The organism is Pseudomonadota bacterium, assembly GCA_039193195.1.
Taxonomy (GTDB): Bacteria; Pseudomonadota; Gammaproteobacteria; order Steroidobacterales; family JBCBZW01; genus JBCBZW01.
In genome coordinates, this window is the sequence record JBCCWS010000043.1 from 1 (window position 1) to 51,586 (window position 51,586).

The 51,586-nt window shown below is 62.6% G+C and carries 31 protein-coding genes; 18 read left to right on the forward strand and 13 right to left on the reverse strand.

The features are described from left to right. The 6 genes from AAGA68_22395 to AAGA68_22420 all read left to right on the forward strand — a co-directional run. Positions 1-792 (forward strand): aldo/keto reductase (locus AAGA68_22395; protein MEM9387820.1); only part of this gene is annotated, 792 nt, incomplete at its 5' end. A gap of 173 nt (positions 793-965) precedes the next feature. Then, positions 966-1,874: a sugar phosphate isomerase/epimerase gene (locus AAGA68_22400; protein MEM9387821.1), complete on the forward strand. Its 909-nt coding sequence runs from the start codon at positions 966-968 to the stop codon at positions 1,872-1,874. A gap of 40 nt (positions 1,875-1,914) precedes the next feature. Continuing rightward, positions 1,915-2,946 carry a hypothetical protein gene (locus AAGA68_22405; GenBank protein ID MEM9387822.1) on the forward strand — a complete coding sequence of 344 codons (1,032 nt, stop codon included), beginning with the start codon at positions 1,915-1,917 and terminating at the stop codon, positions 2,944-2,946. Positions 2,947-2,971: 25 nt separating this feature from the next. Continuing rightward, positions 2,972-3,721, forward strand: a complete 750-nt coding sequence (locus AAGA68_22410) for an SDR family oxidoreductase (protein MEM9387823.1) — start codon at positions 2,972-2,974, stop codon at positions 3,719-3,721. A gap of 53 nt (positions 3,722-3,774) precedes the next feature. Further along, on the forward strand, positions 3,775-4,629 hold the full coding sequence (locus tag AAGA68_22415) for an amidohydrolase family protein (GenBank protein MEM9387824.1): 855 nt from the start codon (positions 3,775-3,777) through the stop codon (positions 4,627-4,629). 411 nt (positions 4,630-5,040) lie between these two features. Then, on the forward strand, positions 5,041-7,101 hold the full coding sequence (locus tag AAGA68_22420) for a S8 family peptidase (protein MEM9387825.1): 2,061 nt from the start codon (positions 5,041-5,043) through the stop codon (positions 7,099-7,101). An 85-nt stretch (positions 7,102-7,186) separates the two neighbouring features. Here the strand turns inward: AAGA68_22420 and ung are convergent, their stop codons facing one another. Next, positions 7,187-7,885 (reverse strand): uracil-DNA glycosylase, encoded by a 699-nt coding sequence (ung, locus tag AAGA68_22425; GenBank protein MEM9387826.1) that lies wholly within the window; start codon positions 7,883-7,885, stop codon positions 7,187-7,189. 331 nt (positions 7,886-8,216) lie between these two features. After that, a complete protein-coding gene (locus AAGA68_22430; GenBank protein ID MEM9387827.1) occupies positions 8,217-10,019 on the reverse strand; it encodes a PhoPQ-activated protein PqaA family protein in 1,803 nt (600 codons plus the stop codon). Between the two features lie 223 nt (positions 10,020-10,242). Between AAGA68_22430 and AAGA68_22435 the strand changes: the two genes are divergently transcribed. The 3 genes from AAGA68_22435 to AAGA68_22445 are packed head-to-tail and all read left to right on the forward strand — an operon-like array spanning position 10,243 to position 12,583. Then, the gene (locus AAGA68_22435; GenBank protein ID MEM9387828.1) at positions 10,243-11,127 is read left to right on the forward strand and encodes an ABC transporter ATP-binding protein; all 885 of its coding nucleotides are present in this window, start codon (positions 10,243-10,245) and stop codon (positions 11,125-11,127) included. Continuing rightward, the gene (locus AAGA68_22440) at positions 11,127-11,837 is read left to right on the forward strand and encodes an ABC transporter permease (protein ID MEM9387829.1); all 711 of its coding nucleotides are present in this window, start codon (positions 11,127-11,129) and stop codon (positions 11,835-11,837) included. Before AAGA68_22435 ends, AAGA68_22440 begins: the two co-directional genes overlap by 1 nt. After that, positions 11,834-12,583: a hypothetical protein gene (locus AAGA68_22445; protein MEM9387830.1), complete on the forward strand. Its 750-nt coding sequence runs from the start codon at positions 11,834-11,836 to the stop codon at positions 12,581-12,583. The genes AAGA68_22440 and AAGA68_22445 overlap by 4 nt, the downstream gene beginning before the upstream one ends. A gap of 75 nt (positions 12,584-12,658) precedes the next feature. On the opposite strand, the gene AAGA68_22450 is transcribed toward AAGA68_22445, so the two are convergent. The 3 genes from AAGA68_22450 to AAGA68_22460 all read right to left on the reverse strand — a co-directional run bounded on the left by AAGA68_22450 (position 12,659) and on the right by AAGA68_22460 (position 18,766). Beyond that, on the reverse strand, positions 12,659-13,501 hold the full coding sequence (locus AAGA68_22450) for a hypothetical protein (protein MEM9387831.1): 843 nt from the start codon (positions 13,499-13,501) through the stop codon (positions 12,659-12,661). Between the two features lie 10 nt (positions 13,502-13,511). Then, complete coding sequence (locus tag AAGA68_22455; protein ID MEM9387832.1) at positions 13,512-17,513, reverse strand: FG-GAP-like repeat-containing protein; 4,002 nt, start codon at positions 17,511-17,513, stop codon at positions 13,512-13,514. Between the two features lie 665 nt (positions 17,514-18,178). Then, positions 18,179-18,766, reverse strand: a complete 588-nt coding sequence (locus AAGA68_22460; protein ID MEM9387833.1) for a TonB-dependent receptor plug domain-containing protein — start codon at positions 18,764-18,766, stop codon at positions 18,179-18,181. 1,218 nt (positions 18,767-19,984) lie between these two features. Between AAGA68_22460 and AAGA68_22465 the strand changes: the two genes are divergently transcribed. After that, positions 19,985-23,068, forward strand: coding sequence for a DUF4062 domain-containing protein (locus AAGA68_22465; GenBank protein ID MEM9387834.1), 3,084 nt, complete (start codon positions 19,985-19,987; stop codon positions 23,066-23,068). 1,476 nt (positions 23,069-24,544) lie between these two features. Here the strand turns inward: AAGA68_22465 and AAGA68_22470 are convergent. Both AAGA68_22470 and AAGA68_22475 read right to left on the reverse strand, forming a co-directional pair. Next, positions 24,545-25,171: a TIR domain-containing protein gene (locus tag AAGA68_22470; GenBank protein MEM9387835.1), complete on the reverse strand. Its 627-nt coding sequence runs from the start codon at positions 25,169-25,171 to the stop codon at positions 24,545-24,547. Between the two features lie 302 nt (positions 25,172-25,473). After that, positions 25,474-27,597: a hypothetical protein gene (locus tag AAGA68_22475; GenBank protein MEM9387836.1), complete on the reverse strand. Its 2,124-nt coding sequence runs from the start codon at positions 27,595-27,597 to the stop codon at positions 25,474-25,476. A 306-nt stretch (positions 27,598-27,903) separates the two neighbouring features. Between AAGA68_22475 and AAGA68_22480 the strand changes: the two genes are divergently transcribed. After that, positions 27,904-28,542, forward strand: coding sequence for a hypothetical protein (locus tag AAGA68_22480; GenBank protein MEM9387837.1), 639 nt, complete (start codon positions 27,904-27,906; stop codon positions 28,540-28,542). Positions 28,543-28,718: 176 nt separating this feature from the next. Then, the gene (locus tag AAGA68_22485; protein ID MEM9387838.1) at positions 28,719-32,675 is read left to right on the forward strand and encodes a hypothetical protein; all 3,957 of its coding nucleotides are present in this window, start codon (positions 28,719-28,721) and stop codon (positions 32,673-32,675) included. Between the two features lie 294 nt (positions 32,676-32,969). On the opposite strand, the gene AAGA68_22490 is transcribed toward AAGA68_22485, so the two are convergent. Further along, on the reverse strand, positions 32,970-33,917 hold the full coding sequence (locus AAGA68_22490) for a prolipoprotein diacylglyceryl transferase family protein (GenBank protein ID MEM9387839.1): 948 nt from the start codon (positions 33,915-33,917) through the stop codon (positions 32,970-32,972). Positions 33,918-33,919: 2 nt separating this feature from the next. Here AAGA68_22490 and AAGA68_22495 point away from each other — a divergent pair, with 2 nt between their 5' ends. Both AAGA68_22495 and AAGA68_22500 read left to right on the forward strand, forming a co-directional pair. Continuing rightward, positions 33,920-35,290: a hypothetical protein gene (locus AAGA68_22495; protein MEM9387840.1), complete on the forward strand. Its 1,371-nt coding sequence runs from the start codon at positions 33,920-33,922 to the stop codon at positions 35,288-35,290. Positions 35,291-35,550: 260 nt separating this feature from the next. Next, positions 35,551-36,318, forward strand: a complete 768-nt coding sequence (locus tag AAGA68_22500) for a methyltransferase (GenBank protein MEM9387841.1) — start codon at positions 35,551-35,553, stop codon at positions 36,316-36,318. A 110-nt stretch (positions 36,319-36,428) separates the two neighbouring features. Here AAGA68_22500 and AAGA68_22505 read toward each other — a convergent pair whose 3' ends face one another. Then, on the reverse strand, positions 36,429-37,433 hold the full coding sequence (locus tag AAGA68_22505; GenBank protein MEM9387842.1) for a hypothetical protein: 1,005 nt from the start codon (positions 37,431-37,433) through the stop codon (positions 36,429-36,431). A 3,031-nt stretch (positions 37,434-40,464) separates the two neighbouring features. On the opposite strand from AAGA68_22505, the gene AAGA68_22510 reads away from it, so the two are divergent. Beyond that, positions 40,465-41,022 (forward strand): hypothetical protein, encoded by a 558-nt coding sequence (locus AAGA68_22510; GenBank protein ID MEM9387843.1) that lies wholly within the window; start codon positions 40,465-40,467, stop codon positions 41,020-41,022. Here the strand turns inward: AAGA68_22510 and AAGA68_22515 are convergent. Next, a complete protein-coding gene (locus tag AAGA68_22515) occupies positions 41,012-42,976 on the reverse strand; it encodes a hypothetical protein (protein ID MEM9387844.1) in 1,965 nt (654 codons plus the stop codon). The genes AAGA68_22510 and AAGA68_22515 overlap by 11 nt on opposite strands. Positions 42,977-43,475: 499 nt before the next feature. After that, positions 43,476-44,441, reverse strand: coding sequence for an FRG domain-containing protein (locus AAGA68_22520; protein ID MEM9387845.1), 966 nt, complete (start codon positions 44,439-44,441; stop codon positions 43,476-43,478). Positions 44,442-45,231: 790 nt separating this feature from the next. Between AAGA68_22520 and AAGA68_22525 the strand changes: the two genes are divergently transcribed. Further along, positions 45,232-46,197, forward strand: a complete 966-nt coding sequence (locus AAGA68_22525; GenBank protein MEM9387846.1) for a hypothetical protein — start codon at positions 45,232-45,234, stop codon at positions 46,195-46,197. A gap of 515 nt (positions 46,198-46,712) precedes the next feature. Then, entirely contained in the window at positions 46,713-48,083 is a 1,371-nt protein-coding gene (locus tag AAGA68_22530) for a hypothetical protein (GenBank protein MEM9387847.1), read from the forward strand. 178 nt (positions 48,084-48,261) lie between these two features. Here AAGA68_22530 and AAGA68_22535 read toward each other — a convergent pair whose 3' ends face one another. Beyond that, on the reverse strand, positions 48,262-48,444 hold the full coding sequence (locus AAGA68_22535; GenBank protein ID MEM9387848.1) for a hypothetical protein: 183 nt from the start codon (positions 48,442-48,444) through the stop codon (positions 48,262-48,264). Positions 48,445-48,672: 228 nt separating this feature from the next. On the opposite strand from AAGA68_22535, the gene AAGA68_22540 reads away from it, so the two are divergent. Then, positions 48,673-49,017, forward strand: a complete 345-nt coding sequence (locus AAGA68_22540; protein ID MEM9387849.1) for a nuclear transport factor 2 family protein — start codon at positions 48,673-48,675, stop codon at positions 49,015-49,017. A 165-nt stretch (positions 49,018-49,182) separates the two neighbouring features. Here the strand turns inward: AAGA68_22540 and AAGA68_22545 are convergent, their stop codons facing one another. Beyond that, complete coding sequence (locus tag AAGA68_22545) at positions 49,183-51,294, reverse strand: beta-propeller fold lactonase family protein (GenBank protein ID MEM9387850.1); 2,112 nt, start codon at positions 51,292-51,294, stop codon at positions 49,183-49,185. Between the last annotated feature and the right edge of the window lie 292 nt (positions 51,295-51,586).

The window sequence follows — 51,586 nt, forward strand, 5'->3', positions numbered from 1 at the left end:
CAGGGAGAGGCGGCCTACAACGCCACCTTGGCGGCGATCGAGGCAGGCTACCGTTCCATCGACACCGGATCCTTCTATCAGAACGAAGAGGACCTTGGCCGCGCCATCGCCGATTGCGGCGTGCCACGAGACGATATCTTCGTCACGACGAAGATCTGGAACTCTGAGCAGGGGTTTGACGAGGCGCTGCACTCTTTCGACGTGAGCGCCAGGAAGCTCGGCCTCGACGTCGTCGATCTGTTGCTCGTGCACTGGCCGGTAAAGGGCAAGTCGGCCAGCACCTGGCGGGCGCTCGAGAAGCTCTACAGAGACGGTCGAGTGCGCGCGATCGGCGTCAGCAACTTCGAAATTAGCCATCTAAGGGAGCTTGCTGAGACGGCGCGCGTGACGCCGATGGTCAATCAGGTCGAGCTGCACCCGCTCAAGAGCACCAAGGATCTGATCGCGTACTGCGACGGCAAAGGCATCCGGGTCGAGGCCTGGTCACCGATGGCCCAAAACAAGGTCTTTGACAATGCCGAGCTCGTGGCTATTGCAAAGACTCTCGGCCGTTCCGTCTCTCAGGTGGTACTTCGTTGGCATCTGCAGAACGGTGTCGTGGTAATTCCTAAGTCTTCCAATCCCGCGAGAATCAAAGAGAACATCGACGTGTTCGACTTCTCCTTGGATGTTGCCACGATGCAGCGTATCGACGCACTCAACGAAGACCTACGCTTGCTTGGATTCGAACCTGATGGCCTGCTGCCTGAGTTGCATGAGCCGCCTGCGAAGCCGTGGCCGTACAGCCTGTGACGCATCTCGCTCAGTCTCTCGGTGGGCGCCGCCACGGCGCGACGGATTGGCGCGCCAATCGAAGGCCTGCATCTGTTCGGATCGAAACGTGAGGCCCGCTACCGCAGGCGCGCGAGCGACCAGCTCGGCGCTTGCCCTACAACTTGCAACACAACTCATTGGGGGGAATGGAAATGAAACGCAAGATCTCTTTCGGCACATGGTGCTTCCAGTTCACACCGTACGACAAGAACCCAGTCGGTCTCGATGATGTCCTGAAGAAGGCCGCAGAGATCGGCTACGACGGCATCAGTCTGGATGGCAATCACGCCGATCCCGAGAGTCATCCTACCCTCGAGTCGCGCAAGGCGCTGGCGAAGAAGATCGCTGACTACGGCTTGGAAGTTTCCGAATACAACCCGAAGATCGGGGTGGTAGGCGGCATCATCATACAGTTCCAACCAGACACATGGGTGCAAACGATCGAGGAGAACCTCAGGTTCTTGAACGACTGCGGCTTTACCAAAACCCTGAGGGTGGACACTCGCGCTACCCCGACCTTCATGGTCGATAGCGACTACCAGCGAGCCTGGGACATCACCGTCGACGCCTTTAAACGTGTGTCTCAGTCGGCTGCAGAGTACGACATGCAAATAGTCTGGGAATTCGAACCGGGCTTCCTGTTCAACACCCCCAGCGAGGTGGTCAAGCTCTGGGAGGACGTCGGTGAGCCGAATTTCCGACTGGAGCTCGACAGCTCCCGCGTCTACCAGATGAGTGAGCTGGGTGCCCTCCAACACACAAAGAAAGAAACGCTCCCTGGCGGTCAACTCGAGTTCATCGAGATGTGCAAGGACAAGATCGGGTTGGTCCACCTAATCGACAACGACGGGTCGCTCTATGCCGGCATCACGTCGATGCACAACGCTTTCGGCACCGGCGACATTGACTTCGACAAGATCGTCCCCGCGCTGCGTGACAACGCGAACTACGTCGGGGAGTGGTGGGTCATCGATCTGGTCTTCAACGAAGATGCTTGGAACATCCTGCAGGATGCTAAGGACTTCGTCGACGTGCTGAACGACAAGTACGGCAACTACTGAACTGCTCGGGCGTGCATCGGGCGCTTGAACGGGGGGCACTATGGATAGCTGGAATCTGGAATGGGACTTCGGCGCGCTCAAGCTTCTGGCGCAGGGCGGGATGCTGGCCGATGTCACCTTGAAAGTTGGGGCAGGACGCCGTGTTGCGCCCTTCTACCAGGCACCTTGGCTTGGCAATGGCGAGTCGCTAGAGCCGGAGCTGCTGGAGAATCTGCGCTCCGAGTTTCCCTGTGTCCCCTTCGGTGGCACCTATCCTCTGCACAGCGTGACCCAGGACTGGCGCGCAGCACTGGCCTACGAGCCTGAGTGTGGCGAAGGTCTGTTCGATGCAACTGACGAGTTACTGCACGGCGCCTGCTGCCTCGGCAGGTGGGAGCTGATGGAACGCTCGGACACGATGATCCGCATCGGCGTCGACTACCCGGAAAGCTCAATCATCGCGCGACTCGAACGCAGCGTACGCTGCGACCCCAGTGCGCCAAGGCTCAGCTTCGATCTCGACATCCACGCACGCAGCGCGGGACGTCGACCGATTGGCATCCACCCCAATCTCGCCTTTCCCAAGATCCCGGGTAATCTGCTGGTGGAGCCGGCGGCGTTCGCCTTCGGTGCGATTCACCCCGCGGGACCGGAAGCAGGCGTGTCGCGCGCGCAGCCGGGCGGATTCTTCGACAGCTTGGGTGAGGTCCCGCTCGCAGCGGGCGGAACGGCCCCCTTCGACCGATTGCCCTTCGCTCACGACACCGAAGAGATCCTACAGCTGTGCGGTATGGAAGAGGGTTGGGTTCGGCTCACGAATCAAGAAGACCGCGCGGCCTACACGTTGACTTGGGATGCGTCCATCGTGCCCTCGCTGCAGCTTTGGATCAGCAATCGCGGGCGCGCTGCACCGCCCTGGAGCAGCCGGAACATGTGTCTGGGCGTGGAACCGCTCGCCGGCGTGTTCGATCTGGGGACTCGGGCAGGCGTGGCAGACAATCCGGTCAACGCTCGCGGCGTTGCCACCGCGGTGGCACTGGATCCGCGCAATCCGATTTCATTCAGCTACGCGTTCGAAGCCGACGCGCTGTAGCGCGCACCGTTAGGGAGGGCAGGGTATGGAAGTTGCGGTGGTAACCGGAGGTGCTTCGGGCATCGGCGGGGCAGCCGTCGATTTGTTTCTGCGAGAAGGGATCAAAACGCTCGGGGTCGACTTGAACCCGCGTGATGAGCATGACGACCTCGCGTGGGTCACGGGCAGTGTTGACGATCCCACCACCTGGGACGCCGTCACCGACAGGCTGGCCTCGCGTGGCTGGCAAGCGACAGCGCTGGTAACGGCGGCTGCCTACCTGCGGGTGGGCACCATCCTAGATCTCGAGGACGAGCACTGGGACAAGACCTACTCGGTGAACGTGCGCGGCCTGGTCTTGGCCGCACGGTCGCTGCTGCCGGGCATGATCGCTCGCGGCGGCGGCGCCATCGTGACCGTGGGCAGTATCGACTCCTACATGGCCGAGCAGGGGCTGATCTCCTACGCCACCTCGAAGGGCGCCATCCTGCAGGTGACGCGCTCGCTCGCCATCGACCATGCGCGCGATGGGATCCGCGCCAATTGCGTGTGTCCGGGCGTCACTGACACGCCGTTCTTCCGCAAGCACCTCGCCACGGCGTCGGACCCAGAGAAGTTCCTGGCGACCCGCGAGCAGCGCAATCCGCTGGGCCGACTGCTGACGTCGGAGGAAGTGGCAGAGACGATCGTATTTCTCGCATCGGCCAAGGCGTCCGGCGTGACCGGCAGCGTGGTCGTGGCGGATGCGGGCTTGACCTCATGTTTCGATTTCAGGACTGGTGAAGAGGGAGCCTGAGCGCTTCATTTCCTCCAAGCAGTGGGCATGCTCACTGACCAAGGAACGCAGAGATGCCCGACTTTTCAATTGTTGATTCTCACCTACACATCTGGGACCCAAGCCGCCTTCCCTATCGTTGGTTGAACGGGCACGAGACCCTGGGTCGGGCCTACCTTCTGCCTGACTATGACGAAGCCGTAGATGGCGTCGACGTGTCGAAGATGGTCTTCGTTGAATGCGACATCGATCCGGGTCATGCGCTCGACGAGATTGCCTGGGTCGATGAGGTGGCCCTCCAGGATCCGCGCATCGCCGCCTACGTCGCCCACGCACCGGTCGAGACAGGCGATGCCATCGCTCCATTGCTCGAGCGTTTGCAGGACTTCAGCAAGATGCGAGGTGTTCGGCGCCTGATTCAAGGGGAGACGCAGGCCGGCTTTTGTGTGCAGCCCAAGTTCATCCAGGGCGTGCAGGCTTTGGAACGGTTTGGTTGGTCGTTCGACATTTGCATTTTAGGTTGGCAGATGGATGATGCGATCTCGCTCGTTGATGCGTGCCCAAACGTCCAGTTCATACTGGATCACATCGGCAAGCCGCGAATCATCGACGGTGCGCTGCAGCCATGGGCGCGGCAAATGAGTGCGCTCGCCGAGCGCGAGAACGTGGTGTGCAAACTGTCTGGTGTTGCGACCGAGGCTGACCACCAGAGCTGGAAGGCGAGCGATCTATCGCCGTTTATTCAGACCGCCCTTCAGTCCTTCGGCCCGCAGCGCTTGATGTTCGGAGGAGACTGGCCAGTCGCCACGCAAGCGATCGACGCGCGCTCCTGGATATCGTGTGTTGACGACGAAGTGGGCAGCTTGTCTGAAGATGAGAAACGCTGCCTATTTTTAGATGTGGCAGCCGAAACCTATCGTTTGGATTGATAACCTCGCCGTTGGTATCGAGTCCCCCTCCCGTGGAGGTGCGCAGCGGAGCACTGGGTGTCTTTCGTCGATCATGACATAGCCGACGCCGGACGATCCCTCCCGACAGTCTCAAATCCACTCTCTCCACCCCTCAGGCGAATCTGTCCCATCCCCTGCGAGCCTCTCACCGAGTTCCCTCTCAGTAGGGGCCAACCGGTAACAATTCATGATCCTCGCGAAGCGCTTTGCTCAGTGCGGACGGCACTAGCAAATGCCATTCATCGTGACCGTGAGCCGACGAGCGGTTGATACAAGGCGAACGGTGCCTGCGCCATGACTCGCTGAACACGTTGCAGACGCACCACCTCGCAGTGGTTTCATCTGCAAGCACTCCGCCAGTCACACGGCCGTCTACGCCAAGAGGAACCCATGATCAAGCACGAGAGACTTGGAGCGATTCTGACCAGTCGCCTAGCACAGCAGCTTGCGATCGCCACGATCGCCCCGCTCGCCCTGTCGTTGTCCGCGTTTGCGCAAAGCACAACGGGCGTTTCCGCCGACCAAGCAGAGGGACTGACGAACCAGATCATCGTCAAGTACAGGGACGGTGTTGCCAACCGCATGAGCCCCCTGGGCCGAGCGATGGGCAGTGGTACCAAGGCTGATCGGGCACGGGTGATCGCCAGCCTCTCCGGGCTGGACGTCACCTACCGCCGCGACGTAGCGACCGGCGGCGAGGTGTATCGCCTCGCCAAGTGGCGCCGCCCTGGCGAACTTAAGCGTCTGCTAGGCGCTGTGGCCGCAGACACGAACGTGGAGTACGTCGAGCCCGACGTGTTGCTGCAACCGCAGATGATCCCCAACGACCCCTCGTACAATCAGCAGTGGCACTACTTCGAGGCAGTGGGTGGTTTCAATCTACCGACTGCTTGGGATACGACCACGGGGGCCGGGGCGGTGGTGTCCGTCATCGATACGGGCTACCTGCCCCATCCCGACCTGCTGCCCAATCTCCTGCCGGGCTACGACTTCATCGGTGACACCTTCGTGTCCGTGGATGGAGACGGCCGCGATGCGGACGCCACAGACCCCGGCGATGCTTCCGAGGCTGGGGTCTGTCGCCCTTGGATAGGGCGCCGCGACAGCAGCTGGCACGGCACGCACGTCGCCGGCACGGTGGCCGCCGTCACTAACAACGCCACTGGGGTGGCGGGCGTGGCCTTCGACGCCAAGGTCGTACCGGTTCGCGTGCTGGGCCGCTGTGGTGGCTACACCTCAGACATTGCCGACGGCGTCCTCTGGTCGGCGGGTGGCACCGTCGCGGGCGTGCCCGCCAACGCCAACCCGGCGGACGTGCTCAACATGAGCTTAGGGGGCCCCGGTTCCTGCACATCGACGATGCAGAACGCGATTGATACGGCCCGCACCATCGGCGCCACCATTGTCGTGGCCGCCGGTAACGATGCGATCAATGCGTCGGGCGCCACGCCTGCCAACTGTTCAGGGGTGATTGTCGTCGCGTCCACCGATCGGACCGGAAGTCGCTCCTACTTCTCGAATTTCGGCGCGGTGGTAGACGTGGCGGCACCAGGGGGTGATGTGCGCTTCACCGCTGCCGATGGTGTGCTGTCCACGTCCAACTCGGGCCTCAACGGCCCGGTCACCGACAACTACCGGTCCTATCAGGGCACGAGCATGGCCGCGCCCCACGTGGCCGGTTTGGCCGCTATGCTGATCTCCGCTGACAGCAGCCTGTCGCCGGATGCGGTTGAGTCCATCATCGAGTCTACGGCGCGGGCCTTCCCGGGCGTGTGCAGCGAGTGTGGCGCCGGCATCGCGGACGCTGCGGCGGCAGTGGCTTCCCTTGGCAACGGCGGGCCGGCCGCACTGGAGAACGGCGTGCCGGTCACGGGCCTTAGCGGGAACACGAACGACGAGCTGTACTTCACCCTGCAGGTGCCGGCAGGCGCTAGCAGCCTCGAGTTCAAGATCTCCGGCGGTTCGGGCGATGCGGATCTTTACGTGCGCTACGCTAGCCCCCCTACCCAGAGCGCCTACGATTGTCGCCCCTACCTCATCGGCAACGAGGAGACCTGCAGCTTCGCCTCTCCGCAGACGGGGACTTATCACGTAATGGTGCGTGCTTACGCGAGCTTCAGCAATGTGACCTTGGTGGCCAACTACAGCACAGGCGGTTCGTACAACCTCACCAATATCGCAGCCAATGCACCCGACTGGGTGCGGGATACGTTCACGGTGCCCGCGGGCATGACCACGCTCGACGTCACCATGTCGGGGGGGACGGGCGATGCAGATTTGTACCTGCGGTACGGCAGCGCACCGGATCTGTTCACCTACGACTGCCGGCCGTATCGCTGGGGCAACAACGAGGTGTGTACGATCACCAATCCAGCCGCTGGCACCTGGCACATTGGCGTGCAGGCTTACTCGAGCTACTCCGGCGTAAACGTTAGCGGGTCTTGGAACTGACCGGCGACGCTAACTAAAGGGTCTGAGCGTCAGGGGCCGTAGCAGCAGCTGCGGCCCCTAGCCTTCATAGGGCTGCGGCACTCGCTCACGGGGGCAAGGCCCAATCGATCGGCTCCACGCCGTGGCGCTGCAGATAAGCATTCGCTTGCGAGAAATGCCGGCAACCTAAGAACCCACGGTGTGCCGAGAGCGGCGAGGGATGCGGTGCGTGCAGGACCAGGTGGCGTTCACCGTTCACCAAGGCCCCCTTCTTCTTCGCATACCCGCCCCAGAGCATAAACACCACATGCTCGCGCTCGGCGCCTAGCACCTGGATAGCCCGGTCCGTAAACGGCTCCCAGCCCTTTCCCTGATGGGCACCCGCATTGCTCGCTTCGACCGTAAGGACGGCGTTGAGGAGCAGCACGCCCTGTTTGGCCCACGCTTCCAGGTGACCGTGGGATGGGATGGGCACGCCGAGGTCGTCGTGTAGTTCCTTGTAAATGTTCTTCAACGAAGGCGGGACGGCGCAGCCCTTCTTGACTGAGAAGCTGAGCCCGTGGGCCTGACCAGGGCCGTGGTACGGGTCCTGGCCGAGGATCACCACGCGCACCGATTCGAAGGGGGTGAGGTTGAAGCTGGTGAACATCTCAGGGCCCGGGGGATACACCGTCTTGCCCTCAGCTTTGCGCGCTTGCAGAAACTCGCGCAGCGCCCTCATGTATTGCTTATCGAACTCAGGTGCGAGCTGCTCGTGCCACCCGTCGCGCAGGCCGCCCTGAGCCTCGCTGCTTTGCTCATTCATCAGCGCCGCTTCCCGATCCCTTCGTTCGCCCCGTGTCGTGTCGCGCAGCATAGCGCAGAGGAAAGCAATCGATGAGCTCAGGACTCGCGTGAGAGCATCCCTCGCCACCGCCACCCCTGGCCGTCTCGTGGGCACTCGCATCATGGGTGGCGCTTAGAGCTGCGCGGTAGCAGGATTGCCCAGCGCCTTCGCAGATCGCGTGCGTGCTGTCGTGACGGGCGTCGTGCCGCTAAGGTCTGCTACGGCGAATCGGGAGGGCGAGCTGTGGGACGTTGCTGACGAGCCCGCAGCTGAGTGTGAGCCCACCAATCGCCTATAGGCCAATCATGCATCACTCCGTGCTGCGGTTGATGCGGTCGCAGAGGCGATCCGCGCGAGCGCTCGCGCCCGTCTCGAAGGCCTCCTCCGCGCGCCCGTAGAAGCGCCAAAGGGGGCCGCCGCCGAGCAGGCCAAGTTCGAGAGACGAATACCACCCAAGCTCCCCCGCGGCGATGTTCAGGCGCGTGGCCGCACACGCCCGCCGTGCCTTCACCGCCGGATCCTCGGAGAGTGTGAGGAGCACCTCGCTCAGGGAAGCCAAGTCCGAAATGTACTCACCGAAGACGCTCACCGGCAGTAGCGCCTCCAGCTCATCTGGCGTGAAGTCTACGTTGTCACACGCGCTGGCGCCGGCCGCCTGGCAGGCCCAGTAGAGCACGCCCCGCGGCGTGCCGATGGGATCGACCACGTCGAAGGGCAACGATTGCGGGGCGACGAACACAGGCGTGGTGTAGGTTTGATCGCCAATGCCCTCGCGGTCGTAGTCCACGGCGAGGAGGAACCCCGTGTAGCCCATCTCGGGCGTCGGCACGCGCACGCGATAGGTGCCGTCTTCGAGGGCCGTGACCGCACTGCTGGTCCACTGCTCACCCAGCACTTCCAGGCGGAAGTCGCGTGCGGTGCTGTTGGTGGCTTGCCAGAGGGTCACGCGCTTCGGCAGCGGCTCGCTCGCAAGCGTCACCACACCCGGGCGAAGCTCCGTCCACTGCAGCGCCGGGCGCGGCCGCTCGGCGAGGATGTCCCCGTACCAGCCGAGCAGATCGCCCACCAGCTCGAACTCGACCCCGCCCAAGCCGTGGTCCGTATTCGGGAATTGGCGCACGAGGGTCTCGCCTGGCAGTTGGTCGAGGTAGAAGTTGGCCGAGTCCGGCAGGAAGAACTGATCGCCCGTGGAGTTGAGCAGCAGCTTCGGCACCGTCAGCGTGTCGCGGTAGGCGAGGGGATCGACGATGGAGGCCAGGAACTCCCCCTCCGGTGAGCGCACGCGGCGTACGATCTCGAAGTTTTCGTAGTCTTCGATGGCGGATGAATAAAATCCATAGGCGCCAAAGTGGCGTTCGATCTGCAGGGGCACGTCGAGCACATCGAACACGCCGGGCGCCACGGCGCGTACGCGCGGGTCCACGGCGGCGGTGAGCCAGGCGGTGGCGCCGCGCTTGGAGAAGCCAGTGACCACGAACTCGTCCACGGCGATACCGTCGAGTTGCGTGCTCGTGAAGTCCTGCACCGTGTCGAGCGCGCGTACGGCGGCCTTGGTCATGGGGAAGTACGCGGCCCATGCAGCCTCGCCGGTCACCATGGCCTTATCCCAGCTGTAGGCCACGAGCGTGTCTTCGTCGATCGCTGCCTCCTGGTCCGGGAACTTCAGCGGCTGATTGGGGATCTCCGAGACGATGCTCACCACCGTGCCCGTGGAGGTGGCGATGGGGAGCACCAGGAGCAGGATCTCCTCATCCACAGGGTCCTCCGGATTGCTGCCGCCGTTGATCAGCAGGAACCCCGTATTGGCGCGCACCTCGTCGGGGACGATGACCACCACCTCATGGGTCCATAAGGTGCGGTCTACTTCTTCGTCGCTGCGCCAGGTGAGCGAGTCCATGAGCAGCGTGTACACCGTGGCGCCAGGAAGCACCTCGGTGCCAGTGAGGCTGTAGGCGTACGCTGGATCCGGAGTGAAGACATAGTCCGCCAGGAGAGTGGGGTTGCCTAGGGTGGGCGATGTAGGTGCCCGCGCTGGGCCGACGGCGTGCGCGTTCGAGAGGGTGAGGAAGAGGAGAAACAGTAGGGTGGTGAGTCCGGCGGTGGGGCGTTTCACGCTGGAGTCCTCCATGAAAAGTACCTTACATAACGTAACTCTACGTGATGGTGACGAGATGCGGTAGGTCGATCGGATGCGGCGCTGCACGAACGCGAAGTCGCCCGGGTGCCAGGCCCTGTAGCGCCCTATTGATCCGGCCTTGGGCTAGGAGTAGCGTCTGGTCTGTGCACGATGCAGCCCCACGCGTGAGCCGGGCGGCGTACCGCTGCCGTATCGCCTCATGAGCACCGCCCCACCGCCGGACGTGATCCACGTCGACGCACTGCACTACACCTACGCCGGCGCCGAGACCGCGGCTGTTCGGGCCCTGCGCTTCGATGTACGCCGGGGCGAGGTCTTCGGCTTCCTTGGGCCGAGCGGTGCCGGCAAGTCCACCACGCACAATATCCTCATCGGCCACCTGCGTGGCTACCAGGGAACCGTCGACGTGCTCGGTCAACCGCTCGCGGCCTGGGGTGGGGAGCTGTACCGACAGATAGGCGTTAGCTTCGAGCAGCCAAATCACTATTTGAAGCTCACGGCTCGAGAAAATCTGGAGTACTTTCGCGCGCTCTACGACGGCCAGGCGGAGCCGGCGATCAACGCATTGGAGCGAGTGGGGTTGGCGGCGCACGCCGATAGGCGCGTGGGTGAATTCTCCAAGGGCATGAAGAATCGACTCAACGTAGCCCGTAGCCTACTCCACCGCCCCACCCTGTGGTTTCTCGACGAGCCTACAGCTGGACTTGATCCGGTCAACGCGGTGCGCATCCGCGAGCTTATCGCTGAGCAGCAAGCGCGCGGTGTCACGGTGGTGCTCACCACCCACGACATGACCACGGCGGATCAGGTGTGCGATCGGGTCGCCTTCATCCTGGATGGTCAGATCGTCGCCATCGACGCGCCTGCCGCCTTGCGCCAGCGCTACGGCAGGCGCGATGTGCTGGTGCGTTGGGAGGGCGACGTAGCCACGCCCGCAGGGCAGGCCAGCTTCCCGCTCGACGGCCTCGCGGACGACGATGCCTTCGCCGCGGCACTGCGCCAACCAGGGCTTGCCGCGGTGCACTCGCAGGAGGCGACGCTGGAGGAGGTCTTCGTGGCCGTGACGGGGCGGCGCCTGGTCTGATGGCCGGCTTCGTCGCTACCGTAAGGCTAGACATCGTGCGCCAGGCACGATCGGGGCTGTACCTCATCGGCGTTGTTGGCGCCTTGCTGTTCGGTCTCTTCGGACGCCTCGTCATACCCGAGCGTTATGCGGGCGAAGCGCTCAGCGGCCTCTACCTGCTCGCCCTAAGCAGTACCACGTTTATGTTCTGCGCCGCGCAAGTACTGATGGACCGCAGCGCGGGCACGCTCCTCGCCCTGCGTGCCTCGCCGCTTACGGCTGATGCGTATATGGGGGCCAAGGTGCTCACGCTCACGGCGTTCTCCATGGTGGAGGCTGTCTTGATGTACACCATTGCCTTCTGGGGCGTGTCGCTCGAGGTCTTGCCGTTGGCCGGCGGAGTCTTAGGTCTCGGCATCATGTACGCCTTCATTGGATTGGGGCTGGTGGCTCGCCACAACTCCCTGTTGGCGTTTCTGTTCCCTCGTGCAGCGGTGGTGGGGATGGTTACGCAGTTCCCCGTGTTCTACGTCTTAGAGCTGGGGCCGCCGTCGCTCTATTACGCCATTCCCTCGATGGGGCCTATGTTGCTCATGCTGGCGAGCGTGAGGGAGCTGTCGCCTGGCCAATGGATATATTCGGTGGTGGTCACCGTGGGGAGTATCGGGCTCGCGATCCTCTGGGCGCGCCGCGGCTTTCGCCATCACGTGACTCTCGGTACGCGATCGTGAGCACGCCGTTAGCGATCACGCCCCTGCTCGCAGTGCTGCGCTTCGACGGCCTGCGCGTGCTCCGCGATCGGTTTCTCCTCAGCATGACGGCGTACGTGATTGCCCTCACCGTGGGGCTGCGCTGGTTTCTGCCGTGGCTAACGCAGGAGCTGGATACGCGCCTGAACTTCGACTTCACACCGTATATTCCCCTGCTCGCCAGTCATCTGCTGGTACAGGTGTCCGCCCAATTGGGTGGGATGGTGGCAGGCCTGCTGTTGCTGGAGAGCCGAGAGGACAGCACCGTGAAGGCTCTGCTCGTTACGCCAATTCCCATCGAGCAGTACCTGGCCGTGTTAGGTGGCGCCGCTACCGTAGTCACGGTGATGTTGGCCACGATAGAGGCCGGTATCATCGGTTGGGGGGTGCCAGATACGGGTGGACTGTTGATCGCGGTGGCGGTGGGGGCGCCAGGGGCGATGATCTTCGCGCTGCTCGTGCCCACCCTGGCGGACGATAAGATGCAGGCCTTTGCCTACATGAAGCTGCTAGGGCTGCTTCCGCTGGCAGCGACGGTAGCCTGGTTCATACCCACACCCTGGCAGGCTCTTTTCGCGCTGTACCCACCTTACTGCGGCAGCAAGATCTACTGGTTAGTGTCCGCCGGAGAGGGTGGTTGGGGGACTTACGCGGTGCTGGGATTGGTGGGGGCGGTGATCTGGGTATGGGGCCTCAGCCAGCTATTCCTGCGAGTCGCAAGAGGCTAGCTGCGACCGCCCGAGGAGGTGGCCAAGCGGCTGTCCACCGGGATCCACGTCCTCACCTCGCGAATAGTGGCCTGGCTAGCCCAGCAGATCGCCGTAGCAGTGCCCCATGATCGTGCGCAGCTGCGCTGTACCGACGGTGCGCCGAACGCCGCGATACTCGGTCATTTCCGATTGATCGTAGAAGGAGATCATGATGGCGAAATTGTCATCGGTGAGCAGCGTCTCTCGGACGCTCGCTGAGGCCTCGTGGATGGCGTCGGCGCAGGCCTGGGTCATCAGCTCGAAGTGCTCCGTATCCTTAGCGGACAGATAGGGCTCTCCGTAGCGCCGGTAAAGGGCATATGAGCGCTCCGAGTTGGCATTCAGGAGTGAGCTGAGCGCTCGGGAAGGATCGTAGGAGAAGGTCTCATAGTCGAAGTAGCGGAAACGCTCGATGTCCGCAGGGGCCTCGTAGTACTTCGCCGATGCGCCACGCTGCTCCGTCTCTAGCGCCACGGCAAAGGCCTCCCCGCAACACACGCGATAGCGAAGGGCGCCCTGATCGGGGTCCATCCAGACGACCAGTGCGTAGGCGGCATCGGTGCCTTGGGCGTCGCGCGCCAGGGCAGCGATGCTCTGCAAGTCCTCCGCGATCAGACGCTGGATCTTGGCGAAATCGCAGCTCGCAAGATGCTCCCGCGGAGTTTCACTGGGAAGGCGCTCCTGTACGCGGTAGGTGCCTACGATGTCTTGAAAGCTGTGGAGCACCCTTTCGATCTCTTCCCGATGGTCGAGGTCTGGCGGTGTCAGCGTCAACGCAAGCCTGAAATCATCATTCAGCGCGAAGCGCTTGCTGCCGCCCGGGCAGTAGGGCTGCAGCGCGTCGGCGAGCGCCTGAACGCGCCTGGTGTACACACGATCCTCGATGGGTTCGCTCATCGGCCTTATCTTATGGCCGGGCCGAGCAGAGGTTCGCCACACCGCTTGGGCCCGGCGGTTCGAACAACGCCTCGCGCGCCAAGCGCAGGTCACGGCGATTGACGATGCCATCGCCGTTTAGGTCTCCATTCGGATCGTTGCTCTGCAACAAGCCACGCAGGGTCGAGAGATCATCGAGCTCGACGGCGCAGTCGTTGTCGAGGTCGGCGTCGCAGCGGTTTCCGATGCCGTCACCGTCCGTATCGCGTTGATCAGGATTGGCCGCCAACAAGCAGTTGTCGACGGCGCCGTTGATGCCGTCGCGGTCGCAGTCGCCCTGCTGCACGATGGTGTACTGGCTGGCGACCACGGCGTCATCGGCGGCGAGTAGCACGCCGTCCTCGTACTTCTCGATCCGCAGCAAGCCGTCCTTGGACAGGCCTAGCACGCTACTCGCGCGGTAGTTTACGCCGGAGGCGCCGGGTTGGGTAATGGCCAGTTCGATGCCCGTGCCGATTTCGTCGAGCGTGAAGCGCGTGAGATCGTAGCCCCATAGCGGCGCGTGACGTGGCTCGGTGCCGAGGGGCTGCAGGATGCCGTCGACGAAGACGTTCTCCGCACTCACTGGGGCTGCCTCGCCAGCGAGTGATACCTGTAGGTCGTAGAGAGATGCGGCGTCCGCGGCCGTGCAGTCGCGGGTGGTCCAGCGAAACACGGCGCGCACGATGCCGTCGAGGCTGGGCGACTCGAGCTCCAGCACCGTGAGGTAGCGAATGAGCGGTGCCTGAGTCACGTCCTGCAGGGAGATCTTGGTGACGAACCCCTCCTGGGCGCCGGCGGAGTTGTCTTGCAAAGCAGAGCGCAAGGGGAAGTCGACAGCCTCGGTCGAGCCGGCCAGGTAAGCGTTGCGTTCGCCATCCACTTTCAGGCCCCAGTTGATGCGATCGGGGCCTGCGCCTCCCAGCAGGGTGGAGAAGAGCAGCTCGCGGCCAGCGGGATCGAAGACTGCAAGGTAGGCGTCTTGGAGCCCTACGCGCAACTCTTCAACGCCGACGCCCGGTGGTCCGGCTTGGTAATAGCGGCGGAAGAGGTCCTTCAGCACCGAGGTGGGTTGGCTGATCCCCAGCAGCGGCAGACGCGTGATGTCCTCCCCGTCGATGATGTACGTATGGCCCGCGCCGGCATCGGCGCTGAGCACGTAGGGGGGTTCGAAGAACGGATCGACCCAGACCAGGGACGTGGTGTTGACGGGTCCAGGGTCGAGATCGATGGGGGCGTCGAAGTTGCCATCGCCAAGGTTACGATAGAGCCTGTTGGGGGCGCCGTCGTTGCCGACGACCAGGTCTAAGTCGCCGTCGCGCTCCACGTCTGCCAGTAGGATCGCCGTGGTGGGGTCCGCCTCGCTGCCGATGAAGGTAGCCGGTTCGAAGCTGTTGCCGTTGCCGAAGTACACGGCGTTCGGCTGCTGATCGTTGCCCTCGACCAAATCGAACAGGCCGTCACCGTTGAGATCGCCCACGGCGAGAGCAGTGGTGGCGGTGTTCTCGCTGCCCGGGAACAGCATACGCTCGCGTTCTGGCCCGTCGCCGCTGCCCTCGTACAAGTAGTTCGGCTGCAGGTAGTTGCCGATCACCATGTCCTGGGTGGAGTCCAGCAGCCGATTCACCACCACGGCGCGCGAGTCGCGCACCTCGGTATGCAGATCTTCCGGCGGCAAGAAGCTCCCTTCGTCGTCGCGGAAGTAGATGCGTGAGGGGGCGTCGTCGTTCACGGCGACCACGCCGATGGAGCCCTTGTCCTGCGCCAGCTCCAGCACTGCGATGGCGCGCGTGCGGTCCGCCTGCGAGCCTACGGCGACTTCTTCGAGCACTTCCGCTGTGTCGTTGTCGAGGTACGCGAGGCGGTTGATGCCGTCGTTGGCCATGGCGATGGTGGCGATCACTTCGCCGTCGCTGGGGTTGACGAAGAAGGCGTCTGCAAGGTCCAAGGTGTCATCCTCGGCGCTGCCGAAGCCGCTTGCAATCGGCGCGCCTACGCCCGTCTTCTCGCCTTGCAGCGCGTTGACCAGCGGTTGATCGAGGGATTCGCTGCTACCGGCTACGTAGATCTTGCCCTCATCGTCGACCTCCATGGCCCAGCCAGACTCGCTGGCGCGGCCACCAAGGAAGGTGCTGAACAGCAGTCGGCCTGCATCCTCGGAGACCCGGTAGAGGATTGCATCGTCGGAGCCCCGGACCTCTCTCTGGTAAGCGCCGAAGGTGGTCGGGAAGTCCGTGGCGCTGCTCACGCCGAAGACGATGCTGGAGCCGTCCTCGGCCACGCGCACCTGTTGCAGGTATTCGCTCAGTGGCTCATCGCCTCCCACCAGAGTGGCGGACAGGATGCTTTGGCCGTCGGCCGTGAGTCGAGTGACGTGGGTGTCGTAGAAGCCAATCAAATCCGTTTGGTAGGCGCCCTCAGTGACGGGGTAGTTCAAGGAGCGGGTGAAGCCGGCGATGTGTAGGCTGTCGTTACGACCGATGGCCACGTCGCGCCCCGTGTCCCGCTCGGCTCCGCCGAAGCACACCACGAAGTCGACCTGACCGTCCGCCTGGAACTTGGCGACGAAGCCATCGCCGATGAAAGGGCTTCTGAGGCCTTCCTCGCCCTCCACGCAGCCTCGGCCGTCCAGGGTTTGGGTGGCAGGAAAATCAGGCGCACCTGTCTCGCCGGTGACCAGGATGCTGCCGTCGTCAGTGAAGATCAGGCCTCGCCCCTGTTCCAAGCCGATGAGTGGCTCGACTGGGTCCAAGCCGCCGAGATAGGTGGAAAACACCAGCGAGTCGCCCGCCGGTGAGAGCTTGCTCACTACAACGTCGGCGCCGTCCAGGCCGCCACCGCGATACTGATCTTGGAAGGCATTGCGCACGGGGTAGTCGGCCGAGTTCGTGTAACCGGTCACGGCGGCGCTGCCCTCGTCGCTGACGTCGACCTGGTAGAACTCCTCGTTTCCGCTGCCGCCTAGGTAGGTAACGTAGTCGAGCTGTTGGCCATCGGCGCTGAGTCGGGCGACGAAGCCATCGAGGCCACCGGCGTTGGTGCCAGGGGCGGGCGGATCACTCACCGGGAAATCCAGCGAACCGGTAGAGCCCGTCACGTATACGCGGCCATCGGCATCCACCGTGACGTCCGAGGCTGTGTCTCGGGCCGTACCGCCGAGGTAGGTGGAGAAGGAAATCTCGGGGTCGATGATCAGCGTCGCCTGACGAGCATGTTGATCCAAGCGGAACGCCAGCTGATCGTCGGCAGACACGGCGAAGCGGCCTGCAACCCGCGTTCTTACGCCGGCGAGCTCCTGGTACACGGTGGGAGCGCCGTGGGTGAGGACGCCGGCGCGGCTGCTCACGTGCAGTTGGCCCGTGACCGGGTCGAGGCGGGGGGTGGCACCTTCATCGAAGCCTAGGCGGATGCTGCTTGGGTCAGCACCTGGAGAGACGATGAAGTCGTAGCGCAGGGTGCCGTCGACGAGGAGGTAGCGCAGATCGATGCCGGGGTAGACGTCGGCATAGTGGATCGACTCGTAGTGCTCAACGCCGCGTACCCAGGCCTCGGGATCGGTGCCGCGCAAGTAGTGGCTCAGGCCAGGCAGTCGCGAACCCACCTCGCCGGCCCGAGTTTCCCGGGCGCCGATCAGGCGCATGTGTAGGGTGGCAGTGCCGTGGGAGCGGGAGGGATACGGTTCGCGGTCGAGGCGCTCAGCGGTCGATTGCGACTGCGACAGGGGTACGCGGAACTGGACCTCATGTGAGCGCAGCAGCGCGGTAAAGCTCGTGGTGCGCGCGATGTGCGTGACGGCCGCCGCCGCTTGCCCCTCGTTGGGTTCGATGAAGGACATCGCCGGGGCCTTGGCGCTCGCGCCGACCAGCCAGCTGCTCAGCGTGAGCCCCAGTACTGCCTGCAGTATCTGTGATCGGCGTGGAGTGATCGTCGCGCGCCGGCCCAGGCGATCGGTGGGAAGGCGGTGCGGTAGAGGGCGGCAATTGCGCTGCAACACTGAGCGAGTCCTTTCGCAGGTGAACAAGTCGCCCGGCGTGTGCGCGAGGCCGCACCAACATACCTCATCAGCTGCTCCTGATGCAGGTCTGCGATCAGTTGGTGGGATGTCATGGGCCTGCCCTTGCTACTTTAGGCCGCGCTGAGGATGCTGTGAAGGCCCTCCTCGCCACGCCGATTGCCATCGAGCGCTAGCTAGCGATACTCAGCGCCACTCCGGCTTGCTAACGGCCGTAATCGCTAATCTCAAGCGCCGATATCGGTCACTGCCGGCGGCGACGCTTGCGTGCATCGAGGGACGGAAAGGCGACCACCATTGAGGCTGCTCGACGCCGGCCGCTCACCCTTCGAAGAGAGTGCGCTGAGATCGAACAGTGGCTCAGTTCACGGCGCGCCGCTGACGGAGGATCGGACACTAGCATCGGCAAGGCGCGGCGAGGCAAGTCGCGGAAGCCGCATGCCCCACTCGATGGAGGCTTGGCAGACCGGTGAGAAGATCAGGAGAGAGGGCGGCGGTTGGCCCTTCACGAAGACGCCGCCGCCATGTTCCTCGGCAATTCGCCCCTTAATCTACGACCCTGCCCAGATGCCGAACATCTCCGTACGAGCCTTGTTCGGCAGGTGCGGACGACCGGCGATACACCAGGGCACTTGGCGCTCAGCGGTCTAGTAGGGAGAGTGGCTCCAGCGGGTTCGACCCCACGTTGAAGGTCTGCACGCCCTGACGGTCGAAGTCATCGAACCCGTCCTCGCCAAAGGCGGCGGGGCGTCGACGGTGCCGAACTCGGCGAAGTTCGTATCCGCGTAGCTGCCGATGAGCTCCACCCGCAGGCCCGCGATCGCCTCCGGTTCGAAGAGCAGCTTGCCGCGCAAGGTGAGGGCTTCCTGGAACAGGGCGTTGTCATCGGAGAGGGCGTTGGTCACGCCGAAGTCTTGCTCCCGGTAGTCGGCCGCAAGGCGGAAGGCGACCTGCTCCTCGAGGATCGGCCCCGTGATCATCCCGGAGAATTGATAGGTCTCTTCACTGCCCGTGATGGCTCTGACCTTCGAGCGAAAGTCATACTCGGGGTCTGCAGTGTTGATGATCAGGGCGCCGGCCAGCACGTTTCGCCCCTGCACGGTGGATTGTGGACCGCGCAGGATTTCGACCTGATTCACGTCCCAGAGGTTGGATGCCCCCTGGTTGGCGTTGAAGCTGCCGGTCGCCCCGTCCACGTACACGTTGGCGGTGGGATCCGGTACCGGTGAACCCAACCCCGGTGAGCTGGATACCCCGGATGGACAGGTCGTTGAGGGCGTCGCCGCTGAGGGTCGAGACGTTCGCAACGCGAAGCAAGGCGTCGCGGACGTCGAACAGCGCCTGGTTGGTAGTCGCCTCGGTGATCACCGCAACCGACACCTCGGTCTTTTGCAACGACTCGAAGCCCTTGGTGCCGGTCACGATCACCTCTTCAAGGGTGCGCCCATCCTCGTCTGCCGCCACCTCGGCGCCATCGTCGTCGTCGGCCCAGGCGGGGGTGGAAAGGAACATGAAAAGACTGGTCAGAGCAGTGGTGGCGATAGTGGCTTCAAAGCAGGCTCCGTGGCGGTGGTGATTGGCTGGTGGGAATGTATTGGAGAACTAAAGGCGAATCGCTCTCATGCGTGCCTTGTGTTATTGGCGGCGAAGCGCGCTCTGATCTGGTCTCCTGAGCGGCACGTCTTGTTGGAGACTTGTGGCCTAGTTCCGTGGAGCTCTCGGGCTCGGTTCTGTATCCCCGACTGCCTCGCCGCTGACTTTCCGCTCGGCCAGCTGGTAGACACGATTAGCGACTAGCGCGGCACCCGATGGTTCTCGCGAGGCAGGGCGGGTTGCTTCCGAGCGTCCGAGGGAGCCGACTGCAAGTCGCGTTTCGCGACGCCCGCGCTCGATTCGAAGTAGGTAGTCTTGTGCGCTGGGCTGTGCTCGACTTCCCTACAAATCCGGTGGGATGCTGCTACCGCGCCCGGTGTTGATGCAGCGTCCTAAAACTGGCCGATCCAACGGGGGCCCTGGGTGCAAAAGGCTCGCCAAGGTGCGGGTCCCGTGCGGGTGGTCCCATGTGACAGAATCCGCCAGCCGAATGCATACGCTCACTTCGCTAGATGTTCCGTGGACGCCCGCTTGGGAGGCTAGGCAACTCGTGGAGATCACGTTGATGAGTCAGTCCATCGTGCTGTGCTGGCCGACCGGTGCCCACTTCTGAGCACGTCTTGGGGCACGCGATCGCCAAGCGCAGCAGATTGGCCCGCGGCCTCCGTTGGTTCCGGAGTTTAGAAAGTAGGTGGATTGTGGAAAAGTGGAGATCGTCGCGACCGACGCATGGAGCTGGCAATTGCAGGCGGGTGGGGGTGTTGGTTGGTTTGGTTAGGCTAGCCGGCGAAGCGGGTGGGGCACTGCGCGAAACGACATGAGTAACGCCGCGGATAAGACAGTGGGGCTTGGGAAACACTATGGCAGAGGATAGCTACAGGGTGATGCTGTCGAGCACATTCGATGACCTCGAGGAGCATCGTGAATTGGCGATTCAGGCGATTAGGCAACAAGGGTTGTCTGTCGTTGCCATGGAGGAATTCCCGCTGTCCGCTCAGCGTGATGTCATCGGGCAATCGATCGAAATGGTCAATTCTGCGGATGCTTACCTTTGCATCCTCGGTCAACGCTATGGAGAAGTTCGTTGCTGCAGTAAGCGAAACCCCAGCGGTGTATCGACAACGGCGCTCGAATTCCGACGCGCTCAAGAGCGCGATCTGCCGAGAGCGGGGATCGTATTGACGGGGGACTACCCCCTTCCCGCAAACAAGTTTGATTTCGACGAGGCGACGCGAGGGAAGCTCGAAGTGCTCCGAGCGGAGGTTCGTAGTGATCGTGTTGCCGCCCCGGTGAGTTCGGAGTCTGAGTTCATAAACGCTGTGCATGTGGCGGCTCACAAGCTCCGTCTGGCCTGCCAGGAACGGGACGCCATCGAGGCGTCAGTTGCTAGCTCCAACGGGTCACGTCAGTCGTCCGTAAGGGAACTTCCACCACCCGCTCCCCCGTCCTTTCACCTCGTGACTCCTCTCTCCCAGGGCATGCCATTCGTTGGACGCGAGCGCGAGCTTGGAGAGATCAGCACTTGGGCGCTCTCGAGCGCACCGATGCTAGTGGTAGAAGCCATTGGCGGCATGGGTAAAAGCATGGTCACTCACCGCTGGGCAAGCGAGCATGCGCAACGAGTGCTGCCTGCTCTCGCCGGTCGGTTCTGGTACTCCTTCTACGAGGAGGGGGCGAGTATGCGAGATTTCTCCGTGCAGGCACTGGCTTACATTGAGAACGTCCCTCCCCCCACCTTTAAAAGCCTCAATCGTCACGATCTCCGTGTGCGCCTAACCCAGCATCTCGCCCTGCGGCCATGGCTGTTGGTGCTTGATGGGCTTGAGCGGGTGCTAATCGCCTATCACCGCTACGATGCGGCGCAGATCACCGACGAGGAAGGTGATGGCGTGCGTGAGGGCGAGGAGCGCGATCCCAACCTCTGCATCCGCCCTGACGACGACGAGATGTTGCGCGATCTAGCTTCCGTCATGCCGTCAAAGATCTTGATCTCAACGCGCAATATGCCGACAGCTCTGCGCCTGTCGGGCGTAGGCGGGGTTCGGGCAGGGGTGGCTCATCTCCGACTCACCGGGCTGGCCGGCGATGATGCGGAGAGGGTGATGAGTAACGCCGGAGTGAGCGGAGACGGCGCGCTGATGCGACCTTACCTGGAAGGCAACTTTGGGGGCCACCCGCTTATGGTCGGCGTTATCGCCGGCCTCATTCTGGAGCATGCCCCTGCGCCGGGCGACTTCGATCAATGGTTCAACGATCCGGAAGGTGCGAATGCCTTGAACTTGACTAAGGTCGAGGGCGTGGTGAGCAAGCGCAACCATGTGCTCAAGGTTGCCCTTGAAGGCCTGGAGCCCGATGAGTGGAAGCTCCTTGGACGGTTGTCGTTTTTCTCCGGCGCAGTCCCCTACACGACACTATCCGCCATCAATCCGTGCCTCCCACCTCGCCCCGCCAGGGTCGAGGATCCAAAGCAAATGGCCTTACGAGATGAGCGTCGACGTGAGGTGGCTGAGGCAGCTTACACAGCATACCTAGATAGGCTCCAGGAATGGGAAAAGTCGCATGAGCGCACGGAGGCCGAGCACTGGCTACGGAGGGTCTTGCGATTACTGCAACGCCGTGGGCTAGTGACCAGAGAACCGGATGCGGCAAGTTATGACCTCCACCCGCTTGTGCGCGGTCTCACCCGCGCCAAGCTCACCACTACTGATCGCGCAGAGATGGGTGTGCAAACGGCGGACTACGCGCGTGAGCAAGCGCCTCGACTGTTGTCAGTCGATAGCAGTGCCGAAGACGTAGATCGCTACCTTGAGGTTGCGCGCCTACTGCTGCTTGGCGGCCAAGTCGTTGTGGCGTCCCGTATGCTACGTACTTCCGGTGTGGCCTACGCGTGTTCGCGGACCGGTCGTAGCCGTGCGCTCTACGAAATGGTCGCGCAGCTGCTTGAGCCCGATCTTTCGGCAGGAAGATCGGACACTCCCAAATACACGGTCCGCGGACTCGCCAATCAGCTCTCGATTGCCGCCAGTCGCATTGGATACCAAAGCGAGTTTCGTTCGGCAGCTCTGTTGAACCTTAAGGCAGGACTGGAAGATGGTGATTTGCGATGGGCTGTTGTCGCGCTTGTCAACTTCTCCAAAGCCGAACGGTCGCTCGGTAACCTGGCCTCTGCTATGCGTCTCATGAGTCTCGCGAGTGTTGCTGCGTCCGCCACCAATGTAGAAGTCCAGGCGATTCACGCGCTTCTGCTTTGCGAGTTGAACATCGTTCGTGGCGAGCTTGACTGGCAACGGCACACGCCGCTGGCTGAGCTTGGTAGTCCCAGCAGGTTTAAAGGGCCGAGTTATCTGAACTCCCGAGTCATCGGGGATAAGGTCCGTGCTGACCGCTATGCAAAGAGCTTGACCGAAGACCAAGTCATCGCCGCTTTGGCGCATAGGCTCGTTAGGGATGACGTTAGTACGCGTCAACAGATATTGGTCGACGAAGCGCACCTCCTGCGCGATCAAGATGCGGAGGCGCGAGCGCGCGGAGTGTTCGCTGAGGCAATTCACCTTGGTCGCGAGCAAGATGCGCCCGTGTACTCACTGGAAGCTGAGTACGCTGCGTCTATGGCGCGGCTGGGCGAGCATGAGGAAGCCCGCGAATACGCAGATCGGCTCAGTAGTCTGCGTGAGCCGCCTCATCTGCGTCTCGCCGAACTACGGCTGGTGCTCGGCGATGCCGAGAGAGCGCGCTCACAAGCTCTATTAGCGTATCCAAAGGCGTGGGCCGACGGGCCACCATTCGCATTCCATTGGGATTTGCGCGACTGCCGTGCTGTGCTAAAGGCAGTTGGGGAGCCCGAACCGCATCTACCGTGCAAGCGCCCGGAGGACTTGCCGCCGTTCGAGTTCGAGGAGGAGGTTTTGGAGGGGGTCAAGAAGGGTAAAGCTGAAAAGGCGTAACTAAGGCCTTTGCGGTGGGCTTGTTCGCGATATTCGTTTCAGCTTGCAGTGGCAAAGCTCAATGCTGAGCTAGGCCGTGATGGACGAGTGGGATGCGGGTGCGGAGTATTCCCCGATCTCGAGTGGCGCGCGAGAGGTAAGTTCATCCTCTGTGACTCTTGCTTTCGGCCCGACCTCCTGCCCTCGCTTGGAACACCCAATATCGGACTGTCATAGGCATTGTCTCGGACTCGAGATCCTTCTCCTTTGGTACCAAGCGGTCGATGTTTCCAGCATGTTGAACGTCTACGAGAGTCCCGATTACGGCTGGCACTCTCCAAAGCTGAATGCGCGCACCGCTTGAGTTTGCGAATCGTTCGTCCCAAGTGTTCAGTAGCTCAAATCCGGAATCTAGTACGCCTCCTACAATCGTGTCCGTGTCGAGCCTAGGCCTCTCTGCGATCGGCTCCAGAATCTTGAGGTCGATTGCTAGTGCGTTTTGCAGAATCCTGTGGCGAAGCTCGTCGTTACTTGTTGAGTACGCGCTATCGACGTCACTAATGGCCGTATTGTGCGCGCAGAGTGCCAACAGTCCTCCATCAACGAGATGTTCTCTGCACCAATTCGCTAACTTAGTGAAGTCTTCGAATCCACTAGCCACCGCGGGGATCGAGAGATGCATGGCGATCAAATCGAATTGTGTGGTGGTGAACGTATCGGTTGACGCGGTGTAGGCGAAAGGGTTGTGCGAGTGAGATCGTTGGTGAATCGATGGATGACCGGGATGGCGGACTGCAGGGTCGGTGTTTCCATAGCCAAACGCAACATGCGGGGAGATGAATCCAGAAGCGTTATCTGCAGTTGAGAGGAATGCTGTCTCATCTCATGAGACAACTCGCCGGTGCCGCACGCAAAGTCCAGTACCCTAGGGTTCTCCATGCGATGCTCTTGGAGCAAGTTGACGAGCTTCTCAGCAAAATGATTGATGCTGGCGCGATGCGCGCTCCAGCGCCCGTCGAACCGGTGTTTGCAATACCGAGACCAGGCTAGTGCGCATTGATCCCAGAGTTCTGGTGTGATGACTGTGCACGCTTCGGCCTCCCTTGCTACGAGCCGAAACGCGTCGAGGTAGGGTTTGAATGGTCTTGTTTCCTCGTCAGCGAGGGCCTGGAATCTGGTGGTGACCGATTTGCGAGTATCTCTATTCTCGTTGGGTAAGTACTGGGCAACATAGAGAACACGACTGCCGCTGGCGCTGTCGAGCAAGCTCCCGCCGATTGTCGAATGATGGTGGGCTCGCCGAAATGTCAATTCTCGCAGGTTAGGTAGGCTATAGGAATCCCTCGTCAGTAGATCGGCTATTGCGAACATGGCGGACTCGCACAGCGCTCGATGGTTGGCACCGTCCCACAGCTCCCCATCTTGCTCAGATGCAAAGACCACATGCACGGAACATAGGTCGAGCGGGCGACTAGCTAATTCAATCGCTGATGCGAGCTACTTCGCTAGCTGGCTGTGATTGATGCCTACGAAGACTGCATCCTTCGCGTCTGCAATATCCTGTAGCCACTGCGCGTCGGTTACGTCTCTTTGCATCGGAGGAGGTGCATCAGCCCACTCCATCACCCGTGACAGGAACGATTGGCTCTTGATTCGAAGCAAGTCGTCGCTCATTGGGTGTCGGTCGGAAAGTGCCTTCAAGCGCTCAATTAGCGCCCGCATGTCGTCGACTGCCTTACGTCCAGTGCGCGGTTCAGTCGAGAAGTGCAGTCTCACTGCTGTGTTGTCGAGCAAGGTGGGGAAATCGCCAGGATGTCCAAGCACGATCGAGACGTGGTTTCTCTCGCTGTTCAGCTCCGCTCGGCCTAGCTCCATTAGGCAGTTCCCGGATTGAAAATACTCGCGAGTGAGCACTGAGATCACCAGTTCTGCCTGCTCGAGGCTCCTGATTACGTCCCTGCGATAGGTCTCCCCGGGATGTGTGGCTGCGCGAGGTGCGGTGAAAGCGTAGACTCTCGGCTCGTCAATGCCGATTGCCGAAATTAGGTCTACAAGTGAATGTGCAACTTCACTTGCATCCTCCGCGTAGGATATGAAGACCGATTTCTTGGTTCGAGTGGTCATGGTTGTGTTGGTCTGCGGGTCTGCTTGGCTCTTGTGCGCGCCTCGGAGAGGGCCGGTCCAAGGCTGTGACGTGGGCAGTGGCTTGTCGACGATCATCGTAGTTCTTGATCGCTTGACCTTACATCAGGTTAGCGACGATTCACGATGCCTGGTTTCGCTAGTCCAGAAGTCGATCTAGAGCAAGCCGGTGGCTGTACGGTACACCCACCGATGCTGGCTTCCGAAACGAGTCCGTCGGGACAGGGATATCAGGTGCTCTATCGACGCGTACGCAGTCGTCTCGCTAGCTCGCGCAGATCGCACTAGTTCGCCGCCTGCAACCCCGGCAAGGTATCCAGTGAGTTGCGATCGGGGTGCGCCTCGTACGCCGCGCACCCAGCACTCGCCGCTCGCCAGTGGTGCTCGGCCAAGGTCTCTTCCCCGAGTAACCCGTAGGATTGGGCGACTTGCACCTGGCCCGATGTTGCCAAGCTCGTCATGTCAGCCTGCTCGAGGAGCGAGCGCATCTGCACCATGGTGTCTGCCATCTCCGAGGGTGACGGCATCTGCGTGGATGCGATGCGGCCGAGCAGCATGGCGTGGGCGACCATCAGTGACGAGTCGTCGGAGGCTCGGGCGCGATCGCGAAGCACCGTTTGCAAGGCGCGCTCGTAGGCGCCGGCAGCATCCGCGGCGCGACCGGCGCGTCGGTAGGCATCGCCGAGCAGTGCGTATACCTCGTAAATGTCCGGCGAGGCATCGCCGTACAGGCTCAGCGCCAGCTCGCGAAAGTGCACCTCTTGGGTGTGTTGGTGGCGAAGGCCTAGCACCTTGCCGAGCGATTCAGGTCCAAGCGGTGACGAGGGATCGAGTGTCATCAGTGTGCGGGAGGTCTCCTCGGCCCCGGTGAGATCGCCAGCGCAGGTGAGCAACGCGGCGAGGTTGTTGAGCACCACGGGTTGGGGGTTGATGTCGGCGGCGCGCTGCAGGTGAGGGATCGCGCCGCTGCGGTCGCCTGCGAAGTAGCTGTAGGTGCCTGCCCAGAAGTGCCCCACGTAGAACTCCGGTTCGAGTGCGGTCACGGCCTCAGCGTGTTCGACTGCCCGGGGCAGTGCACCCTCGGCGCCCTTGTAGCCCAGGGAGAATTTGCCACGCGCTGCGGCGAGCAGCAGATCGACGTGCTCGGGGTGCTTGGCGAGCATCGGCTCGACCAGCGCTACCGCGGCATGGGGCCTTTCCTCGCGAATCAGTAGCTGCGCGCGCGCAGCGGCAACGTAGGGGTTGTCGGGGGCGAGCTCGCCCGCCGTGTCGCACGCGGTGTTGGCGTCCGGCAGGAACGACTGATCGCTGTCCGTCCAGTATAGGCGCGCCAGCGCTTCGCACTTCACCGCGTGCGCTAGGGCGAAGGCGCCGTCGCGATCCACGGCGGCTTGAGCAAGTTGAAAGACGCGACGCAGGGCGTTGGCATCGCCTTCGGGTTCTAGGTCGAGGGCTCGACGAGCGTTCAGGTAGCTTTCCATGGCTTGCACCTGGCGTGTCCCGGCGGCCACCGAGGGTCTCGCCTCGCCATCTCCCGCGTCGAGCGCCTCCGCCACGCCCGCTGCCACGCGCTGTGCCACCTCTGCGTCGAGCGCGCTAGATCGCGCCGTCGCGTACCAGATTCGCTGCGACGCCGAGTGCGTGGCTAGGGTGAACTCGAGCAGAGCATGAAATCCCTTAGGTCGGTGACCGATGTGCAGCACCGGTCCACCTCCCGCGAAGGCGACTAGCTGGGGAAAGTCCTCGATGCCGGGCATCCCCTTTCCGGCGGTGATGAATCTGGCGTCGCGCAAACGCTCGCCGAGCGAGATGCGCATAGCATCGGCGAAGCGGGTTGGGACATCGCCGTCGGCGACGATGACAAGGGACTCTAGGCCGGGTAGCTTGGGGGCATCGGTCGATGCCGAGGGCACGGACACTCGAAGCCCGACGACGACGGCGGCAACCACAAACACAGCGGCAGCGGCGGCAAGCCATGCGCTCCCGCGGCGGTCCGTTGCCAGCGCTCCTCCCGGCGCGTCGGCCGCGCCCGCAGCTGCCTCGCGTCTAGCACTCCGCTCGGCGCGCGTCGCCGTTCCCCCCTCGGCCAGGGGCGGCGCAGCGGCAACTGCCTCGGTGTCTTCCCCATCATTGGCCCCATGCACCGGTCTGGCTAAAAGCTGCGCCAGTGGCACTTGCAGGGCCTGCGCCACGAGCTCCGCCTTATCCAATTGAATATTGCGCCCATTGAATGCGCGCCAAACGAGCTTGTGCGGAGGGTTGTCGTAGAGCGTCGGGTGCTTCTCTAAGATTCTGAAAGCGATGGTCGCTTGCTTGAACTCCAGCGCCACTCGGGCTTCCTCGAGGGCGCCGCGGGACAGCATCACGGTGGTTTTCTTCGCACTCGCGTGCTGATTCTTGTCGTCCATGACCCCTACCCAGAGCAGCCCAGCGCTTACCACCCCTTCAGTGCGCCCGCCCGCAGCGGGTTCGCACCGGGAGCGTCACGATACTGCATTCCCTGTCGGCGGGTAAAACAACACACCTCAAGGCTGTCCGAATAAGGACAACAGAAGTAATAACGTAAACGGAATTAGTGTCTTGCGCGGGTGTCCGGCGAATGACATTGCGTCCGATCGTGGCACCGGTGAATGCTCCGAAGCGTGCTCGCACGACGTGGACCGGAGTCGAGCAGCGCCGACCTCAACAGTTCGACGTTTCACAAGGAGTAGGTGATGAACCGCGAAGATCGAAGCATCCACAAGCGCACCGGCACATCTCACAGGTTGCTGGTCACCGCGGTGTCGGCGGCCCTCGCCCTGACCGCCATGGGGGCAGAGGGGGCGACCGTCGCCTTCGATGATGACGTGGAGGTGACGGTGGGCGAGCAGTTCACGATCACCCTCGCGATGGACTTCACGGACGAGGCCACCCTGGGCGGCGGGGTCGACGTGCTCTGGGATCCGCAGCTCTTAGAGCTGGTCTCGTGGGATCCCATCGCCTTCGGCGACCCTGACTTCGGCCGCGTGGGCGACATCGACGCCGTGGCGGGCTTCGTCGACGGCTTCGCCTTCGGCGACTTCAACGGCCTGGAGGGACCTGCAGACGTGGCCACGATCACCTTCGTCGCGTTCGCGGCCGGCTCTACGTCCGTGATGCCCCGGGGCGACGATACGGTGGGCGGCATGTTGGCTGGTTGCTTCGTCTCGGCGGTGACTTTCCAGTGTCAGTCCGTGAGTTTCGGCGATGCCAGTGTCGTGATCTCCGATGGCGCAGTCGTCCCCTTGCCGAGCGCTGCATGGCTGTTGCTGAGCGCCCTCGGCACTGCCTCTGGCCTGCGACTCACACGCCGGCGACTTGAGCTCGAGGGCTGAGGCCGTTGGCTGCCGTCGCGCCTGAGTTTCCGCCTACCCACGACGCCCATGCCGCCGCTTCCCCAGCGGCGGCACACCTCTAGCACCGAGCACCCATGCAGGTACGCGGCCAGCGGTGGCCGTCGCACCGTTGCGTGCGCTCGCCTATCGATAGGCTTGGCCTTGGAGAGCCACCCATGAACGCTTCTTCCATCTCTTCGTACACAGGCAGCGGTACATATGCGGCTGCCTCGAGCTGTGCGCCAATCCAGCGCTTAGTTGCCCCACTCGCCGCGATGTTCTCTTCAGTGATGCTCGCGGGCTCGCTCGCTGAAGCGGCCGTGCAGCTGCAGGTACAGGTCAATCCAGGCTCAGCAGCACCCAACGACTCCGCCCTCGTGGAGATCGCGGTGGCCAACGATGGGCCCACCCCGCAGACCGATTTGGCCGTGACGCTTGTGTTCCCCGATAGGGCCGCCAGTTTGGCGGAGACGCTGATCGAGGGGCCCTTCAACGCGGCCGCCTCCTGCGCCTCCTTGGGCTTCTCCAGCTCCTGCGAGCCGGGAGAGGTGCTGCGTTGGGATCTCGGCACCATCAACCCGGGTCGCATCGTGCTGCTGTCCCTGCCCGCGACCGTCGCCAGCGGGGCGATAGAGGGGCAGGTCATCGACTGGGAAGCCACCGCTTTCAATGATGCGAGCGACCTCGCCACCGCGTCCGCGGCACTCGTCGTGGCCGGCGCGGCACCGCCGCTTACCCTAGCCATTGCGGAAGACCGCGATCCGGTGCCGGCGGGCGATCTCCTGCTCCTGGACTTAAGCTACGGCAATGCCTCGACCGCTAGCGTGACCAACGCCAGCCTCGCGCTTACTCTGCCAGATGACGTGACGTTCGTGTCCGCCTCGGCGGGCGGTGTGGAGAACGCCGGCGTGGTGACTTGGAACCTCGGCACCCTTGCCGCCGGGGTGACGGGCGAACGGACCGTCACCGTGCAGGCGAACGCCGTCGCGGCCGGTCGCCTCCTGGCATCGGCAGCGCAGATCAGCGGTACGCAGAACTTCGCGGGCACGACACGCACGGCTGCCGAGACTGGCCGGATCGGTCCTCAGGGGCCGCTCTCCATGGCCTTGCAGGTCAACCCTCAGCCGAACGATATTGATAGATCGGCGCTAGTGGAGATGGTGGTGAGTAACCCCACGCCGACGCCAGTCTTCGGCGCCCTCCTACAGTTGCGCTACCCGGACGGTGTGGCCAGTCGGGCGGAAACGCTGATCGAGGGGCCCTTCGACGCGCCTTCCTCGTGCGCTGAGGCGGGCTTCAGCGCTTCCTGTGAGGCTTTTGAGTTTCTACGCTGGCCTTTGGGTACGATCAATCCGGGCCAAGCGGTGATCGCCAGCTTGCCGGCGGCGCTCTTGGGTGCCATCGATAGCGGCGATGTGATCGCCTGGGATGCGCAGCTTACCGACGATAGCGGCGCCTTGACCCAGGAGGCTTTCTCGCTGGCGATCGCAGATGCGCCGCCGCTCAGCCTGAGTCTCGACGACAGTCGCGATCCACTCCCCGCAGGTGCAAGCGGTCTACTGACCGTGCGCTACGGCAACACGTCAGGGGCGAGCGTCACCGACGCCACCCTGTCGCTCACCCTGCCGCCCGGCACGGCCTTCGTCTCTGCGAGCGGCGGCGCGTCAGAGGTAAACGGTGTCGTCAGCTGGAACCTCGGCACGCTCGCGTCCGGGGCCAGCGGCCGCCAGGACGTCGAGGTGACGGCCGATCCGCTCGCCGCTGGCACCCTGCTCGAATCGCACGCGCGCATCGAGGGGACTCAGAACTTTGCAGCCACCGTGCGAGAGGTGTTCGAGATCGGTCGCGTCGGGCCGCGGTCGGCCCTTAGCATGGCGCTGCAGGCCGATCCCTCACCCATCGACCCGGCTGAAGATGCGCTGTTCACGGTCACACTGACCAACGATACGCTCACCCCGGTGTTCGGCGCGAATGTACGCCTGCGCTACCCGAACGGAGCGGCAAGTGTCGATGAAGACCTCATGGACGGACCCTACGAGGCGGCGAACTCCTGCGCCGAGGATGGGTTCAGCGCTTCGTGCGAGGCCTTCGAGTTCTTGAACTGGCAGGTAGGGACCCTGAACCCCGGTCAGGCGGCGCTGCTTTCCCTACCGGTAGCGCTTGCCGGCGGCGTCGCCCCAGGCGCTCTGATCGGCTGGGAGGCACAGCTGCGCGATGACAGTGGCACTCTCACCCTGGAGTCGCAAACGCTCGTGGTCAGTGATATGCCTCCGCTCACGCTGACGGTAGCGGACGCGGCCGATCCGGTGCCCGCAGCACAGACCACAACGCTTGTCCTTAGCTATGGAAACCGTTCGGCGAATAGTGTCACGGATGCGACCCTGTCCCTAGATCTTGCCGACGGGCTCGCCTTCCTCACGGCGACTGGTGGCGGCGTCGAGGTTGACGGCACGGTGAGCTGGAATCTCGGCACGCTGGCGGCCGGCAGCGTCGGCGAGCAGCGCGTGCTGGTGCAGGCCGCATCCGTGATGAGCGGGACGTTGCTGCAGTCGGACGCGCGTATCGCGGGTGCGCAGAACTTCCAAGCCGTCGTGCGCGAAGTGTCAGAGATCGGTCGAGTAGGCCCGCAGGGCGCCTTGCGGTTAGCTCTGCAGAGCAATTCCCGACCTCTCGACCCCGGCGGCGACGGTCTCGTCGATCTGACGGTAACCAACGCCTCGCTCAGCCCCGTCTTCGGCGCCGCCGCGCGCCTACGCTACCCCGCGGGTGTGGCAAGTTTGGACGAGGGTTTCATCGGCGGTCCCTTCGATGCCGTGGGCTCCTGTGCCGAGGCTGGCTTTAGCGCTTCTTGCGAAGCGTTCGAGTTCCTCAATTGGCCCATCGGTACGCTGAACCCTGGCCAAACCGCACTGATCTCGTTGCCCACGAGCTTGCTCGGGTCTATCGATGCGGGCGCGCTAGTGGATTGGGAGGCTCAGCTGCGTGACGACAGCGGCGCCCTCACCCTGGAGTCGCAGGCCCTTCCGCTCGTGCAGGCCCCACCCCTGGCCCTCGGTATCGACGATGTGCGCGATCCGCTGCCGGCGGGGCAGAGCACGACCCTGCGCGTGCGCTACGGCAATCGTTCAGTCACCAGCGTGACCGACGCGTCGCTCACGCTCGAACTGCCCCCAGAGGTGACCTTCCTTTCCGCCACGGAGGGCGGCGTCGCGGCCGACGGCGTTGTCACGTGGCCCCTCGGCACCTTGTCGGCGGGTGCGATCGGTCAGCGCGTGGTGGAGGTGCTGGCCGGTCCGCTGAATGCGGGCACGCTGCTCGAGTCACACGCTCGCATCAGCGCCACTCAGGGCTTCGCCATGACCGAGCGCGATGCGTCCGAGATCGGTCGCATCGGGCCGGAGGCGCCCCTGGCGATGGACCTAAGCGTCTCGCCGGTGCCAGCGCAGGGCGGCGACACGGTATCCGTCGAACTCAGCGTGACCAATACCTTGCTCACGCCAGTGTTAGGTGGTCAGGTGATTCTGCGCTACCCGGACGGGGCCAACAGCCTGGCGGAGGGGGACATCGGTGGGCCCTTCGATGGCGCAGGATCGTGCTTCGAGGGCGGATTCTCAAGCTCGTGCGAATCCTTTGAGTTCCTGCGCTGGCAGTTCGATCTCGGGCCCGGTGAGAGGATCCAGCTGTCGCTCCCCCCGCAGCTCTCGAACCTGGCGGACGGTAACCTCATCAATTGGGAGGCGGCGCTCACGGACGACGACAGCGGCGTGGTCACTCTGGAGACCACAACTCTGCCCCTCGGGGTGGACTTCGACGACACGGACGGCGACGGGGTCGGGGCCTTCTTCGACAACTGCCTGCTCGTAGCGAACCCCCGCCAGCTGGACACGGACGGCGACGGCTACGGCAACGCCTGTGACCCGGACATCGCAGCTCCCAATGACTGCGTGGTGAATTTCCTCGACCTTGGGGTATTGAAGTCCGCCTTCTTCGCCACGCCAGAGTCGGCCGATTGGGAGCCTGACGCCGACTTCAACAGCGATGGCGTGATCAACTTCTTGGACTTGGGCACGATGCGCAACCTGTTCTTCAGTCGTCCGGGGCCGAGCGCAGCGTCGCAGGCATGTGATCCCTGAGCAGCCTGTTAGGGCGGCCCGATCGCGTTGGCGCGCGGTCGGGCCCGGGTATCGGCAAAGACGTAGTGGGTTTGCCGTCTCCCGGATACCGCTTCCCTGACATCGCGTGTCTGGTACCGGATGCAGTGTTGGGATGTGAGCTTTCGTTCACTGAGGTCGCTGCAATCTCGGACAGCCCGAGTGAAAGCACTCTCGTAGTGATCGTTGATCAGTCCATGCAAAATGCAGTGTCTTGTATCGTCCGCTAGCAAAAACTCGCGTGCGAATTCATCAACGAACTTCCAACTCAGGACACTAGCGTCTGCGGTTTCCCTGACTTGGGCCAATCAGGTTGCTTGACACCACAAGGCCGGCGCCCAAAGCAATGAGAGGGACGAATGTTACTCCCCGAAAGATCCAAATCGCACCTGACTGGGCAAGATGGGGGTCTGGAATGCGCGTCCACACTTCGATCGCGAGTCGGCTGATGGTGAATCCAATCACGAAGACTCCGGTGGTCAGCCCCGGGAAGCGAAGCAGATCCCATCGCCGCTCGAGAAAGCGCAGTAGGAAGAATAGCGCCCCGCATAGTACCGCCTCGTACAGTTGGCTTGCGTGATATCGATGCGGTAGTCCGTCCGTCCCGCATTGTGTGACTCCAAAGGGCGATGCAAACTCTCGCCCAAACCCCCATCCATCCAGGTAGGCCGCTACGTCTTGAGCAGCTAAATACACTGGTAGCGCAAGGGCCAAAAGATCCAGAACGGTGCGGATGGGGATTTCGCGTTTTCGCGCGAAGAACGTCGCCCCGACAAGGACGCCGATCAAGGAGCTGTGATAGCTTGTGCGAGCATTGGTATAGAGCTGAAAGAAGCTAAGCGGATTGTCGACAAGGCTCCCGAGCTCGTAGATGATTGCGTAGCCCATGCTGCCGCCGATGAGAATGCAGAGGGGCAGCAAGTAGAGGAAATCGTCCACGTCCTCTCGCAAGACCGGAAGTACTGTTTGCCCGTGCCTCTTGGTTCGCCTTCGGCAAACGACAGGGTAGACCGTCCTCCAGGCTAGTAAGAACCCTAGTGCCAGGAGCGCGGTAGACCAGGTGAGCTGTATCGAACCGAACGCGATGGCGACGGAAGGAACGGCCTCTTGTGAGCAATGATCCACCTGAACGTGTTCCCCATGCAGTCGGAAAGCCAGAGAGTTGAACGGGCACGGCGCAAGCCGCAGCGAGTTGGTTGGCGCTAGGCCGGCGCGCCTGTTCATGCATGAAGGCTAGCAAGCTGCTGAAAACCCCGCCTGTGCCGTTGACGCTACGCGGCGATTCGCGGGCTCAAGCGGTGCCGTCGGCCTCGGACCTTCGCAGCGCCTTCCGGCGCAATGCTACTGCCTTGGCTGTGTTTCGTATCTGCATCGTCGTGGCGGCGCTGATTGGCGGCGCGCTATTGGGTATCGTGCTGGCAGGGGCAGGTCACGACCAGCTTTCCGTGAGCGATGTCTACGTACTCATCGGCGCTTACATGGTGGCGCGGGCCGCCTTTACCTTGATGGTCAAGTGCCGACTGCCCCGCGAGGGAATACGGCTGCTGCTGCTCCGACCCTTCGATAATCGTGGTTCTGCTGAGGTACGGGCGCTCTGTCAGTCCTTGGCGAAGTGCGGTCTCTGCGTCACCTTGTCTGATCGTCACTACAGTCCGGGAACCTGGGAGCGCTGTTTAGACTACGGCAACGTGATGCTGAACTTTTTGCCATTGCGCGCGTTGCTAGCGTCCATCATCCCAATGCGTCCGAGAGCGATGGTGGTGCGAAGCCGTGCGGATCTTCACGTGCTTCGCTCCGACCTCATTAGGCGTCACTCCTTAAATCGCGTGTTCCGGTTTGCTCTGAACGAGGAGTGGCTGGCAAAGCGTGGGGCGGCGCTAGGTGTTTTTTGCGCGGATGAAATGTGGCGGGAGGTAGTCATGTTCTTGTCGCGCTCGGCCCACGTAGTCGTCGTTGACGCCAGTCGCCCGGGACCCGGCATGGAATGGGAGCTGTCGTACTTACGGCGTCTCGGGCTGTTTGAGCGAGTCGTGTTTGTCCACCACGCAACCGCTGAGGTGCCAATGGACGTGACGTCCGAGAGCTTTAGGTTTGACCGTGAAGGGGTTACAGAAGCCAAGGCGCTGGAACAACGCATCGCCGACATCGCTAGCCGGGCGATCCGTAGTGCAAGCGAACAAAGCGTGCCGCATCCAGCGTCCAGGAATTGGAAGCTCTCGACTTGGCAAGAGCGATTGGCCGAGAGAGTCTCGTTAAACCGACCTTACGCCATCCTTGGTATCTCGTTTGTCGTATCTCTTTGCTTGTGCTGGTTGGTGCACACGGCGCTGTCGATGAAGGCGCTTGTGCTGGAGTTGCAAGGCGGAGCGCTGCTGGCACTCGCAGCAGTTTTTGGCGTTGCCCTAGCGGCTGCGAGTATTCGCCATCGTATGCTGTTGATCAGTCTCGGGACGCTCTTGGGGGCGCTCGGGTTGTCGGTCGTTACTTCTTTAGTGCGCGGCGAAACGGTACTTCCGTACGCTGCGGCCGGTGTCGTTACCGTCGTGGTAGCAGTCCTTGCCGTGGCGCTAGTGGCGATCCCCGACGAGCGGTGGTAGCACGTTGACGGCCTGCAAAGCCAGCTCCAGGCGTATGCTTGCACAGCAGACCAATGAGCGGCGGCAAACGCCAACCGCAAGTCAGGCCCAATCACTGGCGATGCTTGCGCTCCTCGCGTTCCACCGCGCGTGGGTGCAAGACTTCTGGCGTGCGACGGTTGAGCTTCCATAGGCTGTGATCGGCGCTACGCTGTCTTGACCATTGAGTGGACTGTTGTACAGTGCGGCGATCCAAACCCACTGGCAGCTAGGAAGCGAAGATGAAGCACACCCTATTGGCTGTTGCGGCCACCAGCGCCGCGGCCGTCTTAACCACCGCCGTGAGCGCCCAAGACGCCGACCCGACGGCGTCCAAGATCGAAGCCGCCCTTGAGCTCCCCTATCGCACGGAAGCCGACCGCGCGCGCGATCGCAACCGACGGCCCGTCCAGGCGCTCGCTCTCATGGGTTTGCGCGAGGACATGCGCGTGTTCGAGTTTGGCCCCGGCAATGGCTGGTACACGAAGATCCTGGCCCCTGTGCTCAAGGATAAGGGCCATCTCAGCATTGCCTATGCCGAGGAGTGGCTGGCTGATCTCGACGAGCTTATGCAGGCGCCGCAGATGGAAAAGGTGCAACGGGTCAACCTGGCGATGGGCTGGGACGATGAGTTGCTCGCCTTCGAGTTCGACGGCATGGACTTCCAGGCCAGTGAGCTCGATATGTTTCTGAACATCCGCGAGTATCACAATCTGCACGGCGAGGAGCGAGCGGAGTTCAACAACGCAGTGTTCGCTGCCCTCAAGCCCGGCGGCAGGTACGTGGTGATCGACCACACGCGTCGCCACATGCAGAACGACACGCCAGAGAACTGGCGGCGCGAAGATCCCGTGACCGTGCTCATCGAGGTGATGGAGGCTGGCTTCGAGCTGCTCGAGCAGTCCGACATGTTCTATCGCCTAGACGATACGTTGGAGTACGAGGTGGGTCGACGCACGGTGGCGGGGAACACGGATAGGTTCTTCTTCGTGTTTCGCAAGCCCGACTAGCGCGATCTGTGGTTGACACTGCTCAGCTCGCCGCAAAGTCGATCGATCAAGCCGGCGTCTGAGCTTCTGGGCTCGCAAGCGGCTTTCGAGTGCGGGGGGCGGCACCAGGGTTAGCTGTAGTGGAATGCTCGCTCGGACCGAAGATCTGCAACGACTGCAGCTAGTGTACGAACTACCGCGGATACCGACTGCGTGGTCATGACAGCACTGAGTTGCGCGTAGTCCAGACCAACGAAGGTACGCGTGCCACGTCTGAGCATGGTAATTGTGTGCTTAAACTTCAGTAAGGGAGTGGATAGCTTCGACAACGGTCTGGGCAGAGCTGAGTCGCCAAGGACCCAGTCTGCAATGTGACCAGCTACGCCGCCGAACCCCCCGAGTATCAGGAGCGGGACGTCGCTTTCGAGCGCGTAGTAGACCTCTTCTGCAACGCCGGGCATTGCGCCTGCGTATCCTCGCATCTTGCCTCCGAGAGCGATTCGCAGGTCTACCGTGGGGATGGCCAGCTTGCTTTGGCTACTATGAACCGCGGCTCGCATTCTGGTGAGCGCATCGCGTTCGCGTTTGCCATCGTCACCAGGCCCGTCCGGTGGGTCCACGCGGTAGATGCTGCAGATGCCGTGGAGATCTGCCTCAGCTGCAGCCGTAAAGCTCTTGTGGTGCGGCCAAGCCTGAACGCTCTCAAGTAGCGGCGTGGTCTCTTCGTCGCTGCCGTCCTCAGCCTCTTCGCGCGTCGCATTGATGGCCGCATCAAGGAGTACTTGGCTGAAGGGGTCGTCATCTTTGATCCAACCCCCATACTGAACTTGACAGCCACCGTTCATGAGCACTCGCGCCAAACGCACTGCGAGTTCATCGTAGTGGTGAGTGCCGAAACCCAGTTGGCGGCCGTCGGGGGCGGGGCTGGAGGAGATGCCCACTCGCACTGCCGCCGACCTATCGGTGGCATGGGGAATCTTCTCTTGCTGCAGATCGGCAAAGGTGCTAAGCGTGACGCCGTTTTTGTGATCCACTACCGACGTGTAGAACCGCTCCTCTTCGGGCAACAGCTCTCGGCCAGGATGAATGAGCTCAATCGCTTGTCCTTCCTTGGCGAGTTCCTTTAGTTCCCGCATGAGGCGAAGTAGTGAGTGCGATTCGGGTACCCATGTGAGGAAAACTCTTAGGGCACCCTCGCTCTCTTTCAAGGTGACAGCTAGCTGGCGAGCTCGGAGCCGATGTATTTCAAAGAGTAGAGACTCGAGAAGCAGTCGATCAACTATCTCGCTAGCTCGCTGCTGATCCCATGCGGTAACGGGTACGTTGCCCAACTCCGGTAGGGAGGGACTCCAAGTCGTTCCTGGCTCAAGAACGCCGACTAGTGGTTGAACCTTGTATACGATCGAGTGCCCTCCAATCTGATCGACTTGTCGAGGCTCTCGCGCGATGCTCAGTTCTTCGCGACACCAAGGACGCATTGCATACTGTCCTGTCCAAACCGCGATCATGCCAGCGGTGTCAGACGCTGCAGCAGACTTTAGGCGATCTCGCCATGAATAACCCGCCGGCAGGTCCGACTCGTCGTACCACGCCTGAATCTGACCATACTTGTATATTGTGCTTCTCAGTTGCTCCGCGATCCTGACCCCTCCTCGCTTCGCATGACTCACGAAAACACTGATCTCATCGGGCTCGCTGTTACGCGTAGAGGTGTCGGCTGCGCCATTTCCTAGGGTCCGGGCCGCCGCTCGGAGATCGCGGCATAGTACGGACGTAACCTGTCGGCGCAATTCGGCGATCCGCTCGCTTGATCCGTGTCCATGGTCTTTACTCTTGCGCTCGGGGTGGATCCGCAAAAGGTTGATCTTGCCCGTCGCGCCTCCTAGCCGTCCTGCGCTTGGGTGAAGAGCGACTGGCAACAACCGGACCGCGCCACCGTCGCGGAAGCGGGCCATCTGGGTCTCGTCGCTCCAAGGCATGCTCTGCTGTGCGTAGCTCTGCAGTACCTTCCGCCACGAGCTGTCGTTCACCATATGTTCGTCAACAAGTGGTGCAACCACGTTTTTGCCTGCTCAAGCTGAATCCCGTGCGGGCAACTCTGCGAGCGCAAGTGGGCGGACCTAGGGTCGACGCGATAGTAAACCGGTACGCCAAGCCCCTCGGCTAGGATGTCTTTGGTGGGTGCGCGCAGCCAACGCCAAAGCTCAGAAGCAAGCTGCTCAGCTTCCTCGCAGCGCTCGTGCCAAAAGAGGTAGAGGCAGATTGGTGCTGGGCTCCCAAGCCCAGCCGATGATGAGGCGTTTTTCATTCTGCCTCTCGCGCCAAGCGGCTCAATTCCGGTGGCACCGTGCCGCGATGAGCTATGGTGTGGGTAAACATCCCTAGTTCCCGGAACTCCATCGAGAATCCGAACCGGCCGAGAGTGTGCTGCACGGAGGCTCTTGTCGCAGCATGCCTGGGTTGCACGATATGAATGACGCCGCTGTCTTTGAGCGTCCGGGAGGCTTCAGCCAGAGCAGGCTTCGCATCCCACCCCATCAGAGAGAGCGAAAACACAGCCGCATCCAGTGTACTGTCGGGGATAGGCGTAGCAGACATGTCACACGCTGTGATTTGGTCGCTCAGGGAGTGAAAGTCAAAGCCCCTAACGTCGTGCATGGGCAATCGCTTGCCGAGCTCACCCTCGCCTGCTCCGAAGTCTCCGATAGTCCGGTGTTCAGCGGACCTGTAGAACGATGTAATCGAGTCAAGCGGTGAGTCAGACCAAGCTCTGCGCAGTTTGCGGTAGCTGTCGTGGTATCGCTCCCACGTTGCTTCTTCGGTGCGCATCCGCGCGCCCCATCGGTGGTCCCACTGACAAGGATCGTGGACTTGGTCAGCGAAACCAGAGGCCGAGCCTCCGCCAATCGGGATGCCCATTGATGCGTTGAGCTTACCTGGTGTCAGCCGGAGGAGGATCTGCTTAACGCTTCGGATCAAACTCGCGCCTGTGGAGTCATCGAGGACTGAGGTGCGCATTTGGTTGAGCTGCGGCCAGCACGCTTCAAGCTCGCCGAGAGCACGGTGCGCCACCGGCACAACGGGAAACTGAGGGTCAACGCCGCGTCGTGCTAGTGCCCAGTCGAGTTCCTTGCGAACCCATAACGATGGGGAGCGTGGCGACAAGAGGACAACGAAGGAACCTGTAGTCGCTAGGCCCGAGCGAATCGCTTGCTCCCAGTCTGTGTCCTCGCTTAAATCAAGATCAAACCAAACACGGCACCCATGGTCGCGCAGGACTCCCACGAGCGTGGTCGCCAGGTCCTGATCCTGGCGGTGGTAGCAAACAAACGCGTCACTGACCAACGCGCCTGTATTGCAATAGCCTCGGGTAGGTTCAACGATGACGCCGGCCTTTAAATGCTGCGATTCGTCACGCACTCATACCGCAGACGACCTTAAGAGTCTAGCAACGAGCCGTACGTTGTTTGCATCGTTTGACCAGATACCCTTTCGACGAGCCCGCAGCCCGCCCACGCCCTCGGCCCAGACGGTTCAGCTCTCATGAGCGACGGGAGGTGGATATGGATCAAGCATGCGAAACGGAACCCAGACGAACGCGGCGTTGAAAGCGCGTGTCGACGCCCGGCTAGTGGGTCGCTTGGCAAATAAGGTAACGCTCAGTCTGCGTAGGGGCAGCGTCAGCAAGGCGCGTCGCGCAGCCAACGGCATCGCCATTGGCAAGCGACCGCCTTGCCCTGGCGCCTATGCTACTCGCTGAGCGTCACCTTATTTACCAAGCGGCCCACTAGCGTCGCGTGCCTCAAGGGACGCGGCGTGCTGCGGAGAGGGCCTTGAGTTCCCCTATCCTGCGGCGAGATCTGCAGATCGAGAACCTTAGGTGATTGTTCATCACCAAGGATGCCGCGGATCTGAAAGACCGCCTGATCCGCGATCAGCCACCATCGATCTAGTCCAGCTCATCGAAGCCCGAGCTCGCTGTCGAGGACGCCGCGATCGCCGTCTGTCCGCTCGACTTCGAGGAGCAGAGATGGCGGTGATCCCGGTCGATCAGGTGTTCCAAGGAGGTGACACGCGTCGCTAGGTCACGGGCTGCGGCGAACGGCTCGACGCCCGTTTGGCGGTGCGTATTCGTAGCAGCGTTCTGCGAGACCCGAGTTATCGGACGTGCTAGTGTGGGACTATCAGACGCTCGCCAGCGAGGGTCTCAGGGATGGGAATGCAACGCAGCATCTGGATCGCCGCCCTTTTCTAGTCGCGCCCATCGCTCAGGCTCAGACGCCTACTGTGCTGACGGCCCCCTGCGAGGACCTCCCGGAACTGACCTGTGCGATCGGTATTCGAGATCTCGATATCCTCGGCGCTACCTTTGATATCGACTTCACTCAGGAAGGCTACACCACCGCCCACGCCGATGTGGAGTCTCTCGACTGCGAGGAGTCAGGTTTACAAGTCAATTCTGGGGATAGGCGAATAATAATGATCGCCGATGTGCCTGGCGAGTTCATCGAGCAGCTGAGATGGTCGATCAGGGGGGGCTGGCGGAAGGCGCACAGTTCCTGTGCCAGAACGCCACCCGAGGGACGGCGGTGGCGACGCGTGTCCGCGGCCGAGGATGGGTTTGCGTGGAGTGGGGCCTGGTCGTGCCTCGCGGCGAGCGGCGCTCGCCTCGAGGCAACGAGCGACCTGCAAGGCCGCCCGTTACTCCCTGCCCTTAGAACGTAGTGGTGGTCACGTTGGATGTCTCACAACCGCGCAGGTCCACCGCCTGGAACAACAGCGTGCGGCCAGCTGCCGGTGCCGGAATGGCACGGGTGATGGTGACACTGGCGTCGTTGTCGCCGTCCGTGCCAAAGCCGATCAATCGTGCGTTGGCCAAGTCGACCGACGTTGCGCAATTGCCAACGCTGATCGGCGTCGAACCGGCGGCACCACCGAAGTAGAGCAGCACCGCGCCGCCGGCGGTCCCGTTCACGGTGGTGAAATCATTGTCCACGCCGGCCTGGCCCGGGTCCGTCGCCAGCAGCGTGAAGTCTGTCGGCTCCTCACCCGTGCAGCTGGCAAAGCGGAACGAGCACCAGCGCGTGTTCCACTCGAAGCTACCGGTGCTTGCCACGTACTCCTGATGGCTCCAGAAGGTGCATCCGTCGGCGGGGTCAAGACTGGTCGTAGAGTAGTCACCCCAGCGGCCGATACCGCCCGTTTGGACACCCGCCCCCTCGACGCAGGAAACCTCCTGCTGGAGCGTGCCGGCGGGATCGCTGGTCTCGCGTCCAGTCACGTAGACGCTGGGGAAGCTGTCACCGCTAGCGCGCGTGTAGCCGATACCCAGATTGCCGACGGTGTCCAGCGTTGCCGAGCTCATCCAGCGCTCCAACCCGTCGTTGGGTCCGAGGGTGCCTGTGTCGATGATGCTGATCGCATCGTAGTCGTCGACGTCGAGGATCGCCCAGCGTACGCCGGCACGCTCGCCGCCCAGATCCACCGTGTGTGCCAGCACCAGGCGGTGGTCACCACCGATGTTGCTGTGCACGGCGCGATAGGCCGTGAAGAAGGACAGGGTGTCCAAGGCATCGCCACCGCCAGGCGTGGCGACATCGGCCACGTCGTTATCGAACGTGGGCACTGCGACCGATCCAACGCGACGGAAGCTGCCGGCACCGTTCGGGAAGTCTTCGCAGAATTCCCAGAAGCGGTACTCAGTCGGCTCCACCGCCACACTGAACAGGGGGCAGGCGCCACCGGGCGCCCGGCTCAGGTTCTCCGTGTGGCCCGGCATGATGCCGTCTGGGTTACCGAAGCTCAGATTTGAGACGCGCACGAAGTTGACTATCGGCGCACCGGCTCGAATTGCGTCGCGGTCGATCAGGTAGGCCGAGATTTCGAAGCCGATACCGAAGTTGCGTTCGGTCAGCGTATACGCGCTCTGCGTGCCGTCTTCGCTGGCCCATACGGACAGCTTTGGGTAGTCGTTGAAGGTACCAGGGGGCACTACCTGGAATTCGTAGCGGGTCAGGTTACCAAGCGCATCCTCGCCGTCCGTGATGGCGATGCACTCGACGCCGAAGTTCGGCGCCCAGCCCTTGTAGATCCAGCGCCCTTCGTCGTAGAGGACGATGTAATCGCCAGCGCCGGCCGTGCCGCCGTCAACCTCACAGGGACCGCCGAAGCCCTGGAACAGGGCATTGCCGGGCACCAGGGTTTGCGATGTGCCGTCCTTCGCTAGTACCTGGAACAACAGGTTGTTGTACGACACTACCTGGTTCAGTCCAACGTCGCCGTTGGTGTCTGGCGGCTGTACACGAAAGCCATTCAGGCTCTGATTATCGTCACTGCTAGGTCCCTCGAAGCTCGCGCCGAGCGTTGGGGAAAGGGGCGAGATCTCATCGCTGGCGAGGGGGTCCGCACGATCGGCGTCTTGGGCGACGTCGGATGCTTCCTCAGCGGCAGCGAAGCGGTTTTGGATGATGATATCGCTGGCTTCGCTCGCGGTGCCGGTGCGTGCCTGGCGCAGGGCCAGATACTGCGCCGCGAGCTCGCGCACATCTGCGCTGGGTTGATCGGTGCGTGTGGATTGACCGTAGCTGAGCGAAGGCTCCGCCGAGTCCTGGGCGTGCGCGCTCCAACTCGCGACGATCAGCGCCGCGGTTAACAAGGTACGCAGTGCGGGATGGGGCATGAACTGTCTCCGGTGGGAATTTTAAGGAGCGCCATCGGACGGCCGTCTGACAGCGAGCTGAGAGTGTACCCATGAGGTTATGTGGCTAGAAACCCTGTCGCGTCGAAGCCGCAATTCGATGCCACGTCATCCATAGCTTGACTGGTGCTACGTCGCTCTTACGCTAGACGGAAGGCTTGCGAATACCCCATTCGCTTGCAACAGCGCCTGATTTGAAATCAGTGCTCATTATCTATCACCTAGTATATTTAATCGGTATAAATCACCAGTCAGTGAGCAGGGAGCCGGCGTCGCTGGCGCGCCGAAGTCCAGCCATATTTGCCACGTCGGTGGGGGCGGGGTTACAGCTACTGGGTGGGCGGTGGAGACAAGCGACCTATGCGCCAATAGGAGCACTTGGCCACGGGTACACCTCACGGGATCGCGATCTACCTTTGAGCAGCGGGAACTTGAGCGGGCGCTCCTGCGGAGCCGCGGGAGAAGCCTTCGCCCGTTAGTCTCAGCGCAATGCTACGCGGCCGGGGAGTGGCCTGCGGGTCCAGTCGTGCAACTGGTTCAGCCAGGCAGCCTCGAACTCATCGCCGGGCTCAATCCACCGGCTTTCCCCCGCCGGCCCCCCGGTGGGAATGCCGACGACCAGGCCGTTAGGGACCCGGACCTCATTTGAGGTGAGTTCGGCGATAGCGTCATCGACCGACACAGCGTAGGGGCCTCCCCCACGTTTCTCCGCGTCACGCGGGGACAGGAAGAGCACCCCTTGGCCCCGACCCTGATCGTCGTACGTCACCTTGGCTGGCGTGGGGTCGAACAATGGGACACGCGGGCAGATCCACTCGACGACGCGTGCCGGTAGTGGGCCCGCGTAGCAGAACTTAATCGCCCTCAAAATGGCAAGAGGCCAAGTCGCGTGGCGATCATCGTCCGCCTCTAGCAGATCGGGTTGCACGTAGTCCGCGGCATCGGCATCGCCAACCTCGTAGCGCACGGTGTGTCGGCTCACGTGGGGGCACGCTTGAAGGTCGTAGTACGCAGACTCGCTTCGTCGTCCGATCACCCACGCCCGCTGACGTGCCGCTCTCGCGTGACCGAGCCCATCTAGCGCTGCCGCCATCAGCGGCGTTTCCTTACCTGCCTTCCCATACACCTTCCTTTCGATCGCTTCGAGGTCGATTCGATACACGACTCGCGGGTTGGGTGAGGCACCCGCAGCTGCAAAGTGCATCGCCACGCACGGGTCGCTGGTGACATCTATAAAGTAGGTTGGAAACCCGTAGTGCTGCGGCCACCCGATCGCGCGCAAGGGATCCGTAACGTAAACGTTGATCGCCACGGTTGCGAGCTCTGTGAGCAACGTCATCACGTGGGATTCATTCGCAGTGAAGATCTTCCCCTCCTGCATGCGGCCCCAGCTGGAAACGGTCGAGGGAAACACGGCTGGCTCGCCACGAAAGAGATACTTGGGCACTTCCGTCGTTCCGGTTGCCCCGAGCTCGAAGCGCGTCAACGGTCTGTGGGTCTGCGAATTCTCCCAATGGTGGCGGAAAGTGCGTTCAGCGTCGCGAAGCAGTCGGGCTTGCAGCTCGGCGAATGAGCGAATGCGGATTGTCCGCCGATACGGCCACAGGCGTGTTCGCAGACCCCACACGTGTCGGAGCCGTTTCGCGCCATCGTGTAGCACCGAACGCTCAGCTCTGAGTCGCACCATCGATTACTCGTTGGGTTGGTCTTGGTACCGGCTTGTGTCTTCCACCTGAGTCCCTGATGGCCAGCGGCGCACTGGTGGCAAGTGGCGGTGGAGTCGGCGGCGAAATCGCAGGCGCCTTGTGCCGATTTTGGGTTACCGTACGCCTGTCCTGTCAATAGCCCAGAGGCCGTATCCCGGAAATCGCGGTGGACCGATCATGACCACAAGCGAGCTCCCCGAGACCGACAGTCTCCCCGAGGAATACGAGCGCCGAAGCACTCGACGGTAGTCACTCGATTTCACCCCGGCGCTTTGCGCAACGCAAAGCGCCCGATGGCGAACTGCCGCTCTTGAGTCTCGGTCTATCTGAGCGACGGCCAGGTAAGGAAATCGGACGTGGGCCAAGTGGTTGCGCTGGGCGGTGCCGACCCTGAGAGCCGCCTGACGGCGCTGAGCCCCGTCGTGAGCGTCCGTCCGGGCCGGCGCGAGCGGCCATCGATCTGGCGACACGCACACTTTCCTAGCCGAACGACTATTATCGTGAGGAAACGCAGCTGTCAGGGAGGTCGCTATGATTGGTCGCAAGTGGGTTCTTATCGCGCTCGTGTCGAGCGCCGCAACGGCCCTAGCCGTGGATCTTCCTTCTGTGGACCGAGGGTGGTACTCCGCGGAAGGTGAGCACACCGTCGACAACGAGAATTACATCGTCGGTAAGAACGGCGCCATGTTGTTCCACAACTTCTTCGTGTTCGACCCGACAGGCATCCCGCGGCCGATCACCGGGGCGCGCCTGCGCCTGTACGTTCCGGACCTGGGAGGTCTGGTTACTGACGAGGGGGTCGAGACCTTCGAGGTCTTTACCGTGGACACGCCCGTCGAGGTGCTGGTCGACGGCACCGGCGGTGAGAGTGCGTACGCGGACCTCGCTAGCGGGATCTCGCTGGGGCAGACAGTCGCCTCGCGCCGCGACGTCGACAGGACACTCACGGTGCCCTTAAACGACGAAGCTGTGCAGCTGCTGAGCGAAGCGGACGGACTCGTCGCGCTTGGCGGGGCACTGCCGACCTTCGACGACAACGAGGTCTTCCGAGAGGCGCTCTTCGGGGCGTCTGACGAGACGCCGGGTTTCGCCCGACTGGTGCTGGACACCGCGGATGCTCCGATCGGCGCCACCGCGGTCGGGCTCAACGACGTTACCGCCCGCTGCGACAACCTTACGGACCCGCAAACGGTCGTGGTGGTGGGCGCCGGAGAGCCTGTCTCCGCCCTCGACTGCGAGGCCGCGGGTCTCTCTGCAGCCCCTGGCGACCGCGTCCGGCTGGTCATCGCTGCCGGCGCGGCGCAGGCATCGGCAGAACTGTTGGAGGGCACCCTGTCCGGCCTCGACATCTCCGAACCTGCCCGTTGTGTCAACCTCACTCGGCCCAGTGTCGTGGGCTGGCCCGTGGTCGACGGAATCTGGGACTGCCGGCGCGCGCGCTTCGACGTGCGCCCTGGTGAGGCCATACGCGTCCTGATCACCGGCACTGCGCGATAGGGAACGACGCGACCGTTGCGTGTCGTGCCCGTGGCGATAGCCCCAACCGAGATGTAAAGAAGGCCCTCGCGCTCCCCTGGGCCCACGACAGGGGAGCGGGACGGGCCGCGGGCGGTCGCCCCATGCACAGCGACGTCCGGGAAAGGCTGTTTGGCGCCGCCAAGGCGCCAGGCCGCAGTTCGGTCCATCGTCCTGGCTGCTGAGGTGGCGACATGCCGCGGATCGGATGTCCACGGAGAACCCAGCAGCGCCCACCGATACGCCATCGCCGATCGCCCCCTTTACGATCCGGCTACGGGATCCATGTATCAGGCTCACGTCTGCGCCTTCCCACTTCGGGTCGAGCGGACGAACCTCACAACGCTACCGGTGCTATGCCGCTGCTCAACGGGGCTCGTGCGAATGGAATCCACTTGCCGGCACTCTACAGTCAACGGTGCTCGTAGGGACACGGATAGACCATAGGCTAGCCGACTCATCCGGTCGATCGGCTCACGACTGAAGGGAGTACACGGGTGATGGGTTTGTTTGGCAGTAGTGTCGCGGAGTGGATGCTTCTCGCGTTGTTAGCATTCTTCGTCCTCTTTGTCGCGCTAATGGTGCGCGGCGGGCGCGTTAGGGCGTGGATAACAAGAGCGGCCGAGGTGACGATCGGAAAGAGGTGGAATCGCGCCCCGCGCGTTAAGCAAGGCCAAGGCAATCCCGCCTCGGCCGTCCGGGCTCCACTGGCGGTGGGCGTGATTGCTTGTCTTAGCGTTGCGAATCTCAGCGTTTGGCTCTGGTTCTGGATCGACCCTAGCTCCCACTGCCGCACGTTTGAGAGCTGCGCGCCAGCAGTCCTGACGACGATTCGTGTGTCGATATTGATTGGACTCGCCTGCTTTCTGATTGCCTTGGTGAGTCATTTGACGCCCGCGCACAACCGCAAGCGCAAGTACGAATTCCTTTGGATTGCCGCGGCATGCTTGGCGTATTTCATTTCCTATAGGAATGGTGCCGGAGGCTCGGGCGCACTTCTGGCCCTCGGTGCCCTGGTGATCGCACCGCTCCTTCATTTTCGACCAAACCACAGTCGGCAAAACAAGTGGGCAATCGCCATAGTGGGCGTTTTGGGTATGGGGATCGCGTGGCTCGAGGCCACCTCGACCGTGGGGTTGGTCGTCGCGCGAATCGCGATGGACCCGTTGGTCGTATTGGGCGTGCTCCTTTGGGCTTCACCGCACCTTGGCGTTCAGAAAGCCGAGTTCTCCGACACCGGCCTGCTACACCGCCTAAGGCTCGCGCGAAGACTGACTCTTCCCGTTCTATTGCTGGCAGGTGCCTACCCGCTCAACATCATCTACCTTTGGTTCAGATACGAGGTGGTGAACGAAGGTCTGTCCAGCCCTATTCTCTACCTTCGTTCGTTCTCCTATGCTGGAGGGCCTACCGCATTCGGCCGTATTGTGGCGAAAGAAGTTCATCGCTATGGTGTTTTGAGCGCGATCGTTCACCGCACGCAGCCAGGTAGCGCTCTGCTGCGTTTTACGAGTGTAGCGAATCAAGCGATGACCGAAGTGGCGCCAGATGATGATTGGCAGCCCTGGGTGATAGACCGGTTCGACTCGGCATCGGCGGTTGTCTTCGACGTCACCGAGTTAACCGATGGTGTGGCCTGGGAGCTTGAAACCGCACTTGCGCGCCCGGTCGCCGCAAGGACGGTGGTCCTGATCGCCGAAGGCGCGAAGGTGAGCCTCCCGCCTAAGGTAGCGCATATCTCCTACCGTCTCGAGAGTGCTCAATCAGTGTCGCGGGCGAGGCGTAGGCTAAAGGAGTGGCTGCTGGGAACGCTGGTGACGAATCGCTCGGATGTGAGCACTACTGTCGCCGCGTCGCAGACCGCGTAGTGGGGCGCTTGGTAAATGAGGTAGCGCTCAGTCTGCGTAGGGGCAGCGTCAGCAAGGCGCGTCGCGCAGCCAATGGCATCGCATTGGCAAGCGATGCAACGCCGCGATGGCGCCCGTGCTACTCGCTGAGCGTCACCTAATTTACCAAGCGGCCCACTAGGCTCAGGCTGTGATCGCTTCAGTAGTTGGCAGGAGGTTGGCCGCTGAAGCCTTGCGCCGCTACGGCGTCACCGCCCTGCCACTCCCGCGTGTAGCGCGAACCCGCCACTCGGGCGCCCCGATCATCCGCCACCGAGTCCTCGACAGCCGATGCCGTCCCCGGCAGCTTCATCGACTTCGAGATCAGCGGGATGCGGTTCACTCGCGCAGCGAATTGGGGGGGCTGCCATCTGGCGAACGTTGCCGCTACGGTGTGAGAAGTCGATTCACCTTTTTCATCGCATCCACATCGATCTCGATAGACTAGTGGCATGTCCCAGCACTTTCGAAACTGCTGGGACAGGCCACTAGACTAGTACCCGGGCGCCATCGACTGGTGCGCGCACCGGACCGAGGCGAGTGGCAGGTTTTCACAACACGAGGACAACCCATGGACACCAGAGCTCTGGTTCAGGCAGTGGTTGATGGTATTTTGCGGGGCGACATTCTAGGCACCTTCGACGAGTACTACGCGGATGACGTCGTCATGAGTGAGAACGGTGCTGACGAGCGTGTCGGCAAGGCCGTCAATAGGGAATATGAAGAGTACTTTGTCAACAACTACGAGTTTAATGAAGTCACGCTTGGCGCGGTGATCGTCGATGGCGACAAGGCTGCGATTGAATGGACCTTTGATATGGCGCCTAAGGGGGGTGAGCGCGTTGTGCAGAAACAAGTTGCCGTGCAAACCTGGAAAGACGGTAAGATCATTCGCGAGGACTTCTACCACGCCTGAACGATGCTCGTGCATTTGGGCGATCGATCAGCCAGATAGTCGCCCACGATACGGACGCTCGAAGGCGCACGCTTGGCGCGGTGCCGGGCAATTCAGCTCGCCAAGGGAATCCGCGCGTCCATCGAGCGGGCAGTTCCATCCGTTCGCTTTCACTAGAGTAGCCCGCTATAGCGTCTTCAGGTACTCCACAAGCTGGTCGAGCTGCTGGCCCGTGAGGCCACCGACCAGGTCGGGATACACATCCAGCATCGCGTCGCGCAGGGTCAGGCTGCTGCCATTGTGCATGTAGGGCGCCGTGGCCCAGACGCCGCGCAGGCTGGGCACGTTGGCGGGTGCCAGCCCGGTACCGATGCCCTCTTCGATCGTGAGCGGATTGGGCGCCACCGGAATGAACAGGGGCGCTTCATGGCACTGCTGGCAGCCGATCGCCTCGAAGATGTCCTTGCCTGCCAGGGCGTCGTCGGTGAGTGATCCGTCGGCGTTGACGAAGACGCTCGTGGGCGGCTGGAATACCTCCAGCCAAATCTCGAACAACGCCTGGGCGTTCTCGACGATCGCCGGATCGCCGGTGCTGTTGTGGCGAATGATGGCGTTGCCGTTGACCACGCTGAGATCCGCCTGCCCGCCCGTGGCGCCGTAGGGGGCCGTTTGCGTGATGCCCCAAAACGTCGGTACCTGACGGGAGCGTGGCAGGTTGTCCGATACGCCGTCGATGTGACAGCTCTGGCAGGTCACCAGGTTGGTGTTCTGGGCGTCTCCGCCCATCAGCCCAACGCTCGAGAACAGATAAAGCCCGTCCTCGATATCAGAGGTCTCGGCCGTGAAAGGCACCCGTGGCTGGCCGCTCCAGGCCAACGCGATCTCCTCGCCGAGCGCGTAGGGCGGCCCCCCGGTGAGCGATATGGGCCGGATTGTCTCGCGGAAGAAGTCGAGCACGTACAGGCGCTCGGCGCTGCCGTCGGCAGCAAAAACAAACTCCACGTCTTCGGGGGTCGCGTTCGGCTGCCCGGGCGCCAGATCGACCATATCGAGCACCGTCCCGGCCAGATCGGCGATCACCGTGACGCCGTTGCCGGTGGCAGCGACCACCTGCAGCTGGCCGTCGACAGCCATCGCCTTGTAATCCGTCGCCACGTTTTCGAGCTGTACGCCGAGCACGTCCAAGGTCTGCGAATCTACCCGCAGCACCTGGTTGGCGCCCTCGACGCCAGGCGCCCGCGACAGCACGAAGGTGGCCACCCGCACGTCGCCGTCCTCCGCCAGCGTGAGTTCGAAGGGCACGCCCTCGATGCCCGTGCGCGCGAGCGATTGCTGCGCGGGTGGCAGTGCCGGATCGAGCAGCTCCAGCTCGCCGAGCACACGATGGCCCACCAGCAGCTTGCCGTCCGGCAGCACCAGCAACGCATTCGGGAGCTGTCCACGGGCGCGCACGTTCGCGAGGCGCGTGTAGCGTCCGGGCCCGTCCACGCGGAATACCAGCACTGCGTTAGCCACATCGTTGGTCACGTACACCCGCGAGTTCGGTGCTGAGAAGTCAAAGCCCACGCGACGCGACCCGCGCGGCACGGGCACCTCCGCCACCACGGATCCTGAGGCCACTTCGATCACCGTCATGAAGTCCGCCGTGGCACTAGTGACGTAGGCGTACTCGTCGTCCGGGCTCACGGCCACATCCACGGCCCGGTAGGGAACGGCTCGCGCGCCGGTGGTGATGGGCAGCTCCGCCAGCACGGCGTTGGCATTTGCGTCAACCACCGTCACCGTGCCATCCACCTCATGGACTACGTAGGCGCGGCTACCATCCGAAGTAAGGGCCAGAGCGCGGGAGGCCCGTTGACCGATCGGCAGCGCATCCTCTCGGCGCAGGGCCACCGAATTGCTAAAGCTGCGCGTGGCCGCGAGTTCCAGCACTTGCACGTAGAGACGGTCTCCAGCGCTGAGATCTTCGGGGGCAGGGAAGACTGCCTGCGCAGCACCTGCCCCGTCGAGCAAACCACTGCCCAGGATACGAAAGGTGCCGGGCGCAAGGTAGAGCGACCCGAGCTGGCCAGCGCTGATGGCCGCCGGTGTGGACGACGCGAGCACCACGTAGCGCGCGCCGGCCCCGCCGCCGCTCAGGGTGAGTTCGAGGTCAGCCTCCGCCAGCAGGAACGGCTGCGGTGCAGCGAGAGTGATGGCGGCCGCGGCGACCGGAGACTGCAGCGCTAAGGCGAGCCCGGCTAGCGAGCCGACCGCCAGCGAGAGACCGGTGCAGCGGTGCACGAACGCTACCTTCATGAGTCTGCCCCCACAGAAACTTCATTAGGGTGAGGAGGATAGTCCGTCGCGATGGACACTGACCAGCCGCGCCCGGAACCGCGAAACACGTGCCTTCGTTGCCTGTTTGGATGGCGAGCCGGGGCGAAAAGTTGCCGCGAAGTCATCAACGAACTTCTAACTCAGGACACTAGCCTGGATTATTCATGAGCCAAAAGAGAAGAAGGCCCTCGATGTGTTAGAAAGGTGTTACGACACAGCACTTTCGGACACAAAGAAGGCCTTCCAATGGACGACGTTACCACAGCGCAGG

Coding starts and splice junctions, on each gene's coding strand:
- AAGA68_22525 (MEM9387846.1), top strand. CDS start 45,232: ATGATTGGTCGCAAGTGGGTTCTTATCGCGCTCGTGTCGAGCGCCGCA.
- AAGA68_22465 (MEM9387834.1), top strand. CDS start 19,985: ATGGCAGAGGATAGCTACAGGGTGATGCTGTCGAGCACATTCGATGAC.
- AAGA68_22480 (MEM9387837.1), top strand. CDS start 27,904: ATGAACCGCGAAGATCGAAGCATCCACAAGCGCACCGGCACATCTCAC.
- AAGA68_22440 (MEM9387829.1), top strand. CDS start 11,127: ATGGCCGGCTTCGTCGCTACCGTAAGGCTAGACATCGTGCGCCAGGCA.
- AAGA68_22495 (MEM9387840.1), top strand. CDS start 33,920: ATGAAGGCTAGCAAGCTGCTGAAAACCCCGCCTGTGCCGTTGACGCTA.
- AAGA68_22415 (MEM9387824.1), top strand. CDS start 3,775: ATGCCCGACTTTTCAATTGTTGATTCTCACCTACACATCTGGGACCCA.
- AAGA68_22500 (MEM9387841.1), top strand. CDS start 35,551: ATGAAGCACACCCTATTGGCTGTTGCGGCCACCAGCGCCGCGGCCGTC.
- AAGA68_22420 (MEM9387825.1), top strand. CDS start 5,041: ATGATCAAGCACGAGAGACTTGGAGCGATTCTGACCAGTCGCCTAGCA.
- AAGA68_22545 (MEM9387850.1), bottom strand. CDS start 51,294: ATGAAGGTAGCGTTCGTGCACCGCTGCACCGGTCTCTCGCTGGCGGTC.
- ung (MEM9387826.1), bottom strand. CDS start 7,885: ATGAATGAGCAAAGCAGCGAGGCTCAGGGCGGCCTGCGCGACGGGTGG.
- AAGA68_22400 (MEM9387821.1), top strand. CDS start 966: ATGAAACGCAAGATCTCTTTCGGCACATGGTGCTTCCAGTTCACACCG.
- AAGA68_22435 (MEM9387828.1), top strand. CDS start 10,243: ATGAGCACCGCCCCACCGCCGGACGTGATCCACGTCGACGCACTGCAC.
- AAGA68_22450 (MEM9387831.1), bottom strand. CDS start 13,501: ATGAGCGAACCCATCGAGGATCGTGTGTACACCAGGCGCGTTCAGGCG.
- AAGA68_22405 (MEM9387822.1), top strand. CDS start 1,915: ATGGATAGCTGGAATCTGGAATGGGACTTCGGCGCGCTCAAGCTTCTG.
- AAGA68_22540 (MEM9387849.1), top strand. CDS start 48,673: ATGGACACCAGAGCTCTGGTTCAGGCAGTGGTTGATGGTATTTTGCGG.
- AAGA68_22490 (MEM9387839.1), bottom strand. CDS start 33,917: ATGAACAGGCGCGCCGGCCTAGCGCCAACCAACTCGCTGCGGCTTGCG.
- AAGA68_22410 (MEM9387823.1), top strand. CDS start 2,972: ATGGAAGTTGCGGTGGTAACCGGAGGTGCTTCGGGCATCGGCGGGGCA.
- AAGA68_22485 (MEM9387838.1), top strand. CDS start 28,719: ATGAACGCTTCTTCCATCTCTTCGTACACAGGCAGCGGTACATATGCG.
- AAGA68_22515 (MEM9387844.1), bottom strand. CDS start 42,976: ATGCCCCATCCCGCACTGCGTACCTTGTTAACCGCGGCGCTGATCGTC.
- AAGA68_22470 (MEM9387835.1), bottom strand. CDS start 25,171: ATGACCACTCGAACCAAGAAATCGGTCTTCATATCCTACGCGGAGGAT.
- AAGA68_22505 (MEM9387842.1), bottom strand. CDS start 37,433: ATGCGGGAACTAAAGGAACTCGCCAAGGAAGGACAAGCGATTGAGCTC.
- AAGA68_22475 (MEM9387836.1), bottom strand. CDS start 27,597: ATGGACGACAAGAATCAGCACGCGAGTGCGAAGAAAACCACCGTGATG.